Origin of the sequence: Pantoea coffeiphila (assembly GCF_016909495.1) — a bacterium.
In the GTDB taxonomy this organism is placed as follows: Bacteria; Pseudomonadota; Gammaproteobacteria; order Enterobacterales; family Enterobacteriaceae; genus Erwinia; species Erwinia coffeiphila.
The window spans coordinates 287,987-345,657 of sequence record NZ_JAFBFW010000003.1 but is presented as its reverse complement, the minus strand read 5'-3'; the positions used below and the strand labels follow the sequence as shown (position 1 = coordinate 345,657).

At 55.7% G+C, this 57,671-nt stretch carries 51 protein-coding genes and 3 tRNA genes (1 of these 54 cut by a window edge); 19 read left to right on the top strand and 35 right to left on the bottom strand.

Annotated features, from left to right (window positions below):
• Positions 1-1,124: the 5' portion of a UDP-N-acetylmuramate:L-alanyl-gamma-D-glutamyl-meso-diaminopimelate ligase gene (mpl, locus tag JOE09_RS11310; protein ID WP_105592063.1), read on the bottom strand. It extends 241 nt beyond the left edge of the window; 1,124 of the gene's 1,365 nt are visible here — the first part of the coding sequence; the start codon lies at positions 1,122-1,124; the stop codon falls past the left edge of the window.
• A 166-nt stretch (positions 1,125-1,290) separates the two neighbouring features.
• Between mpl and fbp the strand changes: the two genes are divergently transcribed.
• Positions 1,291-2,289, top strand: a complete 999-nt coding sequence (gene fbp, locus JOE09_RS11305; RefSeq protein ID WP_205065839.1) for a class 1 fructose-bisphosphatase — start codon at positions 1,291-1,293, stop codon at positions 2,287-2,289.
• Between the two features lie 41 nt (positions 2,290-2,330).
• Here the strand turns inward: fbp and JOE09_RS11300 are convergent, their stop codons facing one another.
• Positions 2,331-3,131 carry a MoaF C-terminal domain-containing protein gene (locus tag JOE09_RS11300; protein ID WP_205066141.1) on the bottom strand — a complete coding sequence of 267 codons (801 nt, stop codon included), beginning with the start codon at positions 3,129-3,131 and terminating at the stop codon, positions 2,331-2,333.
• 176 nt (positions 3,132-3,307) lie between these two features.
• Here JOE09_RS11300 and JOE09_RS11295 point away from each other — a divergent pair, with 176 nt between their 5' ends.
• Together JOE09_RS11295 and ppa are read left to right on the top strand one after the other, a co-directional pair.
• On the top strand, positions 3,308-4,417 hold the full coding sequence (locus tag JOE09_RS11295) for a class II histone deacetylase (RefSeq protein ID WP_205065838.1): 1,110 nt from the start codon (positions 3,308-3,310) through the stop codon (positions 4,415-4,417).
• A gap of 122 nt (positions 4,418-4,539) precedes the next feature.
• Positions 4,540-5,070, top strand: coding sequence for an inorganic diphosphatase (ppa, locus tag JOE09_RS11290; RefSeq protein ID WP_105592067.1), 531 nt, complete (start codon positions 4,540-4,542; stop codon positions 5,068-5,070).
• A 68-nt stretch (positions 5,071-5,138) separates the two neighbouring features.
• Here the strand turns inward: ppa and JOE09_RS11285 are convergent, their stop codons facing one another.
• Genes JOE09_RS11285 through tamA form a run of 3 tightly spaced genes read right to left on the bottom strand, consistent with a single transcriptional unit; the run spans position 5,139 to position 10,998 of the window.
• Positions 5,139-5,486, bottom strand: a complete 348-nt coding sequence (locus JOE09_RS11285) for a gamma-glutamylcyclotransferase family protein (protein ID WP_105592068.1) — start codon at positions 5,484-5,486, stop codon at positions 5,139-5,141.
• A gap of 2 nt (positions 5,487-5,488) precedes the next feature.
• Positions 5,489-9,262: an autotransporter assembly complex protein TamB gene (tamB, locus tag JOE09_RS11280; RefSeq protein ID WP_205065837.1), complete on the bottom strand. Its 3,774-nt coding sequence runs from the start codon at positions 9,260-9,262 to the stop codon at positions 5,489-5,491.
• Positions 9,259-10,998 carry an autotransporter assembly complex protein TamA gene (tamA, locus tag JOE09_RS11275; protein ID WP_420830632.1) on the bottom strand — a complete coding sequence of 580 codons (1,740 nt, stop codon included), beginning with the start codon at positions 10,996-10,998 and terminating at the stop codon, positions 9,259-9,261. Before tamA ends, tamB begins: the two co-directional genes overlap by 4 nt.
• Before the next feature lie 459 nt (positions 10,999-11,457).
• On the opposite strand from tamA, the gene paeA reads away from it, so the two are divergent.
• The gene (gene paeA / locus JOE09_RS11270; RefSeq protein WP_200543382.1) at positions 11,458-12,792 is read left to right on the top strand and encodes a polyamine export protein PaeA; all 1,335 of its coding nucleotides are present in this window, start codon (positions 11,458-11,460) and stop codon (positions 12,790-12,792) included.
• A 465-nt stretch (positions 12,793-13,257) separates the two neighbouring features.
• Entirely contained in the window at positions 13,258-13,536 is a 279-nt protein-coding gene (locus tag JOE09_RS11265; protein WP_205065835.1) for a hypothetical protein, read from the top strand.
• Positions 13,537-13,811: 275 nt separating this feature from the next.
• Here JOE09_RS11265 and JOE09_RS11260 read toward each other — a convergent pair whose 3' ends face one another.
• Entirely contained in the window at positions 13,812-14,018 is a 207-nt protein-coding gene (locus tag JOE09_RS11260; protein ID WP_105592072.1) for a DUF1107 domain-containing protein, read from the bottom strand.
• A gap of 318 nt (positions 14,019-14,336) precedes the next feature.
• On the opposite strand from JOE09_RS11260, the gene JOE09_RS11255 reads away from it, so the two are divergent.
• On the top strand, positions 14,337-14,894 hold the full coding sequence (locus JOE09_RS11255) for a YtfJ family protein (RefSeq protein WP_239553038.1): 558 nt from the start codon (positions 14,337-14,339) through the stop codon (positions 14,892-14,894).
• Between the two features lie 111 nt (positions 14,895-15,005).
• Here JOE09_RS11255 and cysQ read toward each other — a convergent pair whose 3' ends face one another.
• Complete coding sequence (gene cysQ / locus JOE09_RS11250; RefSeq protein WP_205065834.1) at positions 15,006-15,752, bottom strand: 3'(2'),5'-bisphosphate nucleotidase CysQ; 747 nt, start codon at positions 15,750-15,752, stop codon at positions 15,006-15,008.
• Between the two features lie 314 nt (positions 15,753-16,066).
• On the opposite strand from cysQ, the gene JOE09_RS11245 reads away from it, so the two are divergent.
• On the top strand, positions 16,067-18,004 hold the full coding sequence (locus JOE09_RS11245; protein WP_205065833.1) for a bifunctional 2',3'-cyclic-nucleotide 2'-phosphodiesterase/3'-nucleotidase: 1,938 nt from the start codon (positions 16,067-16,069) through the stop codon (positions 18,002-18,004).
• 44 nt (positions 18,005-18,048) lie between these two features.
• Here the strand turns inward: JOE09_RS11245 and fklB are convergent, their stop codons facing one another.
• On the bottom strand, positions 18,049-18,669 hold the full coding sequence (gene fklB, locus JOE09_RS11240; protein ID WP_105592075.1) for a BamJ family beta-barrel-assembly machinery protein: 621 nt from the start codon (positions 18,667-18,669) through the stop codon (positions 18,049-18,051).
• Between the two features lie 377 nt (positions 18,670-19,046).
• Here fklB and JOE09_RS11235 point away from each other — a divergent pair, with 377 nt between their 5' ends.
• Positions 19,047-19,589, top strand: coding sequence for an OapA family protein (locus JOE09_RS11235; protein ID WP_105592322.1), 543 nt, complete (start codon positions 19,047-19,049; stop codon positions 19,587-19,589).
• Positions 19,590-19,683: 94 nt separating this feature from the next.
• Here JOE09_RS11235 and rplI read toward each other — a convergent pair whose 3' ends face one another.
• From rplI to rpsF, 4 genes are read right to left on the bottom strand one after another with little or no spacing between them, the layout of a single operon-like run.
• Positions 19,684-20,136 (bottom strand): 50S ribosomal protein L9, encoded by a 453-nt coding sequence (rplI, locus tag JOE09_RS11230; protein ID WP_105592076.1) that lies wholly within the window; start codon positions 20,134-20,136, stop codon positions 19,684-19,686.
• A gap of 38 nt (positions 20,137-20,174) precedes the next feature.
• Positions 20,175-20,402, bottom strand: a complete 228-nt coding sequence (rpsR, locus tag JOE09_RS11225; RefSeq protein ID WP_000135199.1) for a 30S ribosomal protein S18 — start codon at positions 20,400-20,402, stop codon at positions 20,175-20,177.
• 4 nt (positions 20,403-20,406) lie between these two features.
• The gene (gene priB, locus JOE09_RS11220) at positions 20,407-20,724 is read right to left on the bottom strand and encodes a primosomal replication protein N (protein ID WP_123331634.1); all 318 of its coding nucleotides are present in this window, start codon (positions 20,722-20,724) and stop codon (positions 20,407-20,409) included.
• 5 nt (positions 20,725-20,729) lie between these two features.
• Positions 20,730-21,125, bottom strand: coding sequence for a 30S ribosomal protein S6 (rpsF, locus tag JOE09_RS11215; protein ID WP_004160104.1), 396 nt, complete (start codon positions 21,123-21,125; stop codon positions 20,730-20,732).
• Between the two features lie 354 nt (positions 21,126-21,479).
• Here rpsF and bsmA point away from each other — a divergent pair, with 354 nt between their 5' ends.
• Complete coding sequence (gene bsmA, locus JOE09_RS11210; RefSeq protein WP_200560599.1) at positions 21,480-21,806, top strand: biofilm peroxide resistance protein BsmA; 327 nt, start codon at positions 21,480-21,482, stop codon at positions 21,804-21,806.
• Here the strand turns inward: bsmA and JOE09_RS11205 are convergent.
• The 15 genes from JOE09_RS11205 to nnr form a co-directional block, all read right to left on the bottom strand.
• Positions 21,780-23,411 carry an isovaleryl-CoA dehydrogenase gene (locus tag JOE09_RS11205; protein ID WP_205065832.1) on the bottom strand — a complete coding sequence of 544 codons (1,632 nt, stop codon included), beginning with the start codon at positions 23,409-23,411 and terminating at the stop codon, positions 21,780-21,782. The genes bsmA and JOE09_RS11205 overlap by 27 nt on opposite strands.
• Positions 23,412-23,496: 85 nt before the next feature.
• Positions 23,497-24,234, bottom strand: a complete 738-nt coding sequence (gene rlmB, locus JOE09_RS11200) for a 23S rRNA (guanosine(2251)-2'-O)-methyltransferase RlmB (protein ID WP_105592080.1) — start codon at positions 24,232-24,234, stop codon at positions 23,497-23,499.
• Positions 24,235-24,323: 89 nt separating this feature from the next.
• Positions 24,324-26,771 (bottom strand): ribonuclease R, encoded by a 2,448-nt coding sequence (rnr, locus tag JOE09_RS11195; protein WP_105592081.1) that lies wholly within the window; start codon positions 26,769-26,771, stop codon positions 24,324-24,326.
• Between the two features lie 16 nt (positions 26,772-26,787).
• On the bottom strand, positions 26,788-27,231 hold the full coding sequence (gene nsrR / locus JOE09_RS11190; protein WP_105592082.1) for a nitric oxide-sensing transcriptional repressor NsrR: 444 nt from the start codon (positions 27,229-27,231) through the stop codon (positions 26,788-26,790).
• Between the two features lie 197 nt (positions 27,232-27,428).
• The gene (locus JOE09_RS11185; RefSeq protein ID WP_205065831.1) at positions 27,429-28,727 is read right to left on the bottom strand and encodes an adenylosuccinate synthase; all 1,299 of its coding nucleotides are present in this window, start codon (positions 28,725-28,727) and stop codon (positions 27,429-27,431) included.
• A 135-nt stretch (positions 28,728-28,862) separates the two neighbouring features.
• Positions 28,863-29,063: a DUF2065 domain-containing protein gene (locus JOE09_RS11180; protein WP_205065830.1), complete on the bottom strand. Its 201-nt coding sequence runs from the start codon at positions 29,061-29,063 to the stop codon at positions 28,863-28,865.
• Positions 29,064-29,163: 100 nt separating this feature from the next.
• Complete coding sequence (gene hflC, locus JOE09_RS11175) at positions 29,164-30,168, bottom strand: protease modulator HflC (RefSeq protein ID WP_205065829.1); 1,005 nt, start codon at positions 30,166-30,168, stop codon at positions 29,164-29,166.
• 3 nt (positions 30,169-30,171) lie between these two features.
• Positions 30,172-31,425: an FtsH protease activity modulator HflK gene (gene hflK / locus JOE09_RS11170; RefSeq protein ID WP_205065828.1), complete on the bottom strand. Its 1,254-nt coding sequence runs from the start codon at positions 31,423-31,425 to the stop codon at positions 30,172-30,174.
• 68 nt (positions 31,426-31,493) lie between these two features.
• Positions 31,494-32,774, bottom strand: coding sequence for a ribosome rescue GTPase HflX (gene hflX, locus JOE09_RS11165; RefSeq protein WP_205065827.1), 1,281 nt, complete (start codon positions 32,772-32,774; stop codon positions 31,494-31,496).
• Positions 32,775-32,973: 199 nt separating this feature from the next.
• Positions 32,974-33,285, bottom strand: coding sequence for an RNA chaperone Hfq (gene hfq, locus JOE09_RS11160; protein ID WP_205065826.1), 312 nt, complete (start codon positions 33,283-33,285; stop codon positions 32,974-32,976).
• A gap of 102 nt (positions 33,286-33,387) precedes the next feature.
• Positions 33,388-34,338 carry a tRNA (adenosine(37)-N6)-dimethylallyltransferase MiaA gene (gene miaA, locus JOE09_RS11155; protein WP_200543351.1) on the bottom strand — a complete coding sequence of 317 codons (951 nt, stop codon included), beginning with the start codon at positions 34,336-34,338 and terminating at the stop codon, positions 33,388-33,390.
• Positions 34,331-36,316: a DNA mismatch repair endonuclease MutL gene (gene mutL / locus JOE09_RS11150; protein WP_205065825.1), complete on the bottom strand. Its 1,986-nt coding sequence runs from the start codon at positions 36,314-36,316 to the stop codon at positions 34,331-34,333. Before mutL ends, miaA begins: the two co-directional genes overlap by 8 nt.
• 12 nt (positions 36,317-36,328) lie before the next feature.
• Positions 36,329-38,035, bottom strand: coding sequence for an N-acetylmuramoyl-L-alanine amidase AmiB (amiB, locus tag JOE09_RS11145; protein ID WP_420830631.1), 1,707 nt, complete (start codon positions 38,033-38,035; stop codon positions 36,329-36,331).
• Positions 38,032-38,508 carry a tRNA (adenosine(37)-N6)-threonylcarbamoyltransferase complex ATPase subunit type 1 TsaE gene (gene tsaE / locus JOE09_RS11140; RefSeq protein ID WP_105592091.1) on the bottom strand — a complete coding sequence of 159 codons (477 nt, stop codon included), beginning with the start codon at positions 38,506-38,508 and terminating at the stop codon, positions 38,032-38,034. The genes amiB and tsaE overlap by 4 nt, the downstream gene beginning before the upstream one ends.
• Positions 38,505-40,028 carry a bifunctional ADP-dependent NAD(P)H-hydrate dehydratase/NAD(P)H-hydrate epimerase gene (gene nnr, locus JOE09_RS11135; protein WP_205065824.1) on the bottom strand — a complete coding sequence of 508 codons (1,524 nt, stop codon included), beginning with the start codon at positions 40,026-40,028 and terminating at the stop codon, positions 38,505-38,507. Before nnr ends, tsaE begins: the two co-directional genes overlap by 4 nt.
• Here nnr and queG point away from each other — a divergent pair.
• Positions 40,027-41,166, top strand: a complete 1,140-nt coding sequence (gene queG / locus JOE09_RS11130; RefSeq protein ID WP_205065823.1) for a tRNA epoxyqueuosine(34) reductase QueG — start codon at positions 40,027-40,029, stop codon at positions 41,164-41,166. The genes nnr and queG overlap by 2 nt on opposite strands.
• A 313-nt stretch (positions 41,167-41,479) precedes the next feature.
• On the opposite strand, the gene JOE09_RS11125 is transcribed toward queG, so the two are convergent.
• The 3 genes from JOE09_RS11125 to JOE09_RS11115 all read right to left on the bottom strand — a co-directional run bounded on the left by JOE09_RS11125 (position 41,480) and on the right by JOE09_RS11115 (position 43,030).
• Positions 41,480-41,555 (bottom strand) — tRNA-Gly (locus JOE09_RS11125).
• A gap of 225 nt (positions 41,556-41,780) precedes the next feature.
• Positions 41,781-42,785, bottom strand: coding sequence for an alpha/beta fold hydrolase (locus JOE09_RS11120; RefSeq protein WP_205065822.1), 1,005 nt, complete (start codon positions 42,783-42,785; stop codon positions 41,781-41,783).
• 169 nt (positions 42,786-42,954) lie between these two features.
• Positions 42,955-43,030, bottom strand: a tRNA-Gly gene (locus JOE09_RS11115).
• 293 nt (positions 43,031-43,323) lie between these two features.
• Between JOE09_RS11115 and JOE09_RS11110 the strand changes: the two genes are divergently transcribed.
• Entirely contained in the window at positions 43,324-44,265 is a 942-nt protein-coding gene (locus JOE09_RS11110; RefSeq protein WP_205065821.1) for a siderophore ABC transporter substrate-binding protein, read from the top strand.
• 179 nt (positions 44,266-44,444) lie between these two features.
• Here JOE09_RS11110 and JOE09_RS11105 read toward each other — a convergent pair.
• Together JOE09_RS11105 and orn are read right to left on the bottom strand one after the other, a co-directional pair.
• Positions 44,445-44,520: transfer RNA gene (locus JOE09_RS11105), tRNA-Gly, on the bottom strand.
• Positions 44,521-44,733: 213 nt separating this feature from the next.
• Positions 44,734-45,279, bottom strand: a complete 546-nt coding sequence (gene orn, locus JOE09_RS11100; RefSeq protein ID WP_105592095.1) for an oligoribonuclease — start codon at positions 45,277-45,279, stop codon at positions 44,734-44,736.
• 102 nt (positions 45,280-45,381) lie between these two features.
• On the opposite strand from orn, the gene rsgA reads away from it, so the two are divergent.
• The 3 genes from rsgA to mscM all read left to right on the top strand — a co-directional run bounded on the left by rsgA (position 45,382) and on the right by mscM (position 50,848).
• Positions 45,382-46,443 carry a small ribosomal subunit biogenesis GTPase RsgA gene (gene rsgA / locus JOE09_RS11095; RefSeq protein ID WP_105592096.1) on the top strand — a complete coding sequence of 354 codons (1,062 nt, stop codon included), beginning with the start codon at positions 45,382-45,384 and terminating at the stop codon, positions 46,441-46,443.
• A gap of 160 nt (positions 46,444-46,603) precedes the next feature.
• Positions 46,604-47,503, top strand: coding sequence for an archaetidylserine decarboxylase (asd, locus tag JOE09_RS11090; protein WP_105592097.1), 900 nt, complete (start codon positions 46,604-46,606; stop codon positions 47,501-47,503).
• Positions 47,504-47,512: 9 nt separating this feature from the next.
• A complete protein-coding gene (gene mscM / locus JOE09_RS11085; RefSeq protein WP_105592098.1) occupies positions 47,513-50,848 on the top strand; it encodes a miniconductance mechanosensitive channel MscM in 3,336 nt (1,111 codons plus the stop codon).
• A gap of 137 nt (positions 50,849-50,985) precedes the next feature.
• Here mscM and epmA read toward each other — a convergent pair whose 3' ends face one another.
• On the bottom strand, positions 50,986-51,963 hold the full coding sequence (epmA, locus tag JOE09_RS11080) for an elongation factor P--(R)-beta-lysine ligase (RefSeq protein WP_105592099.1): 978 nt from the start codon (positions 51,961-51,963) through the stop codon (positions 50,986-50,988).
• Between the two features lie 267 nt (positions 51,964-52,230).
• Here epmA and frdA point away from each other — a divergent pair, with 267 nt between their 5' ends.
• From frdA to frdD, 4 genes are read left to right on the top strand one after another with little or no spacing between them, the layout of a single operon-like run.
• The gene (gene frdA, locus JOE09_RS11075; protein WP_234471860.1) at positions 52,231-54,000 is read left to right on the top strand and encodes a fumarate reductase (quinol) flavoprotein subunit; all 1,770 of its coding nucleotides are present in this window, start codon (positions 52,231-52,233) and stop codon (positions 53,998-54,000) included.
• Entirely contained in the window at positions 53,993-54,727 is a 735-nt protein-coding gene (locus tag JOE09_RS11070) for a succinate dehydrogenase/fumarate reductase iron-sulfur subunit (RefSeq protein ID WP_205065820.1), read from the top strand. Before frdA ends, JOE09_RS11070 begins: the two co-directional genes overlap by 8 nt.
• Positions 54,728-54,738: 11 nt before the next feature.
• The gene (gene frdC, locus JOE09_RS11065) at positions 54,739-55,134 is read left to right on the top strand and encodes a fumarate reductase subunit FrdC (RefSeq protein ID WP_205065819.1); all 396 of its coding nucleotides are present in this window, start codon (positions 54,739-54,741) and stop codon (positions 55,132-55,134) included.
• A gap of 9 nt (positions 55,135-55,143) precedes the next feature.
• On the top strand, positions 55,144-55,500 hold the full coding sequence (frdD, locus tag JOE09_RS11060) for a fumarate reductase subunit FrdD (RefSeq protein WP_205065818.1): 357 nt from the start codon (positions 55,144-55,146) through the stop codon (positions 55,498-55,500).
• Between the two features lie 119 nt (positions 55,501-55,619).
• On the opposite strand, the gene JOE09_RS11055 is transcribed toward frdD, so the two are convergent.
• Positions 55,620-55,751, bottom strand: coding sequence for an entericidin A/B family lipoprotein (locus tag JOE09_RS11055; RefSeq protein WP_105592104.1), 132 nt, complete (start codon positions 55,749-55,751; stop codon positions 55,620-55,622).
• A gap of 138 nt (positions 55,752-55,889) precedes the next feature.
• A complete protein-coding gene (efp, locus tag JOE09_RS11050) occupies positions 55,890-56,456 on the bottom strand; it encodes an elongation factor P (RefSeq protein WP_105592105.1) in 567 nt (188 codons plus the stop codon).
• Between the two features lie 42 nt (positions 56,457-56,498).
• Here efp and epmB point away from each other — a divergent pair, with 42 nt between their 5' ends.
• Positions 56,499-57,527 (top strand): EF-P beta-lysylation protein EpmB, encoded by a 1,029-nt coding sequence (gene epmB / locus JOE09_RS11045; protein WP_205065817.1) that lies wholly within the window; start codon positions 56,499-56,501, stop codon positions 57,525-57,527.
• The last annotated feature ends 144 nt before the right edge of the window (positions 57,528-57,671 follow it).

Here is a 57,671-nt window from a genome sequence, read left to right as displayed (position 1 = left end):
GCCAGATCGTCCTTGCTGATGCCCATTTTCATGGTGTTAGAGCGCGGCTCCAGCACGGCGAGAATGCGTGCGGTACCGCCGACCTTGCTGCGCAGCGCCGCCAGCGTAGCGAGGATCGCCGTAGGGTGATGGGCAAAATCGTCATAGACTTTAACGCCGTTGCTTTCACCACGCAGTTCCAGGCGGCGACGAGCGTTGATAAAGTCGTTAAGCGCGCGGCCGGCATCTTCCGGTTTCACGCCGACGTGTCGCGCGGCGGCAATTGCCATCATGCCGTTATGCATGTTGTGCTCGCCCACCAGCGACCAGTTCACCTCAGCAACGCGTTCACCGTCCAGATAGACTTCCCAGTGGGAAGCGTCCGGCGTCAGTTTTTTCACCTGCCAGTGGCCGTTATCGCCGATGATCTCCTGCTCGCTCCAGCAGCCCATCGCCATCACCTGCTTCAGGTTCGCGTCGTTTTCCGGCAGGATGATTTTCCCCTGACCCGGCACGATGCGCACCAGATGATGGAACTGCTTTTGGATCGCCCGCAGATCGTCAAAGATGTCTGCGTGATCGAATTCGAGGTTGTTGAGGATCAGCGTGCGCGGGCAGTAGTGAACAAATTTAGATCGCTTGTCAAAAAACGCACAGTCGTACTCGTCCGCTTCAATAACAAAAAATGGGCTTTTTCCTAAATTTGCCGAAACCTCAAAATTGCCCGGCACCCCACCGATCACAAAGCCCGGTTCATAGCCGCAGGCCTGTAAAATCCACGCTGTCATGCCCGCCGTGGTGGTTTTTCCGTGGGTTCCTGCTACCGCAATGACCCAGCGGTCACGCAGCACAAAATCATGCAGCCACTGAGGTCCGGACAGGTACGGAATATTACGTTCCAGCACCGCTTCAACACAGGGATTTCCCCGGCTCATTGCGTTGCCGATGATCACCAGATCCGGGGCCGGATCGAGCTGCGATGCATCATAACCCTGAATTAAATCAATGCCCTGCTTCTCCAGCAGCGTGCTCATTGGCGGATAGACGTTAGCATCAGAGCCGGTGACGTCGTGCCCCAGCGAACGGGCCAGCATCGCCAGGCCGCCCATGAAGGTGCCACAGATACCGAGAATGTGAATACGCATAGAAGGTCTGTTCCTTATTAGTTCGTCGCACAGTGTAACGCCCCCATCGTGCGGAAGAAACGGATTTACCCTATGTTCTTTACCGTTCAATCGGCTAAACTGCGTACGCATACGTTGCAGTTTGTAAAACAGGCTGCTACTCAACCGCAGATTCAGGGATTGTGTTATGAAAACGTTAGGCGAATTTATCGTCGAGAAGCAACACGACTTTCCGCACGCAACGGGTGAACTGACCTCATTGATCTCCGCGATCAAGCTGGGCGCAAAAATCATCCACCGCGATATCAACAAAGCAGGCCTGGTTGATATTCTTGGCGCAAGCGGCGCTGAAAATGTGCAGGGCGAGCAACAAATGAAGCTCGATCTGTACGCGAACGAAAAACTGAAAGCCGCGCTGAAGGCCAGGGGTATCGTTGCCGGTATCGCATCTGAAGAAGAAGACGAGATCGTTATCTTTGAAGGTGTGGAAAACGGTAAGTACGTGGTCCTGATGGACCCTCTCGACGGTTCTTCAAATATCGATGTAAACGTTTCCGTTGGAACGATCTTCTCTATTTACCGCCGTATCACCCCTCCGGGTACGCCGGTAACCGAAGAAGACTTCCTGCAGCCGGGTAGCCAGCAGGTCGCAGCAGGCTATGTGGTTTACGGTTCGTCCACCATGCTGGTGTACACCACTGGCTATGGCGTTCACGCCTTTACCTACGATCCGTCACTGGGCGTATTCTGCCTCAGCGCCGAGAAGATGACCTTCCCGGAGAAGGGTTATACCTACTCCATTAACGAAGGTAACTACATTCGTTTCCCGCAGGGCGTGAAGAAGTACCTCAAGTTCTGTCAGGAAGAGGATCTGGACACCCATCGTCCTTACACCTCGCGCTATATCGGTTCTCTGGTGGCGGACTTCCACCGCAACCTGCTGAAAGGCGGAATTTATCTGTACCCAAGCACGGCCAGCCACCCGAAAGGTAAACTGCGCCTGCTGTATGAGTGCAACCCGATGGCCTTCCTCGCCGAGCAGGCGGGCGGCAAGGCCAGCGACGGTAAAAACCGCATTCTGGATCTGATTCCAGAAACGCTGCACCAGCGTTCACCGTTCTTCGTCGGCAACGACCATATGGTGGATGATACCGAACGTTTCCTGCGTGAATTCCCGGATAACTAACGGTTAATCAGGGCGGTCATACGACCGCCCTGTTCTTTTGTTCATCCGCTATGCCGGGTGACGTTCAGCACCGATACCTGCGCCCCCATCGCAAAGTTAGTGATTTCCCGCAAATTGTGCTGCTGATAGCCGAGGATCTTTCCGTCGCTCCGCAACTGCGCCATGTCGATCAGCACGACGCCAAGCGTCGGCACGATTTTTTCCTGCCAGATAAACAGATACAGCCGCTCGGTGATTTTTATCGTATGGCAGCGATCAACATCCGCCAGTCCTTTTTCAACCCCCTCGAGGCAGTGCCAGGCGTAGTTATTCGCATTGAGGTAGACATGCTCATAGCATTCATGCGGGTTGTAACGGTACTGATTACGCATGCCAATCAGATCCGGGCTGATGCCGTGAAGCGGCGAATCGGGGTTGCATGGGCCGTCAAGCCGCCCGCAGCGTATTTCAACCCGAACCCCGGTCAGCGGCAGCCCCTGTTCAATGCGGCTGAAGGCGGCCAGGCGAATTTGCTGCTCGCTGGGCAGCTGGCCAGAAACAAGGGAAAAGCAGCCACGATGATGATCGCAAATCAGCGTCAGCGTACTGCTGCGGCGCTGGTTATCGACAAAATCGATAAACTCAATACCATCACGAATGGCCGTGATCCGGCATGGAACCGCTGGCTGGTGATTCCACTCCAGCATGGCATCACCGGTAAAACGACAGCTTAACTTGCCGCCGACGGGGAAGTGCAGTAGCAGGGCCGATTTATGAGGCGCAACCGCCGGTAATACATAACTCTCCCTGGCAAACCCGTCCGCAAGTTCGCCAACCGGGATATAAACTGCTTCATTGCTCATCATAACCTCCATGGTTTTTTATAGGGTCGCGGTGCCCTGAACCGACAAGCACCAGGCCCAAAAAGCAGTGTTCATCGTTTCTTACGCACGCTCCATCGTCCTTAAGGACGAAGATAAACCCGCCTGTCTTCACCTAAAGTAGAAAACCGACCAGTGACGCAGCGGAGAGAAACACCATGCGCAATACCGGCTTTTTTCATGATGAACGTTGTTTCTGGCACAGCACCGGGCTGCATGCCGCTATCTTACCGATTGGTGGCTGGGTGCAGCCGCCCAGCGGCAGCGGCCACGCAGAATCTGCCGAAACCAAGCGGCGGATGAAGAACCTGATGGACGTATCCGGCCTCTCAGCGCAGCTTCATTTGCGCAGTGCCAGCCCTGCCAGTGAAGAAGATCTGCTGCGGGTTCACCCGGCTCACTATTTGCAGCGCTTTAAGCAAATCAGCGATAACGGTGGCGGTATGTTTGGTGAGGATGCACCAATGGGGCCCGGCAGTTACGAAATCGCACGCCTTTCTGCCGGACTGGCAAGCGCAGCGGTAGCCGCCGTGTTGCAGGGCGAACTGGATAACGCCTACGCACTTTCGCGCCCGCCCGGACACCACTGCTTGCCGGACCAGGCAATGGGATTTTGCTTTCTGGCGAATATCCCGATTGCGATCGAACAGGCGAAAGCCCGCTTCGATGTGGAACGGGTGGCAGTGATAGACTGGGACGTGCACCACGGTAACGGCACCCAATATATTTACCGTCAGCGCCGCGATGTACTGACTATTTCGCTACATCAGGATCGCTGCTTCCCTCCAGGTTATTCCGGCGAGGACGATCGCGGCGAGGGCGAAGGCTACGGTTACAATCTGAATATTCCCCTGGAAGCCGGTGGTGGCCATGACGCTTATCTCTATGCGCTGGATCGCATCGTTATACCGCAGCTGGAACAATTCCGCCCGCAGCTGATTGTTATCGCCTGCGGCTATGATGCCAACGCGCTGGACCCGCTCGCGCGCATGCAGCTGCACAGCGACAGCTTCCGTGAAATGACCGCGCGAATAATGGAAACCGCAGACCACCTTTGTGACGGCAGGCTGGTGATGGTGCATGAAGGGGGTTATGCCGAAGCCTATGTGCCGTTTTGTGGGCTGGCAGTGATGGAAACGCTGAGCGGTATCCGCACCGAGGTTACCGATCCGTTACTGGAATTTATTAAACTACAGCAGCCGCGTGAAGCCTTCATTGCGTTCCAGCGCGAGGCGCTCAATCGTTTACAGCAGAAGATAAGCCGCTAGCCGGGTCAGAACAGTCTGCTATCGCTCCGACGTATTCTTAAACGCTGAAAAAGGGCAGGACTTTAAAGTTGACCTGGCTATAATAGCCGGCACTCAACCTAATATGATTTAAGGAACTCAGAATGAGCCTGAACCATGTACCAGCGGGCAAAGACCTGCCAGACGATATCTACGTTGTTATTGAGATCCCGGCTAACGCCTCTCCGATCAAATACGAAGTAGACAAAGAGTCTGGCGCTCTGTTCGTTGACCGCTTTATGGCGACAGCAATGTTCTATCCGTGCAACTACGGCTACATCAACAACACCCTGTCTCTGGATGGGGACCCGGTTGACGTGCTGGTACCGACCCCGTACCCACTGCAGCCTGGTTCAGTGATTCGCTGCCGTCCGGTTGGCGTGCTGAAAATGACCGACGAGTCTGGTGAAGATGCCAAAGTTGTTGCAGTACCACACAGCAAGCTGAGCAAAGAATACGAGCACATCCAGGATGTGAACGACCTGCCTGAGCTGCTGCGCGGCCAGATCACCCACTTCTTCGAGCAGTATAAAGCGCTGGAAAAAGGCAAATGGGTTAAGGTTGACGGTTGGGAAGGCGTTGAAGCCGCTAAAGCTGAGATCGTCTCTTCTTTCGAGCGTGCTGCTAAGAAGTAATCTTTGCGCGCTTTAAAGTAAAAAAACACCGCTCACTGAGCGGTGTTTTTGTTTTCAGGAAAGAGCGGTTATTCACCGGCCTCTCTTTGCAGCCAGTCACCGCTAACGATGCGCTTTCTGCCTGAGACGGAACGCTGATACACGTACAGCCACGCACTGCCGTACGGGGTTTGTAGCAGCTCACGCTTGTACTCCCCGCCGGTTTCTCTCAGAGCATCCAGCTCCCCCAGGGTTGAGGCATCGATCCGATAAACTTCACAATAGACCTGCCCCTCACCCGGGACCACGCCCGGGTAATGACCAAGGCTGTAGAGCTCGTAGCCGTCGATCAGATGATCGCCCAACCACTGCCCGTTCGTCATCCAGTGACTGTTACCTTGCTTGCGTCGCAGACTGCCGTAGACAATTATTCGCATTGCTAGAACTCAAACTGATAAAGCACATCCAGAGCCTGATCTATGCCAGACACTGCTTCCAAATAGAGTTTGGGCATCAGGCGATAACGCAGAGTTAACGTCGCCAGTGAATCAAATATGCCAACACCGTATTTTACCTGTAGACCCGGCAGCACATAGCCGCTGACCTGCACCTGCTGGCTGTCGCCAACCCCTGCAGTATCCAGCGCCAGGTTGCTGACACCGAAGGTCTCGCCGATTTTACCCACAACTTGACCACTTTGTGCAACCCCCAATCCAACCAGAGCGGAAGTTAATGCGTCGCTGTCGCTGCCGGAGGTTTGCAGACCCTGCCCGCGAAGCAGGTAGGAGAGCGCTTCCTGCTGCGACATCGCCGGGTCGGAGAACACTTCCGCCTTCGGCTCATCGGCCAGGCCGGTGACGCGCACGCCTGCGGTCACGTCATCTTCGGTGGCTTCCGGGTTACGAATCGCTTCGATGTTGAGATACGGCTGGTCCGGCGGACCGGCAAACTGCAGCTCGCCCTTACGGACGATCAAATCCTGGCCATAGGCGTGGAAGCGCCCGGACGGAATGTTAATCTGGCCGTTCAGCCCCAGCCCGCGTTTATCCTGCACCAGTTTCAGATCGCCGTTCAGCTTCGCCTTCAGGCCAAAGGCGCTGAGGCGTACATCATCACCAACGTGGATAATCAGGTTGCTGTTGATCGGGATTGAGGTCGATTTCGGCGCAATCGGCTGCAGGTTTTTATCCAGCAGCACTTCATCCGACGAGACGCCCACCGCGCTTTCCGGCACTTCCTGCACCGTGATACGCGCCCACGGGATATCCACCCGGCCATCAAGATTGAACAGCTCCGGCGTGGCTTCAAACACCAGGTCCGGTGAAACGTCCATCCGCACCATCGGCGGCACGGTCACCCGCACGCGATCGCCTTTGGCCGCGACGCGTGCCCGCCAGGCATTCAGCTGGCTCCAGTCGGCGTTACCGTTAAGCGTAATCTGCCCCTGCGAGGTCTGAATTACCCCTTCCAGCGTAGAGCTCATACCGTTAAACAGCATCGAGAGGTTCGCGGTGGTGAGATCCACCGGCATAAAGCTGCCTTCCACATCCACATTCCGCAGGCCAAGCTGGCCGAAGACCTGCGGTTTTTGCAGATTACCGCCCAGGCGCAGATTACTGTTCAGCACGCCGGAGACTTTCTCGCCCTGCATCAGCGCCGGATTGAGCATCGCCAGCGACAGGTTGGTGATATTGACGTTGCCGGAGAGCGTACGGCGGCCCTGCGGATCGGCTATTTGCACGTTGCCGTCCAGCTGGCCGTTGTTGGCAATGCGGATCAGCCAGTCGAGCTGCGCGCGGCCATTTTTCAGCGCCGCGTTCAGGTTCAGCGTATCGAAGGCGATCGGCAGCGTGTTCCCCTGCACGTCCTGCGCCACTTTCACGCCGTTGCCTTTCAGCGAGATGCGCCCGGTCGGCAGTGCGCCGTCGGCGGTCCAGCTGACGTCGGCATCCCCGCTGAATGAACCGTTAAGCTGCGTTTCTTCCGGCATAAACGGTTTGATCATCGCCAGATCAAAGCGGTTCAACACCACTCGCGCGCGGCCGGACGGACCGGCTTCCACCGTCTGCGGAACGCACAGCTCGGCGTTCGGGTTCTGCCAGCAGTGTGGCCCGATGCTGATGGTCTGCTTCGTATTGAGGTAGTCGAGGGCAATCGCACGGGTTAAGCGCCATTCACCGACCGGCGTGTCAAAGCGGGTATTGTTGAGCGTGCCCTGCCAGCGCTGCGTGGCGCGGTCAAAGCTGCCGTTCAGCGCCAGCTGGCCGGACACCGGTTCGCCCTGCATATTCAGCTTCAGCTGGTGCTGCTTCTCGCTGCCGCTGGCATCCAGCGTCAGCTGCGAGATCGACAACGCATCCTGCTTCACCTGATCGACACGCAGATTCAGCTTGCCCTGAATCTGCTCACCGGAGCTGACGTCGCCTTTCAGCAGCACGCGACCAATGCTGAGCGCCTGCCAGCGCAGTCCGCTGGCGGTCAGGTCGGCCAGCAGCTGCGGGGTTTTCAGATCGCCGCGCGCGCGGATGGTGCCTTTCGCCACCCCGCCGAGGCCCGGCAACGCATTATCCAGATGCTGGGCGTCGATATCCGCATCCAGATTCAGCTTCTCGCCCAGCGAACCTTTCAGATTGACGTTGTTACGCCCCAGAATCAGCTTGATGCCGGGAATATCCCACTGGTTGTAGCTGTTGCCGTACAGCGTGCCGTCGGCGCTGATGGCGTTATTACGCACGTTGCCACGTAGCTTCAGCTCCGGCACGCGCATCTGCCAGCTGCCGCCGTACAGGCTGCCGCGGGTGGTGATTTTACCGTCCAGCTTCGCCGGCCAGTCCGGGTACTGCTTAGCGGTGTTAATGCCGGTCAGAGTCAGCTCGCTGTTCCAGCTGATCGCCTTGCTCCAGTCCACCAGCGCTTTCAGATCGGCGGTGCCCTGCAGTGCGGCCAGCCTCAGTTTTTCGATAGCGAACTGCTCAACGTTACCTTTACCGTCCAGGGTGACCGTGGCGGGCGGTACGCCCTGCCCCTGTAGCGCCGCCTTCAGCGACATCACATAGTCGGTCGCTTTTCCCTTGAAGCTGAAGTTAAAGTTATCCGCTTCATACTGCGTTTCCCCCTCCAGCGGCCAGCGCAGCTGCGGGCTTTGCAGCGTCATATTCAGCGGCAGGCCTGCTTCGGCAAGACGGGTGTCGGCATCCAGCTGTGCCCGCACCGGGCCGGAAAGATTCAGCGCCAGAGTCAGCGTTTCACGCAGACCGCCGCCGAGGATCATTTTGATCTTTTCCCCCTTCAGCGGATCGATATTCATCTCGCCGTTAAGGGTGAAGTTCATTGGCCAGCTGCCGCTCAGGGTGGCTTCGCCCTGCGCGTTGAGCTGCCCCTGAACCGCGTCGACATCCAGCGTTTGCAGCGCCAGATGATTATTCTCAGTTTTGGCTTTCACCAGCAGGCGATTGACGGTGATATCGGTATCGCCGGTCAGACGCAGCTGTTCACCGAGGATCTGCTGCACATTGACATCCAGCGGCAGCGTAAACTCCGGCAGATTCGGCAGCAGCGGCTGCTCGAACATCGCTTTCAGCGTTTCCCCCAGCGGTTTTTCTTCCGGCTGCGGGTCCTGAATCTTCGGCTGAACCACTTCTTCATTGGCCACTTTCGCGGCTTTCGGCAGGGCGATCAGCAGCCCCTGAATGTGAGTTGGCGTCAGCGTCATACCGCGCCCTTCCCAGTGCATGCCGCTGGTAAAGTCCGCCAGTGAAACCGCCGTGTCGTCAATCTTCACATTGATGTTATGCAGCGCCAGTCGGCTGAGCGTCAGCGGGTACGGCGTGCTGATTTCGCCGGTTGTGGACTCGTCCTCGACCGGTGGGTTCTCAGCAGAGGCCAGCTGTTTGCTGTCCACCGCTACATAGACGTCCTTCAGTGACAGATCGTTAACGCAGAATGCGCTCTGCTTCAGGCAGCCCAGCCGCAGCGCCAGATGAAATTCTCCGGCGTTAACCGATACGCCAGGCATCTCGTATTTGACGCCCTTCAACGTCAGATCTCGCCAGCCGCCGTTGACCTGCTGGATTTCCAGCCCCGGCACCCAGCGAGCGGCGGAGTTCAGCACCAGATGCAGTCCGCTGGTGGTACCCAGCAGAAACGCAATGCCACCCAGCAGCAGCACAATAAATATCACTATGCCAATCAGGCCCTTTTTCCACCACTTCATAGTTCAGGCCCCAGTCCAATGTAAAACTGAATATCGCGATCGTCCTGGTCGCCGATTGGGCGGGCTATATCAACCTTGATTGGCCCCACCGGCGACTGCCAGCGCACGCCGAAGCCCGCGCCGGTCTTAAAGTTGCTCTGTTTGATATCGTTAACGGCTTCACCCGAATCGATAAACACCGCGCCCCACCATTTGCCCGTCACGTTGTACTGGTACTCCAGCGATCCGGTCGCCAGCTTGGAGGCACCGGTCAGCTTGCCGTCGTCATCGCGCGGCGAAATGCCTTTGTACTTGTAGCCACGAATGCTGCGGTCGCCACCGGCGAAGAAGCGCAGATCGGGCGGTACTTTTTCGAAATCGTTGGTTTCAATCCAGCCGAGATTGCCGCGCACCACAAAGCGATGTTTATCTTCCAGCGTACGAATCCAGACGTTTTGCGCCTGCACCACCGCGAAGTCAACGTCCGATCCCCAGGTGGTATCGGATACATCCAGCGAGTAGCGCTGCGAGTCACCCCACGTCGGCATCAGGCCACCGCGCGAACGGGTGCGGTTAACGCTAACGCCCGGATAGAGCAGCATAGTGGTGTTGGTGACGCTACCCTGGGTAAAGTGATCGAGGCTCCAGCGCAGGTTAATCGCCCGCTGCCAGCCGCTGGAACTGTCCCAGTAGCGTGAGGCGGCCAGGGTGGTGGAGTCGGCTTTGGTATCGTTAAGATCGGTGCGTTTCAGACCGCCCTGCAGCAGGTAATACTGCTCCAGCGGGCTTTTCAGTAAAGGCACCTTGTAGCTGAAATCCAGCTGCTGTTCGGGTGCAGAAACATTGGCACTGGTAGAGAAGCTGTGCCCTCGGGAGTTAACCCACGGTTTTTTCCAGGTTGCTTTAACGCGCGGCCCCACGTCGGTCGAGTAGCCCACGCCGGTTTCAATGGTGTTTTCCGTACGCGGCGTTACAACGCCGTGCAACGGTAAAATTTTGTTCTCGCGGCTTTTATCAAACTCGGGTGCCACGACCACCGAGTTAAACCAGCCCGTCGCGGACAGGCGGCGGTTCAGCTCGGCCAGATCGCGCGAGGTGTAGTAATCACCCTGCTTAAACGGCAGCAGGTTTTGCAGATACTCTTCACGAATCTGCGAGCCTTCAAAGGTCACCGGGCCGAAGCGATAGCGCTGGCCGCTATCGTAGTCGATATCCCAGAAGGCTTCGCGCCGCTCAACCGATACGCCGAGCTGGCTTTTGCGGTATTCACCATCAAAGTAGCCTTTGCGCAGCGCCAGGCCTGAAAGAGAGCTTTTAAATTTGTCGTACTGGCCGTGATTCAACACGCTGCCAATCTTTGGCTTTCCGTCACGCACCAGCTGCTGCACGTCGCTATCGGTGCGCGCACCGCCGCGTAAGATAATGGTTTCACCGGCGATTTTAACCGGCTCGCCAGGAGTCACCTTGGCCAGCAGTACCGGTCGGCCGCCCTTTGCCGGAGCGGGGCGCAGTTCAAAGTCGATCTGCGGCTCATAATATCCCAGCGCCTTCAGGCCCTCTTTTACCGCCACGCTCACGCGCGAACGGAAGCGCCCGTCGGAGGTCACTTCATCGTTAGTAATCGTGGATAAACGCGCCCTGACGTTCTTCTGTAGTTCCCCGGATAATCCTGTCACCTGTAAACGCACATTCGCCGCCTCTGCGGCAGGTGCGGCGATCAGCAAACAAGACATGCAATAGACATGAATTCGTGGCACGCGTACTCCCGTTTTTTTGCCAGCCCACCATCCACCGGGCTTAATCTGTAATTATTCAATAGACTTAATGGAGTTTAACGCGCTCTCCGTATCAAACAAGTTTCAACGCTGTATTTACGGAATGATTCCAGTTCGGATTGCTTTTCACGGTATCTGCCATCAAACACCCGCCGTAAAGTGGCGATCCTCCCTCCGCCGGAATTGTAAGCGCTCGTCGGCGCAGCTATAATCGCTGCACAGGCTTTTTCACAACCTGATAACCCTTCTGCCCCGGCGTACTTTGCCGAACTGGCGCAGACATTTTTGGCACGGATAGCCCTGTACGCTCAATACGTAGAATGATGCAGAATCCCGCGCGCTGCCCAGGCCAAAAATGACAAGTAATTAACCCGGCCCCTCTTCATTCGCGCAGTGATAAAACTGAATGCCATAAGAGATGAGCCATTGTATGGATAGTGTATGTTAGACAGCTTGCTTGTCATTTTACTGCTGATTGCGATCAGCTCATTCTTCTCCCTTTCAGAAATCTCTCTGGCAGCCGCCCGTAAAATCAAACTGAAAATCATGGCGGATGAAGGCAACATCAACGCCCAGCGCGTGCTGAAAATGCAGGAAACGCCGGGGATGTTCTTTACCGTCGTGCAGATTGGCCTGAACGCCGTGGCGATCCTCGGTGGTATCGTCGGCGATGCGGCCTTCTCTCCGGCTTTCCGCTCGTTGTTTGAACGGATGGTGGAGCCGGAACTGGCGGAGCGCCTCAGTTTTATCTGCTCCTTCACGCTGGTGACCAGCCTGTTTATTCTGTTTGCCGATCTGTTCCCGAAACGCCTGGGGATGATTGCACCGGAAAGCGTGGCGCTGAGAATCATCAACCCGATGCGTTTCTGCCTGTTCCTGTTCCGCCCGCTGGTGTGGTTCTTTAACGGCGGCGCCAACATTATCTTCCGCCTGTTTAAGATCCCGCTGGTGCGTAAAGACGACATCACTTCTGACGATATTTACGCGGTGGTGGAAGCCGGTGCGCTGGCCGGGGTATTGCGCAAGCAGGAACACGAGCTGATTGAAAACGTGTTTGAGCTGGAATCCCGTACCGTGCCGTCGTCGATGACCTCGCGTGAAAACGTGGTCTGGTTCGATCTGCATGAGGATGAGGCCAGCCTCAAGGGGAAAATCGCCCAGCATCCGCACTCCAAGTTCCTGGTGTGTAATGAAGATATCGACCATATCGTCGGCTATGTTGACTCCAAAGAGCTGCTGCTGCGCGTATTGGGCAATCAGAGTATGACGCTGAACAGCGGCGTGCAGATCCGTTCGGCGCTGATTGTGCCGGATACGCTGACGCTGTCTGAAGCGCTGGAGAGCTTTAAAGCCGCGGGTGAAGACTTTGCGGTGATCATGAACGAGTATGCGCTGGTGGTGGGGATCATTACGCTGAATGACGTGATGACCACGCTGATGGGCGATCTGGTCGGCCAGGGTATGGAAGAGCAGATTGTGGCCCGCGACGAGAATTCATGGCTGGTTGAGGGCGGTACGCCGATTGATGACGTGATGCGCGTGCTGGATATCGATGAGTTCCCGCAGTCCGGTAACTACGAGACGATTGGCGGCTTTATGATGTTTATGCTGCGTAAGATTCCGAAGCGTACCGATTTTGTGAAGTTCCACGGCTATAAGTTTGAGGTGGTGGATATCGATAGCTACCGTATCGATCAGCTGCTGGTGACCCGTGTGGATGCCCGCCCGGCGGCACCGGTATTGCCTCGCGCGCCTGAAGCGGGTGCCGAAGAGTAATTTTAGTTCTGGCGGTTCGTGCCAGCGCTGAATGGTGGGTGTCAGCCTGGTTTTCTGACTGAACCGTGACAGCGCTGACTGGTCGGGGGCGGCTACGGGCTGGTCCTCGCGCCGCTTCGCGATTGCCCTCACTCCGTCCGTCAGTTCAATTCTTCTGGCAGATCGTGCCAGCGCTGACTGGCCGGGGGCGGCTACGGGCCGGTCCTCGCGCCGCTTCGCGGTTGCCTTCACTCCGTTCGTCAGCCTGTCGGACCGGCTCAGACGGTCCATCCCTGGCCCGACCGAGCCTTTCGCCAGCGTCCTGCTGGCGAATCCTGGCCTCCTCTCTGCGTTCAGCACTGCGGATTGTCCGTAGCCGCCCCCGACCAGTCCGCTTTTAAGAGTTAGTGATGCCTGTTAGAAGCAACGGTTAGAAAAACCCGCTTTCTCAATTTGTTGTTTATCCGAAGGATTGCACTCTGAATATTGTTCGAAGTGCTGTTCACTTTCTTTCTCTCAGCTAGCTTCGTTAAAATCGCTATTCCCGTTGGCCTGATTTTTTTAACCCCGATGCCAGATATAAGAAAAACGCGTCTGATTGAGGAGTCTTATCTCTGGCAACGAGTCAGCCTCTACGGCCGAGATAATCGTAGCTATGAGGTGCAGGCGGCGGGACCGGAGATACCGATTAGCCCCTTCCAGGAAGCGATGATTTTGCTGCAAGGGGTTCAGCCTCTGCGGCTACCGGGCAATCCACAGCGCTGAGGTGCAGGCGGCGGGACCGGAGAGACCCGCATGGACGCGGGGCTCAGGCGTGGCGCGGGCAGGACGCCCGCTCCATGCCGATCCGCAAGGCCCGCAGCCGTAAACGAAGGCACCACGCAAAGCGTGGCGCGAGGACCGCCCGGTAGCCGCAGAGGCTGAACCCCGATCCCCGAAACCACCAGCCACCAGCCAACAAAAAAGCCGCCCTCTCAACAAGATAGCGGCTTCAAACTCTCGACAGACAAACATCACACCACAGGGCGCCTTCTCTTACATCAGTTAAACTCTGACTGGAGGCGCAAAACCTGGCGGTTCACTTCAGACATCACACTAAAATGCTGCTTATCCTTCACGCGCGGCAGCAAAATCTTACCTTTATCGAACTCAAACGCGCCAACATCCTTAATATACAACCGGCCACGAAACAGAGTCTTAACGTACTTAGCAACCTGAAGTGGGTTATAGCGTTGGAATATTTTCATTGTTGATTGTACTCCTGAATATTTAACGTACGCTCCGTCCGTAACCAAATCAGAGACGAATCCGTGAAGCGCAAAGTGATTAGACTATAGAACACTGATTGCTTTCTATGTCCTTAATTCCCAATTTTTTTACTACGTTTACACATCATTACAGAGCACTATGTCATTTGAACGACAAGTCACAGTATAAACCTTCAATCCACAGGGTTTTGTGCAGTGTGTTGCAAAGATGTTATTTCGATGCGACAGCAGCATCATCCACACTTATTATTACATCTGCGTGAACAACTGGTCCGATCACATTCCGTTGGAGCCATTATGATCAAAGTTCGACATTTCCTTGCGCTGACCTGCCTGCTGCTGCCGTTTATGGCTGGAGCGCATAATCTGGCTGAGAACCAGCGCGTTCCTCCTGTCGGCATCGCCGACAAAGGGGAGCTGATGTATCAACAAGATAAGTTTAGCTATAAAAACTGGAATAGCGCGCAGCTGGTGGGAAAAGTGCGTGTGCTCCAACATATTGCCGGTCGCTCGTCCGCTAAAGAGCAAAATGCTGCGCTGGTTGAGGCGATCAAAGCTGCGAAGTTACCGCACGATCGTTATCAAACCACCACTATTGTGAATACCGATGATGCGATTCCTGGCACCGGCATGTTTGTGCGCAGCAGCATTGAGAGCAATAAGAAGCAGTTCCCATGGTCGCAGTTTATTATCGACAGCAATGGCAGCGTGCTGAAGGCATGGCAGCTACAGAGCGGTGGATCGGCGATTGCCGTGTTGGATAAAGAGGGCAAGGTCCGCTTCGTTAAGGATGGCGCGCTGACACAGGATGAGGTTAAGCAGGTCATGGCGCTACTGCAGGAGCTTTTAAACTAAAGATTACATCCCGGTCTGAAAGGGCAATGCCTCCTCAGGCCGGGCTAACAACCGTCAGACATTTATCGCTGCGCTGTAGCTGCTGTCAATATCCGGTAGCACCAGAAACGATTAAAAGATTGAGACGCGGAACCCCGGATTGAGGAAGGATTCACGCGGCGTGTAGTCCAGCGTTTTCCCCTGCCAGTCGTTAACGTGCGCGCCCGCCGCCAGGGCTACAGCATGTCCTGCACCGGTATCCCAGATGTTGGTCGGCCCGAAGCGCGGATAAAGCTGCGCTTTACCTTCTGCAACCAGGCAAAACTTCAATGATGAACCAATTGCCGTAGTCTGATGCTCACCCATCTGATCGAGGTATTCTTTCAGCTCCAGATCGGATGCCGCGTGTGAACGGCTGATCACCACCAGCGGAGGATGGGCTTCACGGACCTGAATCTGTGCTTTCTGTCCGCCTTCTTCTTTCCACGCCTTACCGTTCGCTGCGGAGTACATCACGTCCAGCACCGGCGCATACACCACGCCCAGAACCGGTTTCCCCCCCTCAATCAGCGCAATATTGACGGTAAACTCACCGTTGCGCTTGATAAACTCTTTCGTTCCGTCCAGCGGGTCCACCAGCCAGTAGCTCTCCCAGCTCTGACGGGTCGGCCAGTCAGCCGGATCTTCTTCTGACAGCACCGGGATCTGCGGGGAAAGCGCCTGCAGCCCGGCAACAATAATTTTATGCGCCGCAATGTCCGCCGCCGTTACCGGGGAATCATCGGATTTGCGTGCCACATCCACCGGCGTGGGTGCGTTATACACCTGCATAATGGCGTCACCCGCTTCACGTGCCAGCTGGCAAATTTGTTCTAACACTTTCCACCTCCCGATCGGATTCATATTGGCCTGCTACACCGAGCAAACGCCAAAACACTCTACTGAGAATAGCAGTTCGCCGCTTACCTGGTTAGCCATTAATTTTCAAAAGCATAGCGTAGCCCCCCCCACGATGACACCGTTCTGATTATTTTCTGCCATCGTGCCATTCGATCCTCACAGTTCGGGTTTTTGCGGAAAATTACGGCTAATTACCGGCTTTCGATCACATTTTTTTGCAGCATAACGACAAATTTTCATATTTTTCTGCGAAGGTTATCGAAATTCAGTCAGGCATCAGAAAGGGAGACAACATGTTTAAACCTGGCATTACGCTGCTCACACTGCTGGTCAGCGGCACACTACAGGCCGCCACGGTCGATTTTCGCATTCTGGAAACCACCGATCTGCACAGTAATATGATGGACTTCGATTACTACAAAGATCAGCCCACCGATAAATATGGCCTTGTGCGCACCGCTTCGCTGATCGCCGCAGCGCGCCAGCAGGTTACGAATAGCGTACTGGTCGATAACGGTGACGTGATTCAGGGCAGCCCGCTGGGGGATTATATGGCGGCGAAGGGGCTGAATAAGGGAGAGACTCATCCTGTTTATAAAGCGATGAATACCCTGAACTACAGCGTCGGCAATCTGGGTAACCATGAGTTTAATTACGGCCTCGACTATCTGCAAAAGGCGATCGCCGGCGCGCGTTTCCCCTACATTAACGCCAATATTATTGACGTTGCCAGCGGTAGGCCGCTATTTACGCCTTTCCTGATTGAACCGGTGAAGGTGCGCGATCGCACAGGTAAAGAACATACTCTGAAGGTCGGCTATATCGGTTTTGTGCCACCGCAGATTATGGTCTGGGACAAAAAGAACCTCAGCGGTAAGGTCACGGTGGATGACATCACCGCCACCGCGAAAAAATGGGTGCCGGAGATGCGCGCTCAGGGTGCCGATATCGTTGTGGCGATCCCGCACTCCGGCCTTTCCAGCGAGCCGTATCACGCGCTGGCGGAAAACTCCGTGTACTACCTCAGCCAGGTTCCGGGCATTGATGCCATTATGTTTGGCCACGCGCACGCCGTATTCCCCAGCGCCGACTTCGCCGCCATTAAGGGCGCTGACATCAAGCAGGGGACGCTCAACGGCATTCCGGCAGTGATGCCCGGGATGTGGGGCGATCATCTCGGCGTGGTCGATCTGGTGCTGAATAACGAGAGTGGCAGCTGGAAGGTGATCGGCGCCAAAGCAGAAGCGCGGCCAGTTTATGATAAGGCAGCGAAAAAGTCGCTGGCGGCGGAAGATCCGGCGCTGGTGAAAGTGCTGGCCGACGATCATAACGGTACGCGTGAGTTTGTCAGCCAGCCGATTGGCAAATCCGCCGACGTGATGGCCAGCTATCTGTCGCTGGTGCAGGACGATCCGACCGTACAGATCGTTAATAATGCCCAGCGCGACTATACCGAGCGCTTTATCCAGGGCGATCCCGATCTTGCTCGTCTACCGGTACTCTCGGCCGCTGCGCCGTTCAAGGCCGGAGGCCGTAAAAACGATCCCGCCAGCTATGTAGAAGTGGATAAAGGCCAGCTGACGTTCCGTAACGCCGCCGATCTCTATCTTTATCCCAACACGCTGGTGGTGATGAAGGTCAGCGGTGCCCAGGTGAAAGAGTGGCTGGAGTGCTCCGCCGGGCAGTTTAATCAGATTGATATTCATAACAGCAGCCCGCAGTCGCTGATTAACTGGGACTTCCGTACCTATAATTTCGATGTGATTGACGGTGTGAACTACCAGATCGATATCACCCAACCTGCACGCTATGACAGCGAATGCCAGCTGATCAATCCGGAAAGCTCGCGTATTCGTGATTTAACCTTCAACGGAAAGCCCATCGATCCAGAAGCAACTTTCCTCGTTGCCACGAATAACTATCGCGCTTACGGTGGGAAATTTGCCGGCACGGGTGAAAAGCAGATAGCGTTTGCCTCACCGGATGAGAACCGTTCAGTGCTTGCCGCCTACATCAGCGCACAAACCAAAGCCGATGGCGAGGTGAAGCCGCAGGCAGACAATAACTGGCGACTGGCGCCGATAGTCAGCAATACGCCGCTGGATATTCGTTTTGAGACCGCGCCGGGGGAGAAAGCCGCTGAGTTTATTCGCACTCACGCCCAGTATCCGCTGAAGCAGGTGGCAACGGATGAAACGGGCTTTGCGATTTATCAGCTGAAGCTGCAATAACGGGGAACAGCAGCAGGCGCGCCCCACAGGGCGCGCCTGAGGGATTACAGAATTTCCAGCAGTTCGACTTCAAATACCAGCGTGCTGTATGGCGGGATTGATGCGCCTGCACCGCGCTCGCCGTAGGCCAGGTTGTGAGGGATAACCAGCTCCCACTTAGAGCCAACCGGCATCAGGGTAAGCGCTTCGATCCAGCCTGGGATCACGCCGCTGACCGGGAACTCAGCCGGTTCACCGCGCTGTACAGAGCTGTCAAACACGCTGCCGTCGATCAGTTTACCGGTGTAGTGAACGCGTACGCGATCCTGACGGGATGGGATGGCACCTTCACCCTGAGTCAGCACGCTAAACTGCAGGCCGGTTTCGGTGCTGCTGACGCCGTCACGCTTCGCGTTCTCTTCCAGGAATTTCTGACCTTCCACTGCCAGAGCTTTCTGACGCTCCTGGCGCACAACTTCAGCACGCTCATGAACTTCACGCAGCGCGCGGTGAACAACATCAACAGGAACAGCCGGGGCATTCCCTTCCAGCGCATCACGCAGGCCCGCCAGTAGCGCCTCTGGTTGCAGACCCTGCAGACCAGATTCCTGCAGCTGTTGGCCAACCTGTAAACCGATACCGTAACTTGCTTGCGCTTCTACACTGTCAAAAGAAGGGGTTGTCATGGATTTTCCTTTCATCATTGATAAAACAGAAGCCGAAGCATAACAGCGCAGAGAACGTGCGTAAAATCCCATCTTCTACTGGTGACTTTTGATCGCGAAAGAGAAACAATAATGTCTTCAATTATTCAGAATGCTCAAATGGTTACCGCACAGCGTGTCTTTCCCGTTCCCAGAATAAAAACAGACCACGTTTGTCCAGATTGCGGAATTTTTTCACCCCAGGGGTAACCGGTTCAGCTACAGTGTACTCAGAGGTATAAATGGGCCAAATTGCCCGCCGGCGCAGGAAAAGCCAGCCACGTTTCTCTTTCGCATGGAAAAGCTGGATGGCCAGAGTCTTACTTATGGCGCGCAGCGTGCGCCGAAAGGAGGAAGCTATGCCAAATGCATCGAAAGTTTCACGCTCCCCCGCGTGGCTCAGCCATATCTGGCATCTGCCGGATAAGATGCACTGGATGGACCCGCTCCCCGCCCCACACCGTCGCGGTATTATCGTCGCAGTCGTGGTGATCTTACTCGCTTTCCTGTGGCCAGCCCCTTCCCCGCAGCGAGCACCGGTTACGCCGCTGCAAAGCGGTTCTGAGGGGACTGAAGTGCCGTTACAGGCGAATATCGCCGACGATTTCCCACAAAGCAGCAGCACGCAGGGTGATTCACGCGGGCAGTGGCGCAACTATACGATTGCGTCCGGCCAGACGCTGGCACAGCTGTTCCGCGATAATAATCTGCCGGTTAACGATGTCTTTGCGATGGCGCAGGTGGAAGGCAGTGATAAACCGCTCAGTACATTGAATGCGGGCCAGAGAGTGAAGATTCGGCTAAATGCAGCTGGCGTTGTGACGGGGTTAACGCTGGAGTCAGCGGGCAGGGAAATTCTGTTTACTCGTCAGGCAGACGGTTCGTTTATTCGCGCTCAGTAACGCGTTGGCAAAGCTGGGGATGCACAGCGTCTTCAGCTTTCAGCAGAAACAAAAACGCCGGCACGAGGCCGGCGTTTTTAATTGCTAAAAGCGATTAAGCTTCAGCAACTACATTCACGATCAGTTTCGCGAATACTTCGCTGTGAACCTGGAAGTCCACTTCGTGCTCACCGGTGGTGCGCAGAACGCCGTTCGGCAGACGAACTTCGCTCTTAGCCACTTCAACGCCAGCTGCAGTTACAGCGTCAGCGATGTCGCGGGTACCGATAGAACCGAACAGTTTACCTTCGTCGCCTGCTTTAGACGCGATGGTAACGGTGCCCAGTGCGTTGATTTTCTCAGCGCGAGCGTTAGCAGCAGACAGAACGTCAGCCAGTTTGGCTTCCAGTTCTGCACGGCGTGCTTCGAAGAACTCAACGTTTTTCTTGGTAGCAGGAACAGCTTTGCCCTGTGGTACCAGGAAGTTACGAGCGTAGCCCGCTTTAACGTTTACCTGGTCGCCCAGGGTGCCCAGGTTTGCTACTTTATCAAGCAGAATAACTTGCATTACCTTATCCTCTTAAAGTCGTTAATAGACAGTTGCCGTTACTGATGACGATCGGTGTACGGCAGCAGGGACAGGTAACGCGCGCGCTTGATAGCACGAGCCAGCTGACGCTGGTATTTTGCACGAGTACCGGTGATACGGCTTGGTACGATCTTGCCGCTTTCAGTGATGTAGTTTTTCAGCGTTGCGATATCTTTATAATCGATCTCTTGAACGCCTTCCGCGGTGAAACGGCAGAACTTGCGACGACGGAAATAACGTGCCATTTGGCTAGTCTCCAGAATCTATCAATTCAATCTGCTCGGCATGCAGTACGAGTTTGTTCAGGCCGTTGCGCCCTTGATGGCTGCAAATAAAACCCTGAACCGTGACCTGCGTGCCGACCGTTATACTTTGAGTAATGGCCTGATGGGCTTTGCCGCTGATAATCACCGGCATACGGCACCAGGCTTGCCGGGTAAAACCGGCTTCCACCTGCTGTGATCGATGCTCAAGCACGAACTGGCAGTGTGGAATTCCTGACGGGCTGACTTTTCGCATCGGCGTCTTGCACACGGTGCCAGACAGCGTCAGACGGTTAGCCGTCATAGAAATTACTCTTCAGAATCCCCAGCATCTGCATCATCAGAGGTTTCGTTAGCGAAATCTTCACGACGCTCACGGCGCTCGTCTTTCGCTTTAACCATCGGAGATGCTTCAGTTACCGCGTGCTTAACGCGCATAACCATGCTGCGGATAACGGCGTCGTTGAAGCGGAAGTTAGTTTCCAGCTCATCGATCGCTTCCTGCGGAGCTTCAACGTTCAGCAGAACGTAGTGAGCTTTGTGCAGTTTGTTGATCGGGTAAGCCAGCTGACGACGGCCCCAGTCTTCCAGGCGGTGGATCGTACCTTCTGCACCAGTGATGGTGGCAGAGTAGCGCTCGATCATGCCAGGAACCTGTTCGCTCTGGTCAGGGTGAACCATAAATACGATTTCGTAATGACGCATCGAATTTGCTCCTTACGGATTATTCAGCCTCCTGTCGGGGTCAGCCGCGGCCCATGGAAGCAAGGAACGTTATAAGCCGTAACCAACGATTAGCAGGCTACAACTTGAGAATGCGGCTGAAAAATTGACGCGTAATCATACTGGCGAGGGGTGGGAAACACAAGGTAAAGATCGTTCGCGTAGATAAATAAAACGCGGCCGCAGCACGGGCGATAAATTCTTGCTCAAAGCCGCTGCGACAGCCGCCGCCGGGGCAGAATTTTGCTCATCTGGCGCAGGCATTTCAGGTGAAATCGTCTCCCTCTGGCGTGGAATGACGTAAACTCATGCCACTGCCATCAAAGAGAGCTGAAGATGCGTCCGATCATTGCGTTATCCGTCATCCTGCTGCTGAGCGCCTGCAGCGCGCTGAAAACCACGCCCCAGCCACCACCGCCGCCAGCGGACCACGCTCAGGAGATCGTCCGCGCCCAAAGCACCAATCTGACCCGACTGGGAACGGCCAGCGTCACAGTGCGCGGCTCCCCGGACGACGCCGAGCGGGCGCTGGCGGCAAAAGCCAACGCCAGCGGGGCCAGCTACTACCTGATCCAGCTGGTGAGCGAAACGGTGGCTCCGGGCATGTGGTACGCTTCGGCGATCTTCTACGGGCCATCAACTCACGCCGCTGGCGCGCAGTAGCAGGCGCTGGCAAACCTCATCGGGGATTGCCGCGCCTCCACGTGAGTCCAGCTGCTGGCGGCACCACGCGTCCGCCAGCGGCGGCTCAAGATAGCGCAGCACCTGCTCCGCCGTCGCCAGTGAGAACAGCCGTTCAACCAGACCTCGCGCTCGCGCTTCATCCGGCTGGCGAAGTAATAATCTGAGCTGCCGCCACTGCTGGTCAAAATGTCGGTTAATCCCTTTCACCTCGGCAAACTGCGCATCCAGTCGCTCACCGATCGCTGGCTGCTTAAGTAAGACTCGCAGCACGTCCAGGCACATCACGTTGCCAGACCCCTCCCAGATGCTGTTAACCGGCATCTCACGATAGAGTCGGGGCAGTTCGCTGTCTTCGCAGTAGCCGATGCCGCCAAGTACCTCCATCGATTCGGCCACAAACGGGATTCCGCGTTTACAGATAACGTATTTGGCAGCGGGGGTGAGCAGGCGGCTGTAGCCCCGCTCGGCTTCATCTTTGGCATCAGACCAGGCACGAGCAAGACGCATCAGCAGCGCCGTTTGCCCTTCCAGTACCAGCGCCTGAGAGGCCAATACCTGGCGCATCAGCGGCTGGTCTACCAGAGTTTTCCCCTGCACCTGCCGCTGATGGGCATGGTACAGCGCCACTGAAAATGCACGACGCATCTGACCATGGCTACCCAGCGCGCAGTCAAAGCGCGTGTAACCGCCCATTTTCAGGATTTGCCGTACCCCTTCGCCCTCGTCGCCAATCAGCCAGCCAAGCGCATCCCTGAACTCCACTTCACTACTGGCATTGGAGCGGTTGCCGAGTTTGTCTTTCAGACGCTCGATCTGTACCCCATTGCGCGTGCCGTCCGGCAGCAATCGCGGCAGGAAAAAACACGAGAGGCCAGCAGGGGTCTGCGCCAGTACCAGATGAGCATCGCTTTGCGGCACCGAGAAAAACCATTTATGCCCGACCAGCCGGTAGCATTCACCGGGGCCACGATGGCTGACGGGTTCAGCGCGGGTGGTATTGCTCAACACGTCGGTTCCGCCCTGCTTTTCAGTCATGCCCATGCCAATCAACAGGCCGCGCTTTTGGTCACCTGGCTGAAGATGGGCGTCGTAGCGATCGGAGAGCAGCCCCGGCAGCCAGGCGTGAAAGCCGGCGGGCAAATGGCGCTGTAGCAGCGGAATGGCACCGAAGGTCATGGTAACCGGACACAGCGTTCCGGCCTCGACCTGGGCATGCAGGATGAAACGAGCGGCGCGTGCCACGAAGGCATTCTCTGGCGCATCGGGCTGCCACGGCAGATTGTGCACCCGGTTCGCACACAGCCCCTGCATCAGCAGATGCCATGCAGGATGGAAACGCACATCATCCAGCCTTTCCCCCGTGGCATCGTAGCGCAGCAGCTCCGGTGGATTACGGTTTGCCAGCCTTCCAAGCTCAAGCGATTCCGCGCTGCCCAGCTGTTGTCCGACGGAAGCCAGGCGTTCAGCATCCCAGCCAGCGCCGTGACGCAACACGGCGTCGCGCAGCGGAATATCGGAAAGAAACAGATTGCTATTGCTGAGGGGGGCGGGTTGATTGAAAACAGTATGGGTTTTCCAGTCCATCACGGCATCCTGTTTAAAACGGGCCAGATGACAGGATAAAACGAGGGGCGAAGAATGCTGGGGCGCAGGTCACGCCCCGAACAATTTACTTAACGCTGCGCTGACGTACCGCTTCAAACAGGCAAATACCGGTCGCGACGGAAACGTTCAGTGAAGACACGCTGCCCGCCATCGGAATACTAATCAGTTCATCGCAGTGCTCGCGCGTCAGGCGGCGCATGCCCTCGCCTTCTGCACCCATCACCAGCGCCATCGGGCCGGTCATTTTGCTCTGGTACAGGTCGTGGTCGGCCTCACCGGCGGTGCCGACGATCCACACGTTGGATTCCTGCAGCTGGCGCATGGTGCGTGCCAGGTTGGTCACACGGATCAGCGGCACATGCTCGGCGGCACCGCTGGCCACTTTCTTCGCGGTCGCATTCAGGGCGGCGGAGCGATCTTTCGGTACGATAACCGCATGAACGCCTGCGGCGTCGGCGCTGCGCAGGCAGGCCCCCAGGTTATGCGGGTCGGTCACGCCGTCGAGGATCAGGAAGAACGGGCTTTCCAGGCTCTCCAGCAGATCGGGAAGATCGCCTTCCTGATACTGACGGCCCGGTTTAATGCGGGCAATAATGCCCTGATGCACGGCGCCTTCAGACTTGCTGTCCAGCATCTGCTTGTTCGCCACCTGAATCACCACGCCCTGCGCTTCCAGCGCTTTCACCAGCGTTTGTAAGCGGCGATCGTCGCGCCCTTTTTGGATAAAGACTTCCTGGAAACGCTGGGGGTCGCTGTCCAGCAGCGCCTGTACGGCGTGGATACCAAAAACAATTTCACTCATGGTTCAGTTACTCAAAGGTCATCATTCAGTTGAAAGGGGCAAACGCGTCAACGCTCGCCCCCCTGCTGCCGGTTATTCACACCGCTCAGTTAGTCGCGGTCGGATTTTTTCCCTGCGCGTTTCGCTTTGGTGGCGGCGGCGATTTTACGGGTTTTATCCGACGGCTTGCGTGGCTTTTTTTCTTTTTTCGCCGGTTGGGCGTTTTTTGACTCGCCCGCTTTGCGGAAGTCGCTGTCCGGCTCGAAATTTTTACTGCCCGGACGCGGGGCACGGCGGCGGTTACCGCTGTTTTTGGCCACACCGCGTTTTTCGCGTTCACGCTCGGTTTTCCCTTCACCGCGCGGCTTACGCTGGCTGGAGATCAGTGCGAAATCAATCTTACGCTCGTCCATATGCACCGCATCAACGCGTACTTCCACCGAATCGCCCAGGCGATAGGTACGGCCACCGGACTCGCCGATCAGGCGCTGACCAACGGCGTCAAAGCGGTAGTAGTCGTTGTCCAGCGTCGACACGTGTACCAGGCCGTCGATAAACAGATCGTCAAGACGCACGAAGAAACCAAAGCCGGTCACGCTGGAAATCACCCCGCTGAAGGTTTCACCCACCTGGTCCTGCATAAAGTCACACTTCAGCCAGTCGGCAACGTCGCGCGTCGCTTCGTCAGCACGGCGCTCGGTCATCGAACAGTGCTGGCCAAACTGTAGCATCTGCTGCAGATCGTAGTGGAAACCACCGGTTGGCGTGGTATTCCCCTGCAGTGTGTTGTTCTCTTTCGCCAGCAGATACTTAATGGCACGGTGCAGCAGCAGGTCCGGATAACGACGGATCGGCGAGGTGAAATGCGCGTAGGAAGCCAGTGCCAGGCCAAAGTGGCCACGGTTCTCCGGATCGTACACCGCCTGCTTCATGGAACGCAGCAGCATGGTTTGCAGCATTTCGTGGTCAGGACGGCCCGCAATCTGGCTGAGCAGCTCGGCGTAGTCCAGCGGCTGCGGCTTGTTGCCACCCGGCAGCGTCAGGCCCAGCTCATTAAGCACGGAACGGAAGCTCTTGATGCTGTCATCGCTTGGACGATCGTGATCGCGGAACAGCGCCGGTTCATTATTCTTCTCAACGAAGCGAGCCGAGGCGATGTTGGCGAGGATCATGCACTCTTCGATCAGCTTATGCGCGTCGTTGCGGGAAACCTGCTCAATACGATCGATACGGCGTTCAGCATTGAAGATAAACTTCGCCTCTTCCGTTTCAAACGAGATACCGCCGCGCTGCTCGCGGGATTTCTCCAGCGCCAGATACATGCGGTGCAGCTCTTCCAGGTCTTTCACCAGCGGCTGATACTGCTCGCGCAGTTCCTGATCGCCCTGCAGAATGTTCCACACCTTGTTATAGGTCAGGCGGGCGAACGAGTTCATGACCGCTTCATAGTGCTTGTAGCCGGTCAGTTTACCGGTGGAGGAAACGGTCATCTCGCACACCATGCACAGACGATCCACTTCCGGATTCAGCGAGCACAGGCCGTTTGACAGCACTTCCGGCAGCATCGGTACAACCTGCGACGGGAAGTACACTGATGTACCACGGTTAATCGCTTCGGCATCCAGCGGCGTGCCAGGACGCACGTAGTAGCTGACGTCCGCAATGGCAACCCACAGACGCCAGCCGCCGCCGCGCTTACGTTCACAGAATACGGCGTCATCGAAGTCGCGGGCATCTTCACCATCAATGGTGACCAGCGGCAGATCGCGTAGATCCACACGGCCTTTTTTCGCCTCTTCCGGTACTTCTTCACTCAGATGAGCGATCTGTTTTTCCAGCTCCGGCGGCCAGACGTGCGGAATATCATGGGTGCGCAGCGCCATTTCAACGGCCAGACTGGTGCCCATGTTATCGCCAAGCACCTCGACGATTTTACCAATGGCTTTAGTACGGCGGGTCGGGCGCTGCGTCAGCTCCACCACCACCACAAAGCCCATTTTTGCGCCCATCAGCTCTTCGGCCGGGATCAAAATATCGAAGCTCAGACGGCTGTCGTCGGGAACAACGAAGCCGACGCCGGCATCGGTAAAGTAGCGGCCAACAATTTGTGCGCTGCGCGGTTCTACTACGCGCACCACGCGCACTTCGCGACGGCCACGGCGATCGGCGCCCATGGCCTGAGCGAGAATGATATCGCCGTGCATGCACATCTTCATCTGCTCGGCAGAGAGATAAAGATCGTCTTTGCTGCCTTCAATACGCAGGAAGCCAAAACCATCACGATGGCCAATGACTTTGCCTTTTAACAGATCGAGGCGTTCCGGCAGCGCGTAGCACTGGCGGCGGGTGAAGACCAGCTGCCCGTCGCGCTCCATGGCGCGCAGGCGGCGGCGCAGCGCTTCGGTCTGCTCTTCACCGTTAATGGATAGCTCTACCGCCAGCTCTTCCCGGCTGGCAGGCTTTTCACGTTTGTCCAGGTGCGCGAGAATAAACTCACGGCTGGGGATCGGGTTTTCGTACTTTTCAGCTTCTCTTTCCTGAAAGGGATCTTTTGACATCGAGGTTCCTCCGTTGTCAGCTGCTGAGCGACACGCGGTCGGTCAGCAAAATTTTGTAAAGCGGATGGTTATCTTCCACCAGGTCAGCCAGGGTGTAATTGTCCAGTTCCCGCAGGAAGCTCTGGACAGCATCATGCAGCGCCTTTTTCAGGCGACAGGCAGAGGTGATATGGCAGAAATCGCTGTGGCAATTCACCAGCTGAAGCGGTTCCATATCACGGACTACCTGGCCTATCACTATCTCCTCAGCCGGTCTGCCCAGGCGAATACCGCCATTTTTACCGCGCATCGCCGCGATATAGCCGGCACGGCTAAGTTGATTGATAATTTTGACCATATGATTACGGGACACGCCATAAGTGTCTGTCACTTCGGTGATGCTGGTCATCTGGCCCTCTGGCAGAGAGGCAAGGTAGATCAGCGCACGCAAGCCGTAATCGGTAAAACTGGTTAGCTGCACAGTAACCTCAAGGATAAAACCCGTATTGAAGCTGTAATCCGCTTAAGAATGGACTTTGTTAGCAATGATAATAAACCAGCCACCGCAAAGGGGCGATTTTATTTAAACAAGCGGCATTGGTGAAACGAACTGACGGGGACGGCAGGAAACCAGTGCAGGAAAGGATCTGGCCGGGCAATGCCCGGCCTGAAATACAATTATGCGTCAAACGGGTCGCGCAGAATCATCGTTTCACTACGGTCCGGACCGGTTGAAATAATATCAACCGGTACGCCGGTCACTTCTTCAACGCGCTTGATGTAATCAAGCGCTGCCTGCGGCAGACCATCACGCGTTTTCACGCCAAAGGTCGTTTCACTCCAGCCTGGCAGGGTTTCGTAGATTGGCTCGATACCTTCCCAGTTTTCTGCCGCCAGCGGAGTGGTGGTCACTTCGCTGCCGTCCGGCATACGGTATGCCACACAGATTTTCACTTCTTTCAGACCATCCAGCACGTCCAGTTTGGTCATGCAGAAGCCAGAGAGGGAGTTGATCTGCACGGCGCGACGCACGGCAACCGCATCCAGCCAGCCGGTACGACGACGACGACCAGTGGTAGCACCGAACTCGTTGCCTTTCTCGCACAGGAACTCACCGGTTTCGTCGAACAGTTCGGTTGGGAACGGGCCTGCACCCACGCGAGTGGAGTAGGCTTTAACGATACCCAGAACGTAATCAACATAGCGCGGACCGATACCTGAACCCGTTGCCACGCCACCTGCGGTGGTGTTAGACGAGGTCACGTACGGATAAGTACCATGGTCGATATCCAGCAGCGTACCCTGTGCGCCTTCGAACATGATCAGATCGCCACGCTTGCGCGCGCCGTCCAGCAGTTCAGACACGTCAACCACCATACCGGTCAGAATATCGGCAATGGCCAGGGTATCCGCCAGCACTTTATCGTAGTCAACCGCATCGGCTTTGTAGAAGTTAACCAGCTGGAAGTTATGGTATTCCATTACTTCTTTCAGCTTGGCCGCGAAGGTTTCTTTATTGAACAGGTCACCAACGCGCAGGCCACGACGAGCCACTTTATCTTCGTAAGCCGGGCCGATACCGCGACCGGTCGTGCCGATCGCTTTCGCGCCGCGTGCTTTTTCGCGCGCAACGTCCAGCGCCACGTGATACTCAAGGATCAGCGGGCAGGCTTCAGAAATGAACAGACGTTCGCGTACCGGGAAGCCGCGATCTTCCAGACCTTTCATCTCTTTCATCAGCGCAGCCGGAGACAGTACAACACCGTTGCCGATGATGCTGGTCACGTTTTCACGCAGGATGCCAGATGGAATTAAGTGGAGGACGGTTTTTTCACCGTTGATGACTAGCGTATGGCCAGCGTTATGGCCGCCCTGATAGCGCACTACGTATTTAGCACGTTCTGTCAGGAGGTCAACAATCTTACCTTTACCTTCGTCACCCCATTGGGTGCCCAGTACGACGACGTTCTTACCCATTTCTCAAAATCACCGATTGCTTAAAAATGGATTCTACCATCGTCATTTTAGTCTTTCAGCTGTTTTAGCATACGATTGCGTACTTTTTTGCCGACAATCGCCATAACCGGCCGGATATCACAACATACGGTGGATTTAGCCACCGTTACGTACGCTAATCATGTAGTAGATCACAGCACCGGCCACAACCAACCCGCCGCCGACCCTGCGCAGTAATGCATCCGGTAGCTGCGCCATCGACAAAATCATCCGCCGCCAAATACGCGGCCAGAGCATCGGACCCAACCCTTCAAAAACCAGCACCAGGCCCAGCGCCATCCACACAATTGCATTCATCTTCGTCGATCTCGTTACTGTTCTGCCAGCCGCTGCCGGGCAAATTCCGGCCATAAAAAAAGGCCGGATAAATCCGGCCTTTCGCAGTTATAACAGATTATCAGCGCGTCGTGGTAGACGGATTCTTCATAAAGCGGAAGAAGTCGCTATCCGGGCTGAGCACCATCACGTCCTGATTGCTCTTGAAGCTGTTCTCGTAGGCACGCAGGCTACGCATAAACGCATAGAAATCCTGATCCTGGCTGAAGGCATCGGCAAACAGTTTTGCTGCTTCAGCATCACCTTCACCGCGGGTGATACGCGCCTGACGTTCTGCCTGAGCACCGATGAAGGCAACTTCATAATCCGCCTGCGCGGTCACTTTTGCTGCTTCTTCATCACCCTGCGCACGCTGACTGCGGGCAACGGATTCACGTTCGGCACGCATACGGGCAAAGATCGCGTCAGAGACTTCGGTCGGCAGGTTGATCTGCTTGATGCGAACATCCACCACCTGAATACCTAACGCAGCCATGCTGTTTGGGTTGATCGACGGTTCTTTGCTTGACGTTTCACGCTCAACGCGCGCCGCAACCGAAGCAATCGCATCGTCCGCTGCCGGTGTGGCAACTTCATCATCCTGGCCGGCACTACCGGTGTTCAGCGCATCGCGAACGTCGGTAGTCAGGCGACCACGTGAGTCGGTGACGATATCTTTTACGTCCAGGCGACCAATCTCAGAACGCAGACGGTCACTGAACTTACGTTTCAGCAGAACTTCAGCCTGGGATACATCGCCACCGCCGGTAGCGAGGTAGTAACGGCTGAAATCGCTGATGCGCCATTTGATATAGGAGTCAACGATCAGATCTTTCTTCTCTTTGGTCACGAAGCGATCGGCCTGGTTATCCATGGTCTGGATACGGGCATCAAGCGGCTTCATAGATTCCAGGAATGGGATCTTAAAGTGCAGGCCTGGTTCATAGACCAGCGGCTTGTTCTCATCATCACGCAGAACTTTACCGAAGCGCATCACAATGCCACGCTGCCCTTCCTGTACAACAAACAGTGACGCGTACAGCACCACCAGCACAACAATCAATAATACGATTAATGGCTTACGCATCGATTACTCTCTCCCTTCGCGCTGGGTATCGTTACGCTGGGAGTTCACCCTGCGCTGATCCATGATGTCGTCCGGGCTGAACGACGTACTGCTGCTGGCGCGTTCGCTGCCGCTGCTGGCAGGGGGCAGACGCATCAGATTGCTGCTGTCACCGCTGCTCGCCGGAGCGTTTCCAGACTGGCCACGCATCAGCTGGTCCAGTGGCAGAACCATCAGGCTGTTGCCTTTGTCGTTTACCAGTACTTTACGCGTATGGCCCAGCACGCGTTCCATGGTTTCGATATACAAACGTTCACGGGTAATCTGCGGTGCAGCTTTATACTCCGGCAGAATACGTGCGAAGCTGTCCACTTCACCCTGCGCTTCCAGCGTCACACGCGCTTTATAAGCACGGGCTCGTTCCAGCGTTTCCTGCGCTTTACCGCGGGCTACCGGGATTTCTCCGTTCGCGTAGGCTTCCGCTTCACGCACTTTCTGCTCGCGGTTTTCACGTGCGGCAATCGCATCGTCAAATGCGGCCTTCACCTCTTCCGGTGGACGCGCAGTCTGGAAGTTAACGTCCAGCAGCGTAATCCCCATATCGTAAGGGCGAATGGTTTCTTCCAGCTCGCGCTGGGTATCGCTACGCACAACGGTACGGCCTTCGGTCAGAATGCGGTCCATCGTTGAGCGACCAATCACGCCGCGCAGGGCGCTGTCGGTTGCCTGACGCAGACTGTCATCCGCGCTGGTCACCGAGAACAGATAGCGTTCAGGGTTGGTGACGCGGTACTGCACGTTCATTTCAACGCGCACGACGTTTTCATCGGAGGTCAGCATCGTACCGGAGGCAGAAAGCTCGCGCACCGCCTCAACGTTAACTGCACGGACCTGATCGATAAAGGTTGGCTTCCAGTTCAGGCCGGGTTCAACCAGATGGCTGAATTTACCAAAACGAGTTACCACACCACGTTCGGCTTCTTTGATGGTATAGAAGCCGCTACCGGCCCAAATGACCACTACAGCCGCTGCCGCGATGCTGACCAGACGCCCGGTGTTACCGGAACGACGCTGATCGTTACCATTGCCGCCATCGCCACCTTTTTTGCCACCGCCCAGACCACCAAGCTTATTGCTCAGTTTACGGAAGATATCATCCAAATCAGGAGGACCTTTATCACGTCCTCCCTTATTTCCCCCAGAGTTGCCGCCTTGATTATTGCTGCTTCCCCACGGGTCGCGGTCCTGTCCGTTATTTCCGGGCTGATTCCACGCCATGTTTATGCTCCATTAATTGTGTGTGCGGTGGTATCCCAAGCCGGGATACGCGTGTCAGGCAAAATCAGTCAAACAATGTAATTCACCAGCTCCGGCTCCTGCTTGCACAGACGTCGCCAGTCAACGATCGGCATGCGTATGTGTAAACCTACGCTACCATCATCCTCATTCCACTCTTTTTCTATCGCCTGAAGCTGATAAAAACGACTGCGCAGCCGCCCCGCTTCCGGCGGCAAACACAAATCATACTGCGCAATTTCACCGGCCAGACGCTCAGTCAGAGCCTGGAACAGTAGCGGAACCCCCTCGCCGGTTTGTGCGGACAGCCAGACGCGGATCGGCAGGTTTTCTTCATCACGATCGATACGCGGGACGAAATCTTCCAGCATATCAATCTTATTCATAATCAGCAGGCTGGGGATCTCATCAGACTCGATCTCTTCCAGCACGACGTTTACCGCTTCAATGTTTTCATCAAGACGGACATCGGCAGCATCAATGATATGCAGCAGAAGCGTCGCCTGACGCGTTTCCTGCAGCGTGGCTTTAAACGCAGCAACCAGGTCATGGGGAAGATGGCGGATAAAACCCACCGTATCCGCCAGCACAACCTCGCCCACGTCGGCAACATTCACCCGGCGCAGCGTCGGGTCCAGCGTAGCAAACAGCTGATCGGCTGCGTAAACATCGGCAGACGTCAAACGGTTAAACAGGGTGGACTTACCGGCGTTGGTATAGCCCACCAGCGAAACGGTCGGCACATCGGCTTTGCTGCGCGCCTGCCTGCCCTGTTCGCGCTGTTTCTCAACGCGCTCAAGACGAGAAAGAATAAGCGTAATACGATTTCTTAATAACCGACGGTCGGTTTCGAGCTGGGTTTCGCCCGGGCCACGCAAACCGATACCGCCTTTCTGGCGCTCAAGGTGCGTCCAGCCGCGTACAAGACGGGTCGCAAGATGACGCAGCTGCGCCAGTTCTACCTGTAATTTGCCTTCATGAGTTCGCGCGCGCTGGGCGAAGATATCCAGAATAAGTCCGGTACGATCAATCACGCGGCACTCACAGAGCGCTTCAAGGTTACGCTCCTGCGCCGGGCTGAGCGAGTGGTCAAAAAGCACCACGGAAGCCCCGCTCTCTTTAACCGCTTCGGCAATTTCTACAGCTTTTCCTTCACCGACAAAGTATTTAGGGTGCGGTGCTTTACGGCTACCGGTAACGACACGGAGCGCTTCAACGCCAGCGGAAGAAACCAGAGTTTCAAACTCCTGTAGATCTTCCATATCTTTGTCTTGCGAAAAATAGATGTGTACCAGTACGGCCTGCTCACCGGCATCATAACGGTCAAACAAACTTAAACCTCTCAGAACCTGGTTGAACCTGCTACCCGATGGCCATACTGCATCAAAATCAGCTTAAACATGGCGCGCCAGCTCAATAAACGGCATTTCTACGCGATATCATCCCGCCAAAACGAGATGAGAAAATCAGGATAAAACGTTATGCCAGGACGGGGAACAACTCCCCGTCATGGATAGACAGCGGCGCTATTTATTCAGCGTCATCATTGTCTTGCTGAGGCTGAGAAGATGCCCCCTGGTTACTTCCGCCATGATGATAGTTGCTGCTACCGCCACCCGCATTATTGCTGTGATGGGAAACGGGACGGGACGGAACAACGGTTGAGATCGCGTGCTTATACACCATCTGGCTAACCGTATTTTTCAAAAGAATGACAAACTGATCAAACGACTCAATCTGACCCTGAAGTTTGATGCCATTCACCAAATAAATCGAAACCGGAACACGTTCACGACGCAGTGCGTTCAAGAACGGATCTTGCAATGATTGCCCCTTAGCCATTCTATCTTTTCCTTATATGCTTGTTGTTTGTAACTTAAGAACCTTGCGATTCGAAATACGACGTAAAAAATTTGCGCGCGATAACGCACCAATTGTACACAATCACCCAGGCTTCGCACTAAGAACGTGTAACACTCTGGAATACGCTTCTTCGGGCTGTTCACTGTCAAGCCAGTGGACATCTTTCCAACCGCGTAGCCAGGTTATCTGACGTTTAGCTAACTGCCGGGTTGCGCAAATTCCCCGATAAACCATTTCATCGTAATCAATTTCACCGGACAAAAATGACCACATCTGGCGATAACCAACACAACGAATGGAAGGCATATCCGTATGCAAATCACCTCGTGCAAAGAGCGCCCGAGCCTCCGCTTCAAATCCTGACGCCAGCATCTGTTGAAAACGCAGCTCTATTCTCTGATGGATCAGTTCACGACTCGCTGGCGCGATAGCAAACTGGTGAACATCATACGGCAGCGCGTCTCCAGACGTTTTTGTCAGTTCCGTTAAAGTTTTACCCGAAATAAAAAAAACTTCCAGTGCTCGCGAAAGTCTCTGGGGATCATTCGGATGAATACGACGTCCTGCAACGGGATCAACATCACATAACTGGCGATGAAGTGCTTCCCAGCCCTTCTCACTCGCCATTTGCTCTATACGCTGACGCACTTCAGGATCGGCCGCGGGCAGTGGGGATAATCCTTCCAGTAACGCCTTGTAATAAAGCATGGTGCCACCAACAAGCAACGGAATATTCCCGCGTTGGGTAATCTCCGCCATTTCAGCCAGCGCATCGCGACGAAACTCTGCCGCTGAATAACTTTCAGCGGGATCGCGGATGTCCAGCAAACGATGAGGCGCCAATGCCAGCTCTTCTGCTGAAGGCTTGGCGGTGCCGATATCCATTCCGCGATAAATCAGTGCGGAATCTACGCTAATCAGCTCTACCGGCAGCGCCTGACGCAGGGCTATCGCCAGCGCGGTCTTGCCGGAGGCCGTAGGCCCCATCAAAAATATTGCCTTAGGCAGGCCAGCCGTGGATTGTTCACTCATACTTCAGGGCGTTCATCGCCGTATTAATATCAATAATTTGCACTAATCCAGAAGGTGGCGATTTCACTAACTGCGGGCAAAGTCGTTCAACGTCGGCCAGCAGGGCAATCGCCTGCGAGTGATTCCAGTGCTGATGTTCAGAAACCGATTGACGCGCTAACCACTGCGCAATCTGACTGGCTGAAACATCCTGCTGCCGGGCCAAGTAGCCTAACAGTTCTGGAATCAAGTTTTGTAAATTTTGTTGGCGTAATGGTAAAGGCACCGCGCGCAGCATCACATGCTGGCCTTCCGCAAGCAGTTCAATACCCAGCTGATTTAGCAATGTGGCCGAATGGCCCATCGCCTCTCGCTCGGCTTTATCGAGCTTGAGTCGTACCGGGATCAACAGCGGCTGCGGTTTAAGTCCTTCCGTTCCAGGTTCAAGCTGCGCCTGCTTCAGCCAGCGTTCGGCAACGGCGAGGGCGACCAGCGATAAGCGTTCTGAACTTTCAACCAGCGCGTAATGCTGCTGTAACACCGTTAGCACGCGGCCAAAGCTGTGCGTATGGCCGCTAAGCGGTGTTTCAGCTAGCGGTTGCGGAGTCCTTTTTTCCGGCGCGGGCAAAGCAGGTTCGTTGCATCGCGCTGGCGGCGTATTCATCAGCTGTTGATAAGCGGCACCCTCACGTTTCTGATAAACCGGCTCCTGCCGCCGGTGCGGGAACATTGCGCCTGCCAGACCACCGGATGCGCGTTCTGAAGAACCTCCGCCAGAAGCGCTGCGCATATTATCTGCTGAAGAGGGTGACGGGCCGACAGATGAACGAGGAACCTCTGTTGCAGCGTGGTCCAGACTGAATCCCGCACCCGCACCCGCAGAATAGTCTGCATCCGATGGTGCAGGCGTGGAGAAATGATTTCCACCCGCCGCCTGGCGATTTTCAGGCTGCCAGCGATCGGCAGGCGTACCGGGTTCAAGATCCGCCAGCGTTTCCTGGCCAGTTTCCTGCAACACGCTCACCACGCCCTGATAAATAAAATCATGCACCAGCCGCGACTGGTGGAAGCGCACCTCATGCTTGGCCGGGTGAACGTTGACATCGACCTGATGCGGATCGATTTCAAGATACAGCACGTAGGCGGGCTGGTGCTGATCGCCCAGCTTATCCTGATAGGCCTGACGAATAGCGTGATTAATCAGTCGATCGCGCATCATGCGACCGTTAACATAGCAATACTGTAGCTCGCTCAGCACCTTAGACCCGGCGGGATCGGCAACCCAGCCGCGCAGCGCCAGTTCACCATGCTGCCACTCAATCGCCAGCGCGTGGCTGATGAACGCGGTGCCGCAAATTGCACCCAGCCGCCGCTCGCGCTGCGTATCATCACTGACGCCACGGTACTGTCTCACCAGCTTGCCATTGTGGCTGAGGCTAATCGCCACATCGAAACGCGCCAGCGCAATGCGGCGCACAACTTCATCGATATGGGTAAATTCGGTCTTTTCGGTGCGCATAAATTTGCGGCGGGCGGGCGTGTTATAAAACAGGTCGAGCACTTCCAGGGTCGTTCCGACCGGATGTGCCGCAGGCTTCACGGTCACCGCCTGATCGCGGCCTTCTGCATAGGCCTGCCAGGCTTCGCTCTGCGCCTCGGTGCGCGAGGTGAGCGTCAGGCGGGAAACCGAGCTGATACTGGCCAGCGCCTCACCGCGAAATCCGAGACTGATAATCGCCTCAAGATCGTCAAGCGTGGTGATTTTACTCGTCGCGTGGCGGGCCAGGGCCATCGCCAGTTCGTCTTTACCGATGCCGCTGCCGTTATCACGGATGCGAATCAGCTTTGCCCCGCCCTTTTCGATATCGATATCAATCCGTGTCGCCCCCGCATCCAGGCTGTTTTCCACCAGCTCTTTCACCACGGAGGCCGGGCGCTCGACCACTTCGCCAGCGGCAATCTGGTTAGCAAGCTGCGGTGGTAGCACCTGAATGGGCATAACTGTCCTCAATTACGATGTAGGAATGGTCAAGGTCTGACCCAGCATCACGTTTTGCGTTTTCATCTTGTTCGCCTGCTGAATCGCCTGCGGGCTAACGCCATACTTCGCAGCAATCGCCGTGAGAGAATCTCCCCGCACCACTTTATGTCGCTGCGGCTTAGCGGCTTTAACCGTGCTGGCGATCTGCTTTACGCTCCCCGCAGGCACTTTCAGCCGCTGGCCAACCCAGACAACATCTTTCTTCAGGGTGTTCAGGGAACGCAGCGTCGCCATGCTGACGCCATAATGCGCCGCAATCCCGGAGAGCGTTTCACCGCGTTTTACCACGTGGCGCTGCGTCGCGCCGGTGTACTGCGTTCCTGCCGGTGCCGGGTTAGCTTCTACTTCAACCGCCGCTGCGGACTGCAACGGTCGGTTTTCCTCCTTTGGGACCGATTGTAGCGGGTGCGCCAGGAAGTAGTTGCGCAAGCCTTTATAAATCGACTCGGCAATCTTCTGCTGGTAAGCGCTACTGCCAAGCAGTCGCTCCTCCGAAGGGTTGCTGATAAAGCCGGTTTCCACCAGCAGGGATGGAATATCCGGCGAGCGCAGAACGCCCAGGCTGGCATGTTCCGGACGACGTTTATGCAGCGCACCGACGCGCTGCAGCTGAGCAATCACTTTAACGGCGACATCATATCCTACCCGCTGCGAGTGGCCGAACTGCAGATCCAGCACCGCCTGGCTCAGGTAGGGGTCAGCCTGGCTGTTAGCCAGCAAATCGCCCGCACCGCCCAGCAGTTCAGACTGTTTCTCATGCTGTTCGAGCCAGCCGGCCATTTCACTGTTAGCGCGACGGTTAGAGAGTACCCATACCGAGGCTCCCGAAGCACTGCGGTTAGGAGCCGCATCCGCGTGTATGGAGACCAGCAGGTTGGCATTTTGCTTACGCGCCACGTCTGAACGGCCCATCACGGAGATAAAGTAATCGCCATCTCGGGTCATTACGCCTTTAAACATCGGGTCGTCATTCAGCAGCGCCTTGAGCTTGCGGGCAATGGCGATGGTCACGTTCTTCTCTTTCAGCCCGCCGCCGCCAATGGCCCCCGGGTCCTGACCGCCGTGCCCGGCGTCGATCGCCACAATTACCGTATCACTGCTGCTGGCCGCAGTGCTGCGCGGGCGAGCGGTTTGCGTACCGCTGGTGACGGCCGTAACCGGATTAGCGTTAAACGGATTTTTCTCTGGCTGGCTGCTGGTCGGGCGAGAAGCCGTACTGCCGCTAACCGTAGCCCGAGAAGCGTTACTGCTGCTGACCGGTGCCGGGCGGCTGGCTACCTTCGCCGGGCGCGTGCCGCTGATAGTAAACACCACGTCGTAGCTGCTACCGTTTTTCTGGGTCACTGCCCGTGTTTTACCCGGCTGGGTCAGTTCGAACACCAGACGGATGCTCTGGCTGTCCTTCGCCTCGCTGGAGCGAATACGCTTAACGATATTTTCCCCGCTGAAAGTCAGGGGCAGCCCGCCAACAATGCCGCTCTGGCGGATGTCCAGCACCACGCGATCGGGATTATGCAGCGGGAAGAACGCGTAAATCGGCTGTCCGGCAAAGCTCAGCGTGACTTTGGCTTCGTCGCTACCGTTGGAAACTTTAATGTCTGAAAGGCTTGCCGCCACGGAGGCAAACGAACAGAAAAACAGAGCAAGCAATAACCAGGATTTAATCTGCCGCATCATCCCTCACCCTGCTGTGATGCAAACTGCTGCAGCATGGACTCACCGGCAGCGGAACGTGCACGCAGTTCAGCGTGGCGCGCATGCCCTTCATAGCTCAGATGCAGCTCCATATCCGGCTCCGGCAGCACGCCGGTTCCCTGCTGTGGCCACTCCACCAGACAAATACTGTCATTGGTGAAGTAATCGCGGATGCCCATAAATTCCAGCTCTTCCGGATCGGCCAGGCGATAGAGATCAAAATGATACACGCGGCGATCGACCAGCTCGTAGGGTTCTACCAGCGTATAAGTTGGACTTTTCACATTCCCCTGATGCCCTAAAGCCTGTAAAAATCCGCGACTGAACGTCGTTTTTCCCGCGCCCAGGTCGCCGTACAGATAAAGAGTTGCCGCGCCGTCACAGACGCGGGCCAGCCGGGCACCCAATGCGAGGGTTGCTGCCTCATCGGGCAACGCGATTACACAGGTCATCATTCTTTTTTATTCGACATCTCAGGATTGACAAACAGATACAGCACGGAAAAAAGATCGGTCGCTAACATGCCGCGTGTACCATAGCGTGCGGCCACCGCGTCGGCTGCCGCTCCGTGCGCAACGCATCCTGCGCAGGCTGCATCGTAGAGCGAGGATTTTTGCCCCGCCAGGCTACCGATGATGCCAGATAACACATCTCCCATACCACCGCTGGCCATACCGGCGTTACCTACATCGGCAATTGCCAGTTTACCGCTCTCTTCCGCGACCAGCGTTCCGGCACCTTTCAGTACCACCACTCCGCCATAGCGCTTTACCAGCCGCCGCACCGCAAGTAAGCGGTCGCTTTCAATTTCACTCACTTTCACGTTCAGCAGACGTGCTGCCTCACCGGGATGCGGCGTAATAATCCGATTTTGACGTTTATCGGGGCTGATTGCCAGCAGGTTAAGCGCATCGGCATCCCAAAGCATCGGTTTATGAGAGTTTTCTACTTTTTTCAGGGCTTTTTTGCCCCAGGCTCCCTGACCCATACCCGGTCCGATAACAATGAAATCGGCCCATTCCAGCCCGTCATCCAGCGCGGACGCCGTTAACTCTTGTACCATCAGCTCGGGTCGTGCCGTCAGCAGTGGGGCAACGTTATCAATGTGAGTAAGTACTCGCACAAGACCAGACCCGGCGCGTAAAGCGGCTTCAGCCGCCATCCGTATCGCGCCTGCGGTGCCGTGATCGCCGCCAATCAGCAGCAGGCGGCCATGATCGCCCTTGTGGGAAGTGGCTCGCCGAGGTTTCAGCCAGTGGGAAAGATAACCGGCATCATAGCGGGCGATTGGGGCCTGCTGCGTTATCAGCCAGGGATCGAGAGCGAGACTGTGATAATCAAGTTGCCCGACATGGTCACGTGCTTTTCCGGTCAGCAAACCCGGTTTAAAGGCGATAAACGTCAGGGTAAATGTCGCTTCGATTGCCACACCTGGCGTAGTGCCGTTAGCAGCCACTAACCCAGACGGCACATCAATGGAAAAAATCGGGGCCGGATAGCGATTTGCCTGCTCAATCAGACGATCGTAAGGAGCGGCCGGAGCCCGATTCATTCCGGTGCCCAGCAGCGCATCGACAATCACATCCAGATCGTCCGGCCAGTCAATGGCCGGATCGTGAACCACACCTCCGGCGGCAAGCCAGGCAGCACGGGCCTGCTGCGCTTCATCCGGCAGAGCATGGCGACCTTCCACGGCGATCAGCGTGACCGTCAGTCCGGCAGCTTTCGCCAGGCGCGCGATGACAAAACCGTCCCCGCCATTGTTGCCATGCCCGCAGAGAATCAGCCAGTGTTGGGAATCCGGCCAAAGGGTCCTTATCCGGTCAAACGCCGCTTCCCCCGCCCGCTGCATCAGTTCAAAGAGGGTAATCCCCAGCGCATCAGCGCCTTCCCGCTCCAGCTGAGCTATCGCCTCCACAGGCCAGACAGAATAGGGTAAACTAAGGTTGTCTTTCTGCTGGTTCAGGTTCTTCATGTCGCATCCTCTCGATTTCCATCAACTCGCCCTGGATATTAAACAGTGGGGGCTGTCGCTCGGCTTTCAGCAGGTCGGTATCTGCGATACCGATTTAACGCTGGAGGAACCGCGCCTGCAGGCCTGGCTGGATAAACAATATCACGGAGAGATGGACTGGATGGCGCGTCACGGAATGATGCGCGCCCGTCCCCATGAACTGATGCCAGGCACGCTACGGGTGATCAGCGTGCGTATGAACTATCTTCCGGCCAAAGCATCGTTTGCCAGCACGCTGAGAAATCCCCGCCTGGGCTATGTTAGCCGCTATGCACTTGGTCGTGATTACCACAAAGTATTGCGTAACCGTCTAAAAAAGTTAGGCGATATGATCCGCGAACGCTGCGAAGAAGCGCAATTTCGTCCTTTTGTTGATTCAGCACCGGTGCTGGAACGCCCGCTTGCAGCAAAAGCAGGGCTTGGCTGGACCGGTAAACATTCTCTGATCCTCAATCGGGAAGCCGGATCGTGGTTTTTTCTCGGTGAACTACTGATCGATCTTCCGCTTCCCGTCGACAGCCCGGTGGAAGAGAACTGCGGACGCTGTGTGGCCTGTATCACCACCTGCCCAACCGGGGCGATTGTAGAACCTTACAAGGTGGATGCCCGGCGCTGCATTTCGTATCTGACCATTGAACTGGAAGGGGCGATTCCGGAAGAGTTTCGGCCGTTGATCGGTAACCGCATCTACGGCTGCGATGACTGCCAGCTAATCTGTCCATGGAACCGCTACGGCCAGTTGACTGATGAAGATGATTTTAGTCCTCGTGCCGTGTTGCATGCGCCGCCGCTTATCGATCTGTTCGCCTGGGACGAAGCAAAATTCCTGCGGGTAACCGAGGGATCGGCGATCCGACGTATCGGGCACCTGCGCTGGTTGCGTAACGTGGCCGTAGCACTGGGCAATGCGCCCTGGGAAGCATCACACCTTCAGGCTTTAGAGGCCAGACTGGGGGAAAATGAAATGCTGGATGAGCATATCCGCTGGGCTATCGCCTGTCAGCTGGCAAAGCGCGATGAAAATGTTGTTGAGGTTCAGAGCAGCCAGCAGAGACGCCTGGTGCGAGCGATAGAAAAAGGATTACCCCGTGATGCTTAAATGCACAATTGGGTCAATTTTTACCGCAGCAGATTTTTCCACACGCTGTGAATAAAAATAAAAAAGCTTTGTCATTCAATCTTCACAGAAATGACAAGCGATCCAGATAACATTTTGAAATATTCACAAATAGATAAAAAACAATGACTTGCGAAAAAGGCATAGGAATTTGCCGATCGGGCAATTGCAGGCAGCAGAAAACTATCCTGTGGATAACTCTGTTCAAAACAATTTTCGTTTAGCAATAAAAAACAAACATCCTTCAGCAAAAGGCTGTGAATAATTTGATGATTATGATGAGATGAAAAATTATTGGAGCGGGAAACGAGACTCGAACTCGCGACCCCGACCTTGGCAAGGTCGTGCTCTACCAACTGAGCTATTCCCGCTTAGGAGTGGTGCTGCTTTACTGAACTAGAAAGTTGTAACTTACTGATTTTCCTAGCTTTCCCCCTCGATTCCCGAGGAGAGGTCGCTATTATGGACCTGTTTGGTAGCGCTGGCAAGAGCCGCGTCAAAAAAAATTCACATGGTTCTCATTTTTTCGCTCAGCAAGGCGTTATCCCCCTGAAAACCCCCGCCTTATCAGCAACCCCTCTCCTTCCCGAGTGGGTTTAATCCGTCGTTTTCGGCAGGTTTTTCCCAAGAAACGCGATAACAAGATCGGCGATTTGATGATGAATCTCCTCTCTGCTTCGGTTTCCGCCATCCTTACAGAGAATGTCCTGCCCTTCACCCGCCAGGATTGCTATCGCGCCCGGTTTACAGCGCTGGAGAAAGCTGAAATGCATAGCATCGGAGATTTCAACATAATCAGAACCTGCCTTTGGCAGAAACGCATGCAGGTAGCCGGACTCAAGCGCAACGGGCATATCACCGACATCCGTACCCGCACCAATAATGAGTGAAGGAATCGCTATTTCCCCCAGGCTCTGTGACGTGAATCCACGAATCAGCCCACCATCCAGGGAGATAAACGCTTTAATACGCCGATCCTGCATGCTTTTTTCCAGCCCCGGATTACCAAGATCCAGCGTTGAAGCCAGGCCGCAGGCATTCAGAATGGGATACATCCGGCATGCTTCTTTAAATAAGGCGGTATCAAAACGCCCACCCGCCAGAGCAACAACGGTCCATCCCCCAAGAGAATGGCCCAGAGCCGCAATCCTTTCCTCGTCGATCTCTCCTGCCAGCGAGGAATTCGCGCCTAGCACATCAATAACCCGGCTGAGATCGTGCGGACGCAGTGCTAACTGCGCAGCCTGATGAGGATCGCGATTAAATGCACTGGTGCCGGGATGATTAGGTGCAGCCACAACGTATCCCCGATCGGCCAAATCAGCGGCCAGCCAGCTCAGATTTCGCCACGTGCCGCCGTAGCCATGAGAAATGACGATTAACGGGTGCTTACCACTTTCAGGCGCGCCGTTCCGCACGGCGTTAAAACCATAGAATATCCGGCTATCGGCTATCATTTCCGCGTGGGTTTGTTTTTTCGCAGGATACCAGATGGCAAACTTCAGGGGGCGCGGACCGTCTTTATCCAGATCGATCTCTTTAAAACCCACCACCGATGCGGCATAAGCCAGAGAGGAGAACAATAAGCACAAGAGCGTCACTAACGCCCATCGAACGCTAAAGCCGTAAAAGGAACCGCTCTGACAGAACATAATTATCCTTAAATAAATTAAGTTAATTTTTCTTGCAACGCTGGTGCTAATTTTTGGGCAGAACAGGGAAAATTAAAGTAAACCGACTGGAATTTAGAAAGGCGATAGGAAGAAAACTTGGAGCGGGAAACGAGACTCGAACTCGCGACCCCGACCTTGGCAAGGTCGTGCTCTACCAACTGAGCTATTCCCGCTTAGGAGTGGTGCTGCTATCAAACAGTAGGTAATTGTTTGATATTTAAATCTTTTACTTCATTCCCGAATCAGGAATGGGCGCCATTATGGACCAGATGATGCAGCCTGACAAGCCCCCTTTCTCGCTTTTTCATCTTAATCAGACCGACTGCTATAAATTTCTCCAAAAAGCATGTTTAACAAGCAGAATTCAGCACGTTAGAGCGAATAACAGCCCTATGTACATAGGAAACGTTTGCAGTATCATTAATTGAGAACGATTACCATTTACACTTACAAAGGATGTTGTTTTATGCCCCTACCTCGTTTCACTCGCAATATTCTGGCGACCAGCCTGCTACTCGCCGCCAGTGGCACATTCGCTGCCGACACTGTTTCCACCAGCATCCCCGTTACCGATAGCATCAATACTCAGACGCTGAATAAGAATCCGCAGAATGTCGTGGTTTACGATCTGGCCATGCTGGATATTCTTGATGTGCTGGGAGTAAAGGTTTCCGGCCTGCCGTTACCTAAGGAAAAAGGCAGTTATCCGGCCTATCTCAGCAAGTACGAGTCAGACAGCTATTACAACGTTGGCAATCCGTTTAAGCCCGATTTCGAGGTGCTAAAACAGCATAAGCCCGACCTGATTATCGGCGGCAGCCGCGCATTTGAGTCAACCGATAAATTACGCGCTGTCGCACCCACGCTGGATCTGACCGTGGATAATGCTCATCTGCTGAGCAGTCTTGAAGATCGCACACGTACCTTAGGCAAGCTGTTTGATAAACAGCCGCAGGCAGAGCAGGCACTGGCCTCATTTAACAAGGATATTCAAAAAACGCGCCCGCTGGCGGAAAAAGCCGGCACCGCGATGACCGTCCTGGTGACGGGCGATAAGCTGATGGCCTATGGCTATGGCGACCACTACGGCTTTATCTTCGATCTGCTGGGCTTTAAAGAAGCGACCCAGGTCGAGGGCAAAGGCCGTTTCGGTGAAATCGTTGATGCTGCCCGCATCAAAAAAGCAGACCCGGAGTGGATCTTCGTGATCGACCGCAACAGCGCCATCGGTCAGGGACCGGCGAATGCGGAAAAACTGTTGGGCGATCCGCAGGTGCGTGCAACCAGAGCGGCAAAAGACGGCCATATTGTTTATCTGGACGCCAAAGCAATCTATTCAGCAGGCGGGTTAACCGCCTATGACCAGCAGGTTAAGCGCATTTATGGCGTACTGAGCAACAGCCAGTAATACCTCAGGGGCGGTGGAGACATCGCCCTGATTTTTCTCCGGTCTTTGCAAGAAATACGACGGTTTTTAAATTCGCTGGCGCAGAAATCTGTCGGATATAACGGAGAATTTCAGGCATAAAAAAAGACCCGTTAGGGTCTTTTTTTACTATTCCACCGCTTGCACGGCAGAACAAAATTTGGAGCGGGAAACGAGACTCGAACTCGCGACCCCGACCTTGGCAAGGTCGTGCTCTACCAACTGAGCTATTCCCGCTTAGTCGTAGCGATGTAATTTCTTCACCGGTACGGGGAGCGCATTATACGGAGATTTCCCCCCTGCGCAATCCCATCATCGTAAAAATACGGATTTTTATTTCCGACTGCTGACAAAGCCAGCAAAAAGGTGAATTTATCAGCAAAAAAGGTGAAGAATGTGGCTGGCAGCCGTTAAAAAGAATGTTCAACGCCCCGCCCGCCACCGTTATTATCACAGCTGGATAAAGTGCTCGCGATAGTAGGACAGCTCGGCTACGGATTCACGGATATCATCCATCGCCTGATGCGAACCCTGCTTTTTAAAGCCCGGCAGGATTTCAGGCTTCCAGCGACGCGCCAGCTCTTTCAGTGTGCTGACGTCCAGGTAGCGATAGTGGAAGTAGGCTTCCAGTTCAGGCATGTACTTAAACAGGAAGCGGCGATCCTGACCGATACTGTTGCCGCAAATTGGCGAGCTGTTCGCAGGCACCCACTCCTTGAGGAATTCGATGGTGGCCAGTTCGGCCGCACGATCGTCATGCTGGCTGGCCTTCACGCGTTCAACCAGTCCGCTGTTGGTGTGCGTACGCACGTTCCAGTCATCCATCAGCGCCAGCTGGGCGTCGGACTGATGTACGGCAAATACCGGCCCTTCAGCGAGAATATTCAGATTGGCATCGGTAACCAGCGTCGCGATCTCGATAATACGATCCCGTTCCGGGTCCAGGCCTGTCATTTCAAGATCAATCCAAATCAGGTTATTAGCATTCGCGGTCATAGTGCATCTCACTGTGGTCAAAGCGGCATTGTCGTTAATTAGCGTGTATGATAGACGTTTTGCCCCTCAAGGGCGAAACATGCCTGATTTGTGTGAGGAACAGTGAGTAAAAACAAACTATCCAAAGGTCAACAACGTCGCGTAAGTGCTAACCACGATCGCCGCCTGAAGCAGCGTGCCGATAAGCCCGAACCGGATGACAGCCTGTTCGGCGAGGCGCGTGATGGCGTCGCGATCAGCCGGTTTGGTATGCACGTAGACGTAGAAGATGCGGATGGTTCAGTTCACCGCTGCAACATTCGCCGCACCATCCGTTCTCTGGTTACCGGCGATCGCGTGCTTTGGCGCCCGGGTGCTGAAGGTGGCGCAACGGTCAAAGGCATTGTTGAAGCCGTACACGAGCGGACGTCGGTCCTCACCCGCCCGGATTTCTACGATGGCGTCAAACCGATCGCCGCCAATATCAATCAGATCGTTATCGTCTCCGCGATTCTGCCCGAGCTGTCGCTGAATATCATCGATCGCTATCTGGTCGCCAGCGAAACGCTGGACGTTGAACCACTGCTGGTGCTGAACAAAACCGATTTGCTGGATGAAGAAGGCCGTAAATTTGTCGATGAGCAGATGGATATCTATCGCCATATTGGCTACCGGGTGCTGATGGTTTCCAGCCATGAAAAACAGGGCCTTGCCGAGCTGGAAGAAGCGCTGACCGGGCGCGTCAGCATCTTTGCCGGCCAGTCCGGCGTCGGCAAATCGAGCCTGCTTAACGCCCTCCTCGGCCTGGACCTCAGCAGCAATGAGATCCTCACCAACGACGTTTCCGACGTCTCCGGCCTTGGCCAGCACACCACCACTGCGGCTCGTCTTTATCACTTCCCACACGGCGGCGACGTGATTGACTCCCCCGGCGTTCGTGAATTCGGTTTATGGCATCTGGAACCGGAACAAATTACCCAGGGATTTGTCGAATTCCGTAAGTATCTGGGCGGCTGTAAATTCCGCGACTGCAAGCATGATACCGATCCGGGATGTGCCATCCGTGAAGCAGTAGATAACGGCGAGATCGACGAGTCGCGCTTCGTTAACTATCACCACATTCTGGAAAGCATGTCGGAAGTTCAGGCGAAAACCCGTCGAAGCTTCAACGCTGACAAAGATTGACCGTCTTTCCTTTAAGATGCTGATGGATGCAGACCGCCAGAATACGCTGCGCCATATTGCTGACTGAACGCGCCCGGACAGGCATTAGCCTTAACCGACGGGCGCTGTTACAATCCGCCCCCATTAATTTTTCGCTGTCTGATTAAGCCAGGAGGCTCACGTGTTGGATCGTATTAAACTCGGCCTGAATAATTTATTGCCTAAAAAGGCCCTGACTGAACTTGCCGGCTGGGGTGCCAGCAAACGCGGCGGATGGCTGACCAAAGCGGTCATCGACGTCTTTGTCTGGTTCTACAAAGTCGATATGAAAGAGGCGCAGAAGCCGGATACCGCCAGCTATCGTACCTTTAACGACTTTTTTGTCCGCCCGCTACGCGATGACGCACGGCCGCTGATTGCCGATCCAAACCTGCTGGTGCTGCCTGCTGATGGCGCAATCAGCCAGCTGGGCCACATTGACGGTGACCAAATCTTCCAGGCCAAAGGCCACACCTACTCGCTGGAAGGCCTGCTGGCAGGCAATGAAAAGATGACGGAGATGTTCCGCAACGGTGAGTTTGTAACGACCTACCTTGCGCCGCGCGACTATCACCGCGTGCATATGCCGTGTAACGGTATCCTGCGTGAAATGATCTACGTTCCCGGCGACCTCTACTCGGTGAATCCGCTCACCGCACAGAACATCCCGAATCTGTTTGCCCGTAATGAGAGAGTCATCTGCCTGTTCGATACTGAATTTGGCCCGATGGCGCAAATTCTGGTCGGTGCCACCATCGTTGGCAGCATCGAAACCGTCTGGGCGGGCACCGTTACGCCACCGCGTGAAGGCGTGATCAAGCGCTGGAGCTTCCCGGGTGCGGATGCCGAGGGTTCCGTTGTACTCCTGAAAGGCCAGGAAATGGGCCGTTTCAAACTGGGCTCTACGGTGATTAACCTGTTTGCCGAAGGTAAAGTAAAACTGGCTGAAAGCCTGGCTGCGGAAAGTAAAGTCCGCCTGGGCGAGACGCTGGCCATCGCACTGCAAAAAGACAGTGCGGAAGACGTTCTCCATCATCCATAGCGGATTGCCATGTCACGCCTGATTCTCTCTCTTTTGTTAGGCTGGAGTCTTCTCCAGCCGCTCTATGCCGCCAGCGCACCGGATGCCGCGCAAATCAAACAGGAACTTGAACAGGCGAAGTCAGACAAAACGACTGCGAATCAGGCGGAAGTTGTCGATGCCCTGCAGTCAACCCTGAACTGGCTGGACGAACAAAAGTCCTCGCTGGATAAAACGCAGGAATATCAGCAGATAATCGATGATTTCCCCAAACTTTCTCGTGATTTACGCCAGCAGATCGCCAGCCTGACCGACAGCAACAAACAGCTGCGCAGCAATATGAGCGCGGCCGATCTCGATCAGGAGATCCTGCAGGTCAGCAGTCAGCTGCTGGAAGAAGGTCGCCTGTCGCAGCAGGAGCAGGATCGCGCCCGTGAAATCAGCGACTCTCTGTCCCAGCTGCCGCTGCAGCAAACCGACGCCCGCCGCAGCCTGAGCGAGGTGGAACGACGCCTGCAGGGTCAGCCGACGGCAACCACGCCGCTGGCGCAGGCACAGCTGTCAGCACGCCAGGCGGAATCGGCGGCACAGAAAGCACGTGTTGATGAACTGGAACTGGCGCAGCTCTCCGCGAACAACCGCCAGGAACTGGCGAGAATGCGGGCGGAAGTCCACCAGCTCAAAGCCAGCCAGCTGGATGCCTATCTGCAGGATCTGCGCAATCAGCTTAACGGCCTGCGCCAGCGCGAAGCCGAAATGGCGCTGGCCCGCACCGAACAGCTGGCAGAAAACAGCGGTGATATGCCCGAGGGCATCGCCGAACAGTTCCGCGTTAACCGCGAGCTGTCCGCAGCACTGAATCAACAGGCGCAGCGGATGGACCTGGTGGCGTCGCAGCAGCGTACCGCCGCCAACCAGACTATTCAGGTCCGTCAGGCACTGAGCACGCTGCGCGAGCAGTCGCAGTGGCTGGGCATGTCCAACGTTCTCGGCGAAGCGCTGCGGGCACAGGTTTCGCGCCTGCCCGATATGCCAAAACCGCAGCAGCTGGACAACGAAATGGCGCAGCTGCGCGTGCAGCGGCTGCACTACGAAGATCTGCTGGAGCGCCAGCAAACGCTGAAGCAGCTGCGTCAGGATGACAACAGTAATCTGACCAGCGAACAGCGCCGTATTCTGGATGCGCAGCTAAAAACCCAGCGCGAGCTGCTGACCTCGCTGCTTTCCGGCTGCGATAACCTGATCCTCGGCGTGACCAAGCTGAAGGTCGGTAACAGCCAGCTGGTCGATGCGCTGAATGAAGTCAAAGAAGCCACCCACCGCTACCTGTTCTGGACCGCCGACGTTAGCCCAATCAGCATCAGCTATCCGCTTGAACTGGCGCGCGATCTGCAACGTCTGCTCTCGCTGGATACCCTGGGGCAGCTGGGCGGCGCGCTGGTCATGATGGTCACCAGCCGCGAAACGGTGATGCCGATTCTTGGTGCTATTCTGCTGGTCGGTTTCAGTATCAGCTCGCGCCGTCACTTCCGTAACTTCCTTGAGCGCGCCTCCAGCAAAGTTGGCAAAGTCACCCTCGACCACTTCAGCCTGACGCTGCGCACCGTGTTCTGGTCCATTCTGGTGGCCCTGCCGCTGCCGGTACTGTGGGCTGCACTGGGTTATGGCCTACAGCACGCCTGGCCGTATCCTATCGCGGTCGCCGTGGGTGATGGCGTTACCGCCAGCGTGCCGCTGCTGTGGGCGTTTATGATCAGCGCGACCTTTGCCCGCCCGCAGGGACTGTTTATCATCCACTTCCGCTGGCCGCAAACCCGCGTGGCGCGCGCGATGCGCTTCTATACGCTCTGTATTGGCCTGGTTGTGCCGCTGATGATGGTGCTGATCGCCTTCGATAACCTTGAAGACCGCGAGTTCTCCGCTACGCTGGGCCGCCTGTGCTTTATTCTGATTTGCGGTGCACTGAGCCTGGTCACCGTCAGCCTCAAACGCGCCGGGATACCGCTGCACCTGGATAAAGAGGGTAACGGCGAGAATTTCATTAATAACATCCTGTGGAATGCAATGATTGCCATGCCGCTGATTGCCGCACTGGCGTCCTGCATTGGTTATCTGGCAACGGCTCAGGCGCTGCTGGCAAGGCTGGAAACATCGGTGGCAATCTGGTTCCTGCTGCTGGTGATCTACCATATCATTCGCCGCTGGATGCTGATTCAACGACGCCGTATCGCCTTCGATCGTGCCCGCCACCGCCGCGCCGAGATCCTTGCCCAGCGCGCGCGTGGTGAAGAAGAAACAGCCGCGCAGCAGACCGCCGCCGACAGTATCGACGTCGAAGAGCCGGTCATCGATCTTGATGCTATCAGCGCTCAGTCGCTGCGGCTGGTGCGCTCGATTCTGACGCTGATAGCGCTGGTGTCGGTGATTGTGCTCTGGTCAGAAATTCATTCGGCGTTTGGCTTCCTGGAAAATATCCGCCTGTGGGACGTCAATACCACGATTCAGGGCGTGGAAAGCCTGCAGCCGATAACGCTCGGTTCGGTTCTCATTGCCGTGCTGGTGCTGATTATTACCACCCAGCTGGTGCGCAATATGCCCGCTCTGCTGGAGCTGGCGCTGTTGCAGCACCTGGATCTCACACCGGGTACCGGCTACGCCATTACTACCGTTACCAAGTATCTACTGATCCTGATCGGTGGGCTGACCGGATTCTCGATGATCGGCGTGGACTGGTCGAAACTCCAGTGGCTGGTCGCAGCGCTGGGTGTGGGACTGGGCTTTGGTTTGCAGGAGATTTTCGCCAACTTTATCTCCGGCCTGATCATCCTGTTTGAGAAACCGATTCGTATCGGCGATACCGTTACCATTCGCGATCTCACCGGCAGCATCACGCGTATTAATACCCGTGCAACCACCATTACCGACTGGGATCGCAAAGAGATCATTGTGCCGAACAAGGCGTTTATCACCGAGCAGTTTGTGAACTGGTCGCTCTCCGACTCGGTGACGCGCGTGGTGCTGACTATCCCGGCGTCGGCGGAAGCCAATAGCGAAGAGGTCACCAACGTGCTGCTACAGGCGGCTCATCGCTGTAGCTACGTGCTGGAAACACCACAGCCGGAAGCCTTCCTGGTTGATTTGCAGCAGGGGATTCAGCTGTTTGAGCTGCGTATTCACGCCGCAGAAATGGGGCACCGTATGCCGTTGCGCCATGAGCTGCATCAGCTGATCCTGCGCGGCTATCAGGAACACGGTCTGGAGATGCCGTTCCCGCCGTTCCAGGTGCGAATGGAAACCATCGGACGTAAAACGCCGGCCAGCAACGGGGCGCCGGTGGCGAGAACCTATAAATCGGGTGGTTTATAACCGGCAACCGCCTCAGCCGTCAGCCGTCAGCCGTCAGCAGGCCGCGAATTTAGCTGCAGTTCAGGTTTTCAGATAACGATATCGAATGCGACAGATCCCGGGACGGGATCTGTCGCTGAGAAGGGTTTGCTACTTTATCAGCAGCGATCCACCGTGAAGGCAATCACATCGCTCAGCTGTTCGGCTTTTAATGCCAGCATGATAATACGGTCAACGCCCAGCGCCACGCCGGAGCACTCCGGCAGGCCGTGCGCCAGCGCATCCAGCAGGTTGTTATCGATCGGCTGTTCCGGCAAGCCCGCTGCCGCACGCTTTTTATTATCCTGCATAAAACGCTGACGCTGTTCGCGGCTGTCGGTCAGCTCGCGGAAACCGTTCGCCAGCTCAATTCCCTTAAAGTAAACCTCGAAGCGTTCCGCCACGCGGTGATCTTCCGTGCTGATCTCCGCCAGCGAAGCCTGAGTGGCCGGGAAGTGATACACGAAGGCCGGGCGGTCTTTACCAATCTCCGGCTCTACGCCAAGCATAAACAGCAGCTGCAGCAGCGTATCGCGATCTTCTTCGCGGTTTGCCAGATCGCCCGCCCCAAGTTTTTCAGCCACTTCACGCAGCTGGACCTTATCGGCAGAAAGCGGATCGATCTCCAGATGGCGGATAAACGCCTGCTGATAGGAAAGCGTTTCCGCCGGTGCGCATTCCAGCACCTGCTGGAGCAGATCGTCCACCTCATTCATCAGGCGGTACATATCATAATGCGGGCGATACCACTCCAGCATGGTGAATTCGGGGTTATGGTGGCGCCCCATCTCCTCATTGCGGAAGCTGCGGCACAGCTGATAAATAGGCCCACTGCCGGCGGCCAGCAGCCGCTTCATATGATATTCCGGGCTGGTCATCAGATAGAGATCGATGCCTGCCGATGCGCCCGGTCCCACAAAACGGGTCTGGAACGGGAACAGGTGGACGTCGGTGACCGTGGCCTGGCTCATCGCCGGAGTTTCCACTTCCAGTACGCCACGATCGGCAAAGAAACGCCGGATTTCAGCCATGATCGCCGCTCGTTTTAATAAATTAGCGATGGATGCACTCGGCTGCCAGCTGGCCGTTTCGCTCATCTTTTCTACTCCAAAATCAGTCAGGGCAAGAAGTCTACCTGTACGTGGCGTTGCACACAATTCTACGTGAAATAAAACCGTTTTTACGGCAAATAACCCTTTGTACGCTTTTTCTACACTACCCGCCCAAATACCCGAACACATCAAGTTAGCGCATTTTTAGCCAAAGTATACTGGGCACAGACTGGCGAATGAACTTCGCCAACACTATGAAAATACTATAAAAAGTTAAGCAGGGAGGAACATGTGCAAATCCTGACTGTCGACATGGTCATTGTCGGTGCGGGGGGTGCCGGACTGCGCGCCGCCATTGCTGCCGCAGAAGCTAACCCGAGGCTGAAGATAGCGTTGATCTCTAAGGTCTATCCGATGCGAAGCCACACCGTTGCCGCCGAAGGGGGGGCTGCCGCCGTCACCACTTCACAGGACAGCTTTGACTCTCACTTTCACGATACGGTTGCTGGCGGCGACTGGCTCTGTGAGCAGCCGGTCGTAGATTACTTTGTGGAGCACTGTCCGCAGGAGATGGCCCAGCTTGAGCGTTGGGGATGTCCGTGGAGCCGTCAGCCGGATGGCTCCATTAGCGTACGCCGGTTTGGCGGCATGAAGAACGAGCGCACCTGGTTTGCCGCCGACAAAACCGGCTTCCATATGCTGCATACCCTGTTCCAGACGTCGCTGCAGTATCCGCAAATTCAGCGGCTGGATGAGTATTTTGTCCTCGACCTGCTGGTCGACGACGGCGTTGCCAGCGGCCTGGTCGCGCTGAGTATGATGGAAGGCACGCTGGTTGAGGTGCGCGCGCGCTCGGTCATCCTCGCTACTGGCGGCGCGGGGCGTGTTTATCGCTACAACACTAACGGCGGTATCGTTACCGGTGACGGCATGGCGATGGCCTTCCGCCACGGCGTGCCGCTGCGCGATATGGAGTTTGTGCAGTATCACCCAACCGGCCTCCCCGGCTCCGGTATCCTGATGACCGAAGGCTGCCGCGGCGAAGGCGGTATTCTGGTGAATAAAGACGGCTATCGCTATCTGCAGGATTACGGCATGGGTCCTGAAACCCCCATCGGTCAGCCGAAAAACAAGTATATGGAATTGGGACCGCGGGATAAGGTTTCTCAGGCGTTCTGGCATGAGTGGCGCAAAGGCAACACCATCGCCACCGCGCGCGGCGACGTGGTGCATCTGGATTTACGCCATCTCGGCGCGAAAAAGCTGCATGAGCGGCTGCCGTTTATCTGTGAACTCAGTAAAGCTTATGTCGGCGTCGATCCGGTCAGTGCGCCGATTCCGGTGCGCCCCACCGCTCACTACACGATGGGCGGCATCGAAACGAATGCACAGTGCGAAACCCGAATCCAGGGGCTTTTCGCCATCGGTGAATGCTCTTCCGTCGGCCTGCACGGTGCTAACCGGTTGGGTTCAAACTCGCTGGCAGAACTGGTGGTGTTTGGCCGCCTGGCGGGTGAGCAAGCTGCACAGCGCTGCGCTCAGCCGCATTCAATCTCCGATAACGCCATCAGCGCCCAGAGCAGCGACATCGAACGCCGTTTGCACGCGCTAACCCATCAGTCCGGCGGTGAAAACCTGTCGGCGCTGCGTGATGAAATGGGCATGGCGATGGAAGAGGGCTGCGGTATCTATCGCACCCCGGAACTGATGCAAAAGACGATTGATAAGCTTGCCGAGCTTAAACAGCGGGTCGAAAACGTGGCGATTACCGACAGTTCCAGCGTATTCAATACGCAGCTGCTGTACACCATTGAGCTGAAGCACGGTCTGGACGTTGCGGAATGCATGGCCCACTCGGCATTTGAACGCAAAGAGTCTCGCGGTGCGCACCAGCGGCTGGATGAAGGCTGCACCACGCGCAATGATGATAAATATCTGCAGCACAGCCTGACCTTCTTTAATCCACAGGCTGCACCCACCGTCGCCTGGGACCCGGTCACCATTACCCATCTGCCACCGGCACAGCGCGTGTACGGTGCCGCATCGGAGGATAACAGCCAGAAGGAGCCCGTAAATGAGTGATAACGCCCTGCGTAAAATCGATATTCTTCGCTACAACCCGGAAAGCGATCGGCTGCCGCGCCATGAAATATTCAACGTGCCCTGGGATGAGCAAACGTCGCTGCTGGATGCGCTGGGCTATATCAAGGATAACCTCGCCTTCGATCTGTCCTACCGCTGGTCCTGCCGAATGGCCATCTGCGGTTCCTGCGGAATGATGGTCAACGGCGTGCCGAAGCTCGCCTGTAAAATTTTCCTGCGCGACTATCCGCAGGGAATGAAAGTTGAGCCGCTGGCTAATTTCCCCATCGAGCGCGACCTGATTGTGGATATGACCCATTTCATCGAAAGCCTGGAAGCCATCAAGCCGTGGATTATCGGCAACGCTGGCGATGCCACTCAGGGCCCGGGGCGCCAGACGCCTGCGCAGATGGCGAAGTACCATCAGTTTTCCGGCTGTATTAACTGCGGTTTATGTTACGCCGCCTGCCCACAGTTCGGGCTTAACCCGGAATTTATCGGCCCTGCGGCTATCACCCTCGCCCATCGTTACAACCTGGACAGCCGGGATCGCGGCAAAGCACTGCGCATGCCGCAGCTAAATGGAGAAAACGGCGTCTGGAGCTGTACCTTCGTCGGCTACTGCTCCGAAGTTTGTCCAAAACACGTCGATCCGGCGGCAGCGATTCAGCAGGGGAAAATAGAGAGCAGTCGGGACTTCATGATCGCCACGCTGAAACCTCATTAAGGGAGACCGATATGACGACAAAACGCAATCCTTACTGCCGCCCGGTGGAGTCCGGCTGGTGGCGCTCACTGCCCTTCTACCGCTTCTATATGCTGCGGGAAAGCACGGCGATCCCGTCGCTTTGGTTTAGCCTGGAGTTAATCTTCGGTCTGTTTGCCCTCAAGCACGGTGCGGAAAGCTGGGCGGACTATGTGGCGTTTTTACAGCATCCCGTCACGCTGTTGCTTAACGTGCTGGCGCTGATCGCCGCACTGCTGCACAGCAAAACCTGGTTCGATCTGGCACCTAAGGCGTCGATCATTATCGTTAAAGGGGAAAAGCTGCCGCCGGAGCCGCTGATTAAAGGGTTATGGATCATCATGGTCGTCCTCAGTCTTGCGGTACTGGCCGCTGCGCTGTGGGCGTAAGGAGCATAAATGAAAGCATTACCGCAACGTTCTGACGAACCGATCTTCTGGGGGCTGTTTGGCGCAGGAGGTATGTGGACGGCGATGTTCAGCCCGGTGCTGATCCTGCTGATCGGCCTGCTGCTGCCTGTAGGCTGGTCGCCGGAAGAAGCATTCAGCTACACGCGAATTATGGCCTTCGCGGCCTCTTTCCCCGGTCGCGTGATCCTGCTGCTGGCCATCGTCCTGCCGCTGTGGTGCAGCATGCATCGACTCCATCACGGGCTGCATGACCTGAAACTGCATATCCCCGGCAGTAAATGGCTGTGCTACGGGCTGGCAGCGATATTGAGCGTAGTGGCATTAATTGGCGTGATTACGCTGTAGTGCCAGCCGCTGAGGCTGAGGCTGAGGCTGAGGCTGAGGCTAAGAGAGAATATCGACCTGCGGAGGCAGGTTTTGAAAGGATTGTCAGGCCAGCGCCCTGCACCGGCCTGACAAACTGATTACTGAGTACTTTTTTGAATTGCCTTACCGCCCGCCTCAACGTCTTCGCCCACGCCACGCGTGGTGTTACAGGCTGTCAAAACGGAAGAGAGAACCAGAACGGAAAGAATGGCTAAAATACTTTTCTTCATGGCAATTTCCTTTTAATCATTAATAAAGAACAGCGCTTTAAGCATAGCCGTAATTTATTCAATTGCCCTGAGGGCGCTGAGAAAAAGGAAAAGTGTGCGGATAAGGGTCCGATGAACCGAACCCTTACTGATTCAGGCTTACTTTACGCGTGAAACGTATTCGCCAGAACGGGTATCAACTTTAATCACTTCGCCAATCTGCACGAACAGAGGCACTTTCACTACCGCACCGGTGCTCAGCGTAGCTGGCTTGCCGCCGGTACCTGCGGTATCACCCTTCAGGCCAGGATCGGTATCGGTGATTTCCAGCTCAACAAAGTTTGGTGGCTGAACGGCGATTGGACGACCGTTCCACAGAGTTACGATGCACTCCGCGTTATCCAGCAGCCATTTTGCCGCTTCGCCTACGGTCTTCTCTTCAACTGGGTGCTGTTCGAAGGTTTCCGGGTGCATGAAGTGGAAGAACTCACCGTCGTTGTACAGGTAGTTCAGGTTGGTATCTACTACGTCAGCACCTTCAGCAGAGTCGGTAGACTTGAAGGTTTTCTCTACACGAGTACCGGTCAGCAGGCGACGCATTTTTACGCGCGCGAATGCCTGGCCTTTACCTGGTTTAACAAACTCGCTGGCTTCGACGGCATAAGGCTCGCCTTCGAACATGATTTTAAGACCGGGACGGAAATCGTTGCTAGAATAAGTCGCCATAAAGGCCCTCTACAATTTTATTACTGGTACTAAGCCAAAAAAATGGCACACATTGTAACCCTAAATACCCCTGCACGAGAAGATTGGTTGCATCAACTTGCCGATGTAATCACCGATCCCGATGAATTACTGCAACTTTTAGCGTTGCAGAATGACCCTGAGCTCGCTTCAGGCCATGGTGCACGCCGGCTTTTCGCACTCAGGGTGCCAAGAGCGTTTGCTGCGCGCATGCGCAAGGGCGATCCGCAGGACCCCCTGCTGCTACAGGTGATCACCTCGCAGCAGGAGTTTGTTGATGCGCCAGGTTACAGTACCGATCCGCTGGATGAGCAGAGCAGCGTGGTGCCGGGTCTGTTACATAAATATCGAAATCGTGCGCTGTTGCTGGTTAAAGGCGGCTGTGCCGTCAACTGCCGGTACTGCTTCCGCCGCCATTTCCCCTACGAAGATAATCAGGGCAATAAGCGCAACTGGCAGCAGGCGCTCGAGTATATCCGACAGCAGCCAGAACTGGATGAGATTATTTTCTCCGGCGGCGATCCTTTGATGGCAAAAGATCACGAACTGGACTGGTTAATCGGCGAACTGGAGCGCATTCCGCATATTAAGCGTCTGCGTATTCACAGCCGTCTGCCGGTAGTCATCCCACGGCGCATCACCGAAGCGCTTTGTCAGCGCCTGGCGCAATCGCGTTTGCAAACGCTGCTGGTGAGCCATATTAACCACGCGCAGGAAATTGACGATGACCTGCGTCACGGTATGCGCATGCTGAAGCGGGCAGGAGTCACGCTGCTGAATCAAAGCGTGCTGCTACGCGGTGTGAACGATAATGCCCCTGCACTGGCAGCACTAAGTAATGCGCTGTTTGATGCTGGCATCCTGCCCTACTACCTGCACGTTCTGGACAAAGTTCAGGGCGCGGCGCATTTCTATGTTGATGACGGCCGGGCACGCGCTATCGTGCGTGAACTTCTGGGTATGGTGTCGGGCTATCTGGTGCCGACGCTGGCACGAGAAATTGGTGGCGAACCGAGTAAAACTCCGCTCGATTTACAGCTGCGGCAGGAATAATATCGCGGCAGGAGCAACGATCCTGTCCCCTGTCTGACAGGGGGCCTAACGTCAGCGCCGAGATCTTCACGAAGTATGAAATATCGCAGACTTCATTTCATATCACTGTTGTCATGCATCTTCCTTTAACAAAAAGAGTGGCCC

What these genes read in the sequence shown, in the direction of transcription:
- JOE09_RS11255 (WP_239553038.1), top strand. Translation starts at nt 14,337, where the DNA reads ATGATCAAAGTTCGACATTTCCTTGCGCTGACCTGCCTGCTGCTGCCG.
- ppa (WP_105592067.1), top strand. Translation starts at nt 4,540, where the DNA reads ATGAGCCTGAACCATGTACCAGCGGGCAAAGACCTGCCAGACGATATC.
- orn (WP_105592095.1), bottom strand. Translation starts at nt 45,279, where the DNA reads ATGACCGCGAATGCTAATAACCTGATTTGGATTGATCTTGAAATGACA.
- JOE09_RS11185 (WP_205065831.1), bottom strand. Translation starts at nt 28,727, where the DNA reads ATGGGTAAGAACGTCGTCGTACTGGGCACCCAATGGGGTGACGAAGGT.
- efp (WP_105592105.1), bottom strand. Translation starts at nt 56,456, where the DNA reads ATGGCGACTTATTCTAGCAACGATTTCCGTCCCGGTCTTAAAATCATG.
- rplI (WP_105592076.1), bottom strand. Translation starts at nt 20,136, where the DNA reads ATGCAAGTTATTCTGCTTGATAAAGTAGCAAACCTGGGCACCCTGGGC.
- frdA (WP_234471860.1), top strand. Translation starts at nt 52,231, where the DNA reads ATGGTCATTGTCGGTGCGGGGGGTGCCGGACTGCGCGCCGCCATTGCT.
- epmB (WP_205065817.1), top strand. Translation starts at nt 56,499, where the DNA reads ATGGCACACATTGTAACCCTAAATACCCCTGCACGAGAAGATTGGTTG.
- JOE09_RS11070 (WP_205065820.1), top strand. Translation starts at nt 53,993, where the DNA reads ATGAGTGATAACGCCCTGCGTAAAATCGATATTCTTCGCTACAACCCG.
- JOE09_RS11285 (WP_105592068.1), bottom strand. Translation starts at nt 5,486, where the DNA reads ATGCGAATAATTGTCTACGGCAGTCTGCGACGCAAGCAAGGTAACAGT.
- JOE09_RS11300 (WP_205066141.1), bottom strand. Translation starts at nt 3,131, where the DNA reads ATGAGCAATGAAGCAGTTTATATCCCGGTTGGCGAACTTGCGGACGGG.
- hflC (WP_205065829.1), bottom strand. Translation starts at nt 30,168, where the DNA reads ATGCGTAAGCCATTAATCGTATTATTGATTGTTGTGCTGGTGGTGCTG.
- hflK (WP_205065828.1), bottom strand. Translation starts at nt 31,425, where the DNA reads ATGGCGTGGAATCAGCCCGGAAATAACGGACAGGACCGCGACCCGTGG.
- amiB (WP_420830631.1), bottom strand. Translation starts at nt 38,035, where the DNA reads ATGATGCGGCAGATTAAATCCTGGTTATTGCTTGCTCTGTTTTTCTGT.
- fbp (WP_205065839.1), top strand. Translation starts at nt 1,291, where the DNA reads ATGAAAACGTTAGGCGAATTTATCGTCGAGAAGCAACACGACTTTCCG.
- nnr (WP_205065824.1), bottom strand. Translation starts at nt 40,028, where the DNA reads ATGAAGAACCTGAACCAGCAGAAAGACAACCTTAGTTTACCCTATTCT.
- JOE09_RS11235 (WP_105592322.1), top strand. Translation starts at nt 19,047, where the DNA reads ATGCCAAATGCATCGAAAGTTTCACGCTCCCCCGCGTGGCTCAGCCAT.
- queG (WP_205065823.1), top strand. Translation starts at nt 40,027, where the DNA reads ATGTCGCATCCTCTCGATTTCCATCAACTCGCCCTGGATATTAAACAG.
- fklB (WP_105592075.1), bottom strand. Translation starts at nt 18,669, where the DNA reads ATGACAACCCCTTCTTTTGACAGTGTAGAAGCGCAAGCAAGTTACGGT.
- bsmA (WP_200560599.1), top strand. Translation starts at nt 21,480, where the DNA reads ATGCGTCCGATCATTGCGTTATCCGTCATCCTGCTGCTGAGCGCCTGC.
- JOE09_RS11055 (WP_105592104.1), bottom strand. Translation starts at nt 55,751, where the DNA reads ATGAAGAAAAGTATTTTAGCCATTCTTTCCGTTCTGGTTCTCTCTTCC.
- JOE09_RS11180 (WP_205065830.1), bottom strand. Translation starts at nt 29,063, where the DNA reads ATGAATGCAATTGTGTGGATGGCGCTGGGCCTGGTGCTGGTTTTTGAA.
- frdD (WP_205065818.1), top strand. Translation starts at nt 55,144, where the DNA reads ATGAAAGCATTACCGCAACGTTCTGACGAACCGATCTTCTGGGGGCTG.
- JOE09_RS11260 (WP_105592072.1), bottom strand. Translation starts at nt 14,018, where the DNA reads ATGAAAATATTCCAACGCTATAACCCACTTCAGGTTGCTAAGTACGTT.
- priB (WP_123331634.1), bottom strand. Translation starts at nt 20,724, where the DNA reads ATGACGGCTAACCGTCTGACGCTGTCTGGCACCGTGTGCAAGACGCCG.
- frdC (WP_205065819.1), top strand. Translation starts at nt 54,739, where the DNA reads ATGACGACAAAACGCAATCCTTACTGCCGCCCGGTGGAGTCCGGCTGG.
- paeA (WP_200543382.1), top strand. Translation starts at nt 11,458, where the DNA reads ATGTTAGACAGCTTGCTTGTCATTTTACTGCTGATTGCGATCAGCTCA.
- rpsR (WP_000135199.1), bottom strand. Translation starts at nt 20,402, where the DNA reads ATGGCACGTTATTTCCGTCGTCGCAAGTTCTGCCGTTTCACCGCGGAA.
- tsaE (WP_105592091.1), bottom strand. Translation starts at nt 38,508, where the DNA reads ATGATGACCTGTGTAATCGCGTTGCCCGATGAGGCAGCAACCCTCGCA.
- mscM (WP_105592098.1), top strand. Translation starts at nt 47,513, where the DNA reads ATGTCACGCCTGATTCTCTCTCTTTTGTTAGGCTGGAGTCTTCTCCAG.
- JOE09_RS11295 (WP_205065838.1), top strand. Translation starts at nt 3,308, where the DNA reads ATGCGCAATACCGGCTTTTTTCATGATGAACGTTGTTTCTGGCACAGC.
- miaA (WP_200543351.1), bottom strand. Translation starts at nt 34,338, where the DNA reads ATGAGTGAACAATCCACGGCTGGCCTGCCTAAGGCAATATTTTTGATG.
- rnr (WP_105592081.1), bottom strand. Translation starts at nt 26,771, where the DNA reads ATGTCAAAAGATCCCTTTCAGGAAAGAGAAGCTGAAAAGTACGAAAAC.
- JOE09_RS11110 (WP_205065821.1), top strand. Translation starts at nt 43,324, where the DNA reads ATGCCCCTACCTCGTTTCACTCGCAATATTCTGGCGACCAGCCTGCTA.
- rpsF (WP_004160104.1), bottom strand. Translation starts at nt 21,125, where the DNA reads ATGCGTCATTACGAAATCGTATTTATGGTTCACCCTGACCAGAGCGAA.
- JOE09_RS11205 (WP_205065832.1), bottom strand. Translation starts at nt 23,411, where the DNA reads ATGGACTGGAAAACCCATACTGTTTTCAATCAACCCGCCCCCCTCAGC.
- rlmB (WP_105592080.1), bottom strand. Translation starts at nt 24,234, where the DNA reads ATGAGTGAAATTGTTTTTGGTATCCACGCCGTACAGGCGCTGCTGGAC.
- JOE09_RS11245 (WP_205065833.1), top strand. Translation starts at nt 16,067, where the DNA reads ATGTTTAAACCTGGCATTACGCTGCTCACACTGCTGGTCAGCGGCACA.
- mutL (WP_205065825.1), bottom strand. Translation starts at nt 36,316, where the DNA reads ATGCCCATTCAGGTGCTACCACCGCAGCTTGCTAACCAGATTGCCGCT.
- hfq (WP_205065826.1), bottom strand. Translation starts at nt 33,285, where the DNA reads ATGGCTAAGGGGCAATCATTGCAAGATCCGTTCTTGAACGCACTGCGT.
- tamB (WP_205065837.1), bottom strand. Translation starts at nt 9,262, where the DNA reads ATGAAGTGGTGGAAAAAGGGCCTGATTGGCATAGTGATATTTATTGTG.
- epmA (WP_105592099.1), bottom strand. Translation starts at nt 51,963, where the DNA reads ATGAGCGAAACGGCCAGCTGGCAGCCGAGTGCATCCATCGCTAATTTA.